The sequence below is a fragment of the Rhodococcoides kyotonense genome (genome assembly GCF_001645385.1).
Lineage (GTDB): Bacteria > Actinomycetota > Actinomycetes > Mycobacteriales > Mycobacteriaceae > Rhodococcoides > Rhodococcoides kyotonensis_B.
In genome coordinates this window covers 57,672-110,033 of the sequence record NZ_LVHI01000010.1, presented here as the reverse complement: position 1 = coordinate 110,033, position 52,362 = coordinate 57,672, and the positions used below count along the sequence as shown (strand labels likewise).

The following is a 52,362-nucleotide window of genomic DNA, read 5'->3' as shown; positions in this document are numbered from 1 at the left end:
TGGACCGTGGCGAACGGTCGACGACGTCGAGTTCGCGACGCTCGAATACGTGTGGTGGTACAACCATCAGCGTCTGCACGAAGCGCTCGGTTACATGCCCCCGGCTGAATACGAGACCACCCTGATCGACATCTCACAACCCAGCGAGTCGGCCACCCCGGCCCTCGTAACCGCATAGGAACAAAACCTGGGGTACTTCAATCACCTCGGCGGCCTCTTTGAATCACCCCAGGTTTGATGCCGCTTCCTTCTGAGTCAGGAAGGATGAGCACATGCCTAAGAAGATCGATCCGGAGGTCCGTGCGCGGGCGTTGCGGTTGTTGGAGACCCACGGCGGGGAGTACCCGTCGATGACTGCTGCGGCCGAGGCCATAGCTAAGCAGGTCGGTGTGGGCCAGGAGACGGTGCGCCGCTGGGCGGTGCAAGCCCAGATCGACGCCGGCGACCGGACCGGAACCACCTCGGCCGAGGCCGCCGAGATCAAACGACTCAAGGCCGAGAACAAGCAGTTACGCGAGGACGTCGCGATCTTGAAAGCGGCGACGACTTTCTTCGCGGGGGAACTCGACCCCCGCAATCGATGATCATAGCGTTCATAGATTCGTTGCGCGCCAATGGTTTTGCGGTCGAGTCGGTCTGCCGGACCCTACGTGGTCAGGGGTGTCAGATCGCCGCGAGAACCTACCGAGCATGGCGGACACGCAAACCCGCTGCGCGCACCGTATCCGACGCCCACGTCGTCGATGCCGTTCGCGATGCCGCCTGGCGCACCGACACCGACGGTCGGCGCCGGATGAACCCGGAGGGCTTGTATGGGCGGGTGAAGATGCGCGCTCATCTGGACCGAACAGTCACCCCAGGTGTCTCGTACGGTTCGGTGGATCGTGCAATGAAGTTGTTGTCGCKSRRTGGTGTTCGGCGAGCGAAGGGCATCAGAACCACCATTCGTTCCGCGGACGGTGTCCGGGCGGGAGATCTRCTGAACCGGCAGTTCCGGGCGGACGAACCCAACCGGGTATGGGTTACYGACTTCACATAATGGGGTGGTCGGCACCGTATGCGACACGAAAAGACGACTGGCAGGTGGTCACTGAGATTTTACCGACCGGGGCGCAGTCTGAGGTGGTGAGCTGCTGGAAGGTGACCACTACCCGAGACAGTACGGACCGCACCCCAAGGTCTGAACGTAGACGGTGGCCCTGCCGGTCGTTCGAGGTACGTGATCGGCTTGTGAGATGCSGCGCCACCGAGCGCTGTCCATTAGGTCGCCGCACCACCTCGAGCTCACGGGATGAAGAAGTAAACCGTCTAGCGGGGAGGGGCAGCACATGGCACTGACCGTCGGGATCGACTGGGCCGAGATCCACCACGACGTCGCCATCATGAACACCGAAGGAACAATGCTCGCGCGCGCCAGGATCGACACCGGTGCAACCGGATTCATTGAACTGCTCGACCTGATCGCATCGCACGGCGGCACCGTGGAGGACACCCCGGTCGCCATCGAAACCGACAAGAACCTGCTCGTCGTCGCACTCGCCGACGCCGGATTCACCGTCTACCCGATCAACCCGAGGGCCGTCGCCCGGTACCGCGAACGGCACGGACAAGCAGGCGGGAAATCCGATCCCGGCGACGCCGCGATCCTGGCGAACATTCTGCGCACCGACCGGGAGGCGCATCGAACGCTTCCGGCAACGACTGAACACGCGCGCGCGGTCAAAGCCCTGGCCCGCCAACACCAAGAAGCTTTGTGGGCACTGCATCAGACACTGAGCCGGCTGCGGTCGGTCTTCCTAGAATTCTATCCCGCAGCGCTGCACGCGTTTCCGAATCAGAAGCACAAAGCAGCGCTGACCGTGTTGGCCGCGGTACCCACACCGTCCGCCGGCCGCGCCCTCACCAAACGAAAGCTCATTGCCTTGCTGCACCGCGCGGGACGTCGCAACGACGAGAAGTTGGTCGAACAGATCTTGACCGACCTGCACGCCCCCGCATTGACCCAGCCACCCGAGGTCGAGGATGCACTCGGGCATGCGGTCACCGGACTCCTCGGCATCGTCGCCGCGATGCACACAGCCGTGGAATCACTGGAAAAGCAACTCGCCGATGTCTTCGACACGCATCCGCTCGCCCCGATCCTCAAATCCGTACCCGGACTCGGGACTGTGCTGAGCGGACGGATCCTCGCCGAAATCGGCGACGACCCAAAACGTTTCGAAAGCGCAGCCGGATTGCGAGCCTTCGCCGGCACCGCACCGATCACCCGTGCGTCCGGTCGATCGCATTACGTCAAAGCCCGCAAAGTCCGCAACAAGAGACTCGGCGACGCCTGCCACTGGTGGGCCTTCTCCATGCTGACCAAATCGACAGGCGCACGCGCGCACTACGACAAACGCCGCACGCTCGGTGAGCATCACAACGCGGCCCTGCGCAATCTCGCGAACAAACTCCTCGGCAGATTGTGGTGGTGCCTCAAACACAACGAACCATGGGACGACGACCGCGCCTGGCCGACCGGTCCGTTGCCGGATGCGGGCGTGAAAATCGCTGCCGCTTGACATCTGACCGGCGTGGGATGTCTACGTCAGAACATGGGCCGGATGGGTGTACGTGGTGTTCATCATCGACGTGTTCTCCCGCAAGATCGTGGCCTGGCATGCATCGATGTCCAAAACCGTGGATCTGGTGACGATCCCGCTGAGGATGGCACTGTGGCAACGCAACCGCGACGGCAATCCGGTGAAAGCTGCTGAGCTGATACATCATTCGGACGCAGGCAGTCAGTACACATCGGTGACGCTGACCGAGAAATTGGCGCTCGAGCAGATCGCTGCATCGATCGGGTCGGTCGGGGACGCGTACGACAACGCCCTCATCGAATCAGCGAACGGGTTGTACAAGACCGAGTGCATCCGCACCACGATCTTCCACTCCGGGCCGTATCGGACGATTTCGGACGTCGAATTCGCGACCGCCGGATGGGTCGATTGGTACAACGCTCGACGTCTCCACTCGAGCATCGGGCATATGCCCCCGATCGAGTACGAAACTCTCTACTACGCTGGCTTCGGAACCGAGGATCAGCCCCAACTGGAGGCGGCACAGAACCTGGGGTGATTCACTTTCACCGTCGAGCCCCAACCCAACAGAACCCAGAACAGCATCCGCACCTCATGGGTGTACACCGGACGTCCATCGCAACCATCCCTCAATGATCAGGCACGTTGCGATGACTGCTTGAGACCGCCGTGTAGCCCGCTATACATTCGCACGCACGACGGGGTCAGTCCTTGTAGTAGACGAGCTGGTGACTGGTGGCGAGCAGCTTTTCGTCGCTGCTCCACAGCTCNCGCCGGATGGGTCGATTGGTACAACGCTCGACGTCTCCACTCGAGCATCGGGCATATGCCCCCGATCGAGTACGAAACTCTCTACTACGCTGGCTTCGGAACCGAGGATCAGCCCCAACTGGAGGCGGCACAGAACCTGGGGTGATTCATGCCAGCCTTTGGCGGACCACCCATCTCGCAGCGCGACCGCGTGGAGTTGATAGTGGATGTTTTCGGCACCATTGTCGCCCCGCAGTTTTCCGCGCCATTGCACGATCGCGTCTTCGACGCCTTCTGGGGTGCGTCGTGGACTCGAGCGTGGCCGGCGGGATTTCGGTTCCCACCGGCCCTCACGCTCGATTCGTTGTTTGTGTCGGTAGAAGGTGGCGGTCGAGATTTCGTTGCGCTCGCACCACCCTTTGACACCTCCGGCACCGAACACCGACGCCGGATCCACTTTCTCCACCACTACCGCGATGAGGACAGCATCGATCAGTTGCATGAGGCGCGCACCCGTTCTGGCCATGGAATCTTCCCTAGCCGATTCAGGTGCCCCACACCTACGACGCCAGCAAGCGTGTCTCACATGTCCGTAGACATACGAGTCTCATATGTCTATGGACTGGACACATAGAGGGCTATGTATTACCGCGCACGTGCGCCGGAGGCGCCTGCCTGGCTTAGGCTTCGACACATGAGTGCACAGGCGGATGCCGTAGTCGGCGTCGCGACCACCCGCAAGCAGGTATTCGCCTGGGGGATATGGGATTGGGGGTCGGCGGCGTTCAACGCGGTGATCCTGACGTTCGTGTTCTCGGTCTACCTGACCGATGCCGTGGGCGACGACCTGCCCGGTTCGATCTCGGCGACGTCGTGGTTCAGCTGGGCCATCGGACTGTCGGGCGTCGTGATCGCCGTTCTCGCACCGATTTCCGGCCAACGTTTCGACGCGCGAGGAAAGCGCAAGCAGTCACTGGCGATCCTGACCGGCCTGACCGTCGCGAGCATGGCAGGCCTGTTCTTCGTTCGCGACGACTACCACTACCTGTGGCTCGGTCTGGTTCTCCTCGCTGCCGGATCGATCCTGTTCGAGCTTGCCAGCATTCCCTACAATTCGATGCTTCGGCAGGTCTCGACGCCCCAGAACATCGGGCGCGTCTCCGGATTCGGTTGGTCGATGGGGTATTTCGGCGGCATCGTGCTGTTGCTCGTCTGTTACTTCGGGTTCATCACCGGTGATGGCGACACCCGAGGTCTGCTCGGGTTGACCACCGACGGTGGCCTCAACATCCGTCTCGTGGCGTTGCTCGCGGCCGTGTGGTTCGCGGTGTCGGCAATTCCGGTGTTCTTCGCCGTACCCGAGATGCCGTCCACGAGTGCCGACCCCGGCGCCGCGAAGGCCGGGTTCGTCGAGTCCTACAAGGTACTGTTCCGCGACTTACGCGAACTGTGGGCCGCCGACCGCCGCAGCGTCTACTTCCTCGTCGCGAGTGCACTGTTCCGCGACGGACTGGCAGGCGTCTTCACCTTCGGAGCCGTACTCGCCGTCAGCGTGTACGGCATCGGAACCGCTGATGTGCTGCTGTTCGGTGTGGCTGCGAACGTCGTCGCCGGTCTGGGTGCGGTGACGGCAGGGCGGTTCGACGACCGAACCGGGCCCAAGGCCGTCATCGCGTTCTCTCTTGCGTCGATGATCGTCGCGGGGACCGTGCTGCTGTTCGTGTCCGGACCCGTTCTGTTCTGGATCTTCGGACTGATTCTGTGTTTGTTCGTCGGCCCGGCGCAGTCGTCGTCGCGTACCTTCCTCGCTCGTCTGGCGCCTCCAGGACGGGAAGGTCAATTCTTCGGGCTCTACGCGACGACGGGCCGCGCGGTGTCGTTCCTCGCGCCGACGATGTTCGGGCTCTTCGTGTGGTTGTTCGACGCCGACCGAGCCGGGATCGGTGGTCTGATCCTCGTACTCGTCGTCGGACTGGCCGCCCTGATGGCGGTCCGGGCGCCCGACAGGGTCTAGACGGCGCGGACGCGGGTGAGGATCTCGTCGGCGAGTCGCGCGGGCGCTTCCTCCGGAACCCAGTGGGACACCCCGTCGAGTTCGACGAACGAGTAGGGCGCGTCGACGAATTCGCCGCACCGCTCGGCTGCCGCGCGTCCGATCGCCGAGTCCTGATTGCTCCAGACGTACGTCGTCGGCACGCGGACCGGTTCGAGTGAGCCGAACGCGTTGGTCATCGCGCGATACCAGTTCAGTGCGGCGGTCAGCGCGCCCGGTTGACTCAGGTGCTCGACGTAACGGTCGTCGAGACTGCGGTCGGAGAACATCGCCCGCAGGCGGGCCCCGTCGTTCTCGAGCAGCACCCTCTCGGCTTTGCCTTCCTGGCGCAGCAAGCCGATGTATTCGGATCGCTTCTGCTGATCTTCGTCGTGACGTAGCGCCCACCCGAACGCAGCCGTGTGCGGAACGGAAACTGCTGTCAGCGAACGCACGCGGTCGGAATGATGCGCTGCCAGTTGCCATGCAACCGCAGCACCCCAGTCGTGTCCGACGATGTGTGCCGAGTCGAGATCCAAGGCGTCGAGCAGACCGAGAACGTCACCGACCAGCTTGTCCGACGCGTACGCGTCGACCCCGGCGGGACGCGCGCCGGGGGAGTAACCCCGTTGGTCGGGTGCGATGGTCCGCAGCCTGCCTGCCGTGAGATGCGGAACGACCGCATCCCAACACGCGGACGTCTGCGGAAAGCCGTGCAGCAGCACGGTCGGAATGCCGTCGGCTGGGCCTGCGACGAGCACGTCGAACTCGAGCTCGCCGAGGGTCACCGTCGTGGCGGTCGACGTCATGAACGATCCTCTCGACTGTGGTCGGGCTTCCAGGCTCCCATGCCGAGCACGACGAGGCGCACCTGTTGTTCCGTTCTGCGCAGGAGATCCTGCTCCTTGCGGCTGCCAGGCCTGTCGATCTCCAGCAGGCCTTCGGCGGCGGTGAGCATCGTCGACACGATCAGGTCGGCGGCCATCTCCAGGTCGTCCACGTTCCACGCTCGAAGGCCGGGCATGCGCGCCAGATCGATGGTCAGTTCGCTGACGAACATGCGCAGCTCGGTGGCGAACGCTCGACGCACCTCGGTGACTCCGCCGTAGCGCTCGCGCGCCAGGAAGCGAAACTGTTCTTCGTGGTTGCGCACCTGTCGGACCAGGATGCGCAGCGATTCCGACGCATTCTTGACGCTGGGATCCTTTCTGGCGTCCCGAAGCATCTGCCGAAGCATGCGCATCGAATCCTCCACCAGTGCGACCCCGAGATCTTCCATGGACGCGAAGTGTCGGTAGAACGCCGTCGGGACGATGCCCGCGGACCTGCTGACTTCTCGGAGGCTGACGCTGGCGAACGACCGGTCACGCAGCAGCTCCAACGTGCCCTCGATGAGCGCTTGGCGCGTGCGTTCCTTCCGTTCGGCTCGCGTTCCCGGTTCCGTCACGACTGTCAGTTTATGGCTGTCCACTGTTCGAGTGCCGCCGGCTCGGCGGAGATGTTCGTCGACGGGGTGACGTGTGTCACGTGCAGGCGGGGGTGTACTTGCCATCACAGCATCGTTGACAGGTGCCCGTGATCGTCTGGCACACTTACTTCCAGTGCACATACGTACACTGAAACTTTCTCGGTTTCGACCCTGATCGGGAGGCGAGATGATGCTCGGACAGAAGTCGCGACGGTCAAGTCTTTTCGGAAGGTTCTCGGCGTTGTCGCTGTTCGAGGCCATGGCGTCGCCACACGAACTCGACCGCTACCTCGAGCTCGTGGACCCGATGACGACGGTGCGTGATCTGCGCGCCGAGGTCGTCGCAGTACATCGATCCACCGAAGACACCGTCACGTTGACTCTGCGTCCGACGTGGCAGTGGAAAGGGTTCGAAGCCGGTCAGTTCGTCCAGGTCGGTGTCGTCATCGACGGAGTCCGCCACACGCGGTGCTATTCGCCTGCCTGCTCGCAATATCGGTCCGACGGCCTCATCGAGATCACCGTCAAGGCGCATCCCGACGGTCTGGTCTCGGGTTACCTTCATCGCGCGGCAGCGCCCGGACTCGTCGTAAGCCTCTCGCAGGCGGACGGCACCTTCCGCGTTCCGACGCCTCGTCCGGCCCGGACTCTGCTGATCAGCGGCGGAAGCGGCATCACGCCCGTGTTGTCGATGCTGAGGTCGCTGCTGGACGAGGGGTGCACCAGCGATCTCACTTTCGTGCACTACGCGTACACCGAACGGGACGTCGCCTATCGACGTGAACTCGACGAGATCGCCGATGCGTTTCCGGATGTGCGGATCGTGTATGCCTACACGGACCAGGATTCCGGTGGCGACCTGCACGGCTATTTCTCACGTGCACATCTCGACGAGGTCGCGCCGTGGTTCGAGGACGCAGAGACCTTCCTGTGCGGGCCGCCGGCCTTGATGAGGTCGGTCGCCGAGACGTACGACGACCTCGGTCTGTCGGATCGGTTGCACACGGAGGAATTCGCGGCGCCTGTCGTGGCCGTCGAAGACGACGTGGACGGTACGCTCACCTTCGCGGAAAGCGGTGTCGTAACCGAGAATTCGGGTCGAACGTTGCTCGAACAGGCAGAAGACGCCGGATTAAGCCCCGAGTACGGCTGCCGCATGGGCATCTGCTTCACGTGCACGTCCGTGAAGAAGTCCGGATGCACGAAGAACGTCAAGACGGGTGAAGTCGACGTCGAGCCGGACAAGGAGATCCAACTCTGCGTGTCGGTACCCGTCGGCGACGTCGCGCTCGACATCTGAACCAGGACAATCCGGAACGGAGAACGATCTTATGTTCGGAATACCTTTTCCCACACTGTCTTTCCCGCTGTTCGGCGGGTCTCGCGCGGACACACCGCAGGATCTCGCGCCGACGGTGCTGTCGTACGAGCAGGTCCAAGAACTCGGGCGCGAACTCGACGAGCTGCGCGCCCGTACCGTTGCCAAGCTCGGCGACGAGGACCGCGAATACATCTACAACATCGTCAAGACACAACGTGGCTTCGAGATCGCCGGCCGCGCCATGATGTACATGCCGTTTCTTCCGCCGGTATGGCTGGCGGGAGTCGGTGCGCTCGGCATCTCGAAGATTCTCGACAACATGGAGATCGGGCACAACGTCATGCACGGTCAATACGACTGGATGCGCGAACCAGGCTTCAATTCCCGTGTGTTCGAATGGGATACGGTGTGCCCGGCCGATCAGTGGAAGCATTCGCACAATTACATGCATCACACCTTCACCAACATCGTCGGCAAGGATCGCGACATCGGGTACGGAATTCTGCGCATGGACGAGGGGCAGAAGTGGAACCCGTACTACCTCGGCAATCCGGTCTATGCCTTCCTGCTCATGGTGTTCTTCGAGTGGGGCGTCATGTTGCACGATCTCGAGGCAGAGAACGTGATTCAGGGCAAGCGCAAGTGGCACGACATCAAGCCGTTGCTGAAAGGCATGTGGCGCAAGGCCGGTCGACAAGTGCTGAAGGACTATGTCGTCTTCCCCGCCCTGTCCGGGCCGTTCTTCGTCACCACGCTCGTCGGCAACGTCGGTGCGAATCTCATTCGCAATCTCTGGACCTACTCGATCATCTTCTGCGGGCACTTCCCGACTGGCGTCCAGACGTTCACCGAGGAAGAAACGGAGAACGAGTCGCGAGGGGAGTGGTACGTCCGTCAGATGTTGGGTTCGGCGAACATCGAGGGAAGTCCGCTGTTCCACATCATGTCGGGAAATCTGTCCCATCAGATCGAGCATCACCTGTTCCCGGATCTTCCTGCTCATCGGTACCCCGAGATCGCTCCCGAAGTGAAAGCTCTGTGCACCAAGTACGGTCTGCCGTACAACACCGGCGGTTTCTTCAAGCAGATCGGAACGGTGTGGGGCAAGATCTTCAAACTCGCTCTTCCCGATTCGCTGACCGGTTCGACACAGCATGTCGGTGTTATCGTCGAGCGCACGAAGGTTGCGGCCTGATCATGGCCGACATCGCCACAGTCGACAGACCTATGCGAGGGGACGAATCGGTGGTTGGCAAGTTCGAACGCAACAAGGACACCGTTCAGGAATTGACGGAATCGGCGGCCGGACACGTCGGCAAGATCGCCGTCATCATTGCTGGAGCCGTGCGTGATGTGACGCGGGAGATCGGGGACTGGATCTCCGACGGGATCGAGATGCGGGAAGCCGCGCGCAAGGCACGGGACGACGCGTCCCTCGGTACCGTCATCGACGGCGAGTTCGAGCACCGCCGAGACATCGAGAATCGCTGAGCGAAACGACCGAGACCACCCGGCATCACGCCGGGTGGTCTTCGGGTGTCCACGGCCTTCCGAAACAAACTTCGAGAATGTTTGAATGCGCAATCGCGTACTTGCGGACCGTAAATTGCGTTACGGTATTCCCGACGCTCAGGCGCACGTCGAGAAAGGGTGATCCGACATGTTGGTGAACGTGGGGCCGCGACACTACGATACGCCCGTCAGGCCCGAGGAGGAATTCAGGTCGAGGTGCCGCGCAGTCGCCTCCTCCGCGCTCTCCGCGCGAAAGTTACCGGACCCCGGGCAGCTCGACGAGTTGTCACGCGCATCACGAGCGCTGGCGCGCAAGGGCGTTCCACTGCGAGCCGTACTGCACACGATGCATGTCGCAGCCGCGCAGGTACTTCGAGAGAAGGCGTCCACCGGCGACGCGTCTGTCGTCGACGGTGCGGTACTCATGGTCAGCGTCCTCGAAGCCGTGGGAACTGCGGTGTCGGGTGTCTACCTCGACAGCTGCGGATCGAGCACGGGGGAGCGTGATCGCACGCGTCGATTGACCGAGTCTCTGCTGGCAGGTGACGGGGAAAGCGTGCGTCTGGCGGCACGGGCGGGCGTTGCGATCGCGGCCGACTACGACGTCGTCTCGCTGTCCTTCGACGACGATCGCACCGGTCCCGGCGGGGAGGTCGTGGTGCAGAACGTTCTCGACCGCATCGAAGACGACGTGGCCCGGTCCGAGCCGGACGGGACGCTGATCTCGTTGGGTGGGCGCGGCGGTGTGGTGCTTCGGCCCGGTGGTGCACAGGGATCGGTGGAGGGCCTGGTCGGTCGCGTGGAGTCGCTGCTCGGACGTCGTGTGCTCGCCGCGACCGCATCCGCCAGAACGAACGACGTTCCGTCCACCGCGACTCACTGCCGTGAGTTGGTTTCGCTCGCACGCGGTTTGAACTATCGGTCGGGCGTATACCGCACTGCCGACATGGCGTTGGAATTTCAGCTGACGCGACCCGGACCCGGACGGGCGCGGATGCGGGCGCTGATCGATCCGCTCAGCGCGTCACCCGAACTCGTGCACACATTGCAGACGTTCATCTCCACCGAGGCCAACCGACGTGCGAGCGCGAAAGCTCTGTTCGTGCACCCCAATACGGTCGACTACCGACTGAAGCGGATCGAGACGCTCACGGGCGTCGACCCGCTCAGCCCTGTCGGCCTGATGGCTCTCCACGCGGCCTTGGTCGTCGACGCCCTGGAACGTGCGGAGAACCTCGACGTCCCGCCGCCGACCGGTGAGGTCGCCGAGGCGTCCTAGGCCCGGGCCGTCGGCAGCGTGGACGCCTGTCAGCCCGCGGAGATCACGCCGCTGACAGGCAGTCTGCCCGCCGTCGCGTTGCGGAAGTTCACCAGCGCACGTTCGACGTGATTCGGACTGGACACGACGACGATTCCCGACGTCCGCCGACCCGCCAGCAGCGTGACGGTGTTCGCGGCATTTTCGATGGTGGAACGTGATCGGTCCTCCTCCGTGATTCGGTGGGGCGCGATACCGTTGTCCACCAACCAGTTACGCATCGCACGCGCCTCGGTCACCCCCGAACGCGGAACGCCGCCACTCGTGACGATGGGTGCCGCCGGATAGCGCCGGGCCAACGTCGACGCGGCGTTCAATCGGTCGACCAGCATCGGACGCATCGAACCATCGTCGTACAGGCCCGCGCCGAGAACCACGATGGTTGTGCCTGCCTCATCGATGTCCAGCATCAACGGTGCCTGCCTGGTGAGGAACTCGAACTGCGTACACCGGATGATCGCCTGCAGGTCGGCGGACTGGCATCCACCGACCGTCGACACGATGCCGTTGACGACCGTGATCGGTGTGATGTCGGCCTGTGCCGTCGCCGGCAACGACGCGAGTGCGAACGCGGCAGCGGCCGCCGCGAACACTCTCGACTTCTTGCCCCCGCGAACAGATTTCGTTGCCTTCGGACACGTTTCCCCCGCCATTGAGCAGCCCCCCGCCGCGTCGATGAATCGATCCCGAACCACTGTGGCAGGAGTGCAGGGTGTGAGACGCCGGAAGTGCGTTGTGACTGCTGACAACATCGTTTCCCGGTGCTATGACGGCGTCCAAGCGCAGTGTCCGCGGGACCTGCGAAACGCTCCGAACCGAGCGGGTACACTCATCAACCGTGCTCGGGCGGTCACGCCCGAGTCAGCCTCCGTAGCTCAGGGGATAGAGCAAGGGCCTTCTAATCCCTTGGTCGCAGGTTCGAATCCTGCCGGGGGCACTTCAACTACACGCATTCTCCGTTTCGACTGCGCTCCGGGTGGGCATCAGTGTCGAGTTCGACAGTGCGACGACGTAGTCCGGAAGGGTGGCCGATGCGGGACGTCCTGGACGACTTGATCGCGATCTGGCGCGGTGGTGGGACCGCGGGGGTCGGCACCGTCGTGCGGACGTTCGAATCCGCTCCGCGTCCGGCGGGCGCCTCGATGGTCGTCGCACCCGACGGTTCCGTTCTGGGATCGGTGTCCGGCGGCTGCGTCGAAGGTGCGGTGTACGAGGTGGCGACGACGGCCACGACCACCGGTTCGCCCTCGTTGGAACGTTACGGGGTCAGCGACGACGATGCTTTCGCCGTCGGTCTCACGTGCGGGGGAGTGCTCGACGTGTTCGTCGAACCGGTCTCGCGCACAACGTTTCCCGAACTCGGTACGGTCGCGAACGCCGTCGCCGCGGATCAGCCGGTCGCTGTCGCCACGATCATCGCGCATCCCGACCCGGACCGAGTAGGCATGCACCTCGTCGTGCGCGAGGCCCACGCGAACGGATCGCTCGGGTCCGAGAGGACGAACAACGCCGTCGTGGACGACGCTCGGGGACTGCTCGCGACGGGTGCCTCGGCCGTGCTGAGTTACGGGCCCGACGGTGAACGCCTCGGCGACGGGATGGACGTCTTCGTGGCGAGTTACGCGCCGCGCCCGCGCATGCTCGTGTTCGGCGCGATCGACTTCGCGGCCGCCGTCGCCGAACAGGGCGCGTTCCTCGGTTACCGCGTCACGGTCTGCGATGCGCGCGCGGTGTTCGCGACGCGCGCACGCTTCCCCTCCGCGGAGGAGGTGGTGGTCGATTGGCCGCATCGCTATCTCGACGCGCAGATCTCGACAGGCGCGGTGGATCGGCGAACCGTCGTGTGCGTGCTGACTCACGACCCGAAGTTCGACATCCCGTTGCTCGCTCGTGCTCTGCGGCACCGAGAGTTCGCCTACGTCGGGGCGATGGGTTCGCGTCGTACCCACGACGACCGCGTGGCGCGACTGAGGGACGAGGGGGTGACGGACGCGCAGCTGGCCGGACTGTCGAGCCCGATCGGACTCGATCTCGGCGCGCGTACCCCGCAGGAAACGGCGGTGTCGATCGCCGCGGAGATCGTCGCACGTCGGTGGGGCGGGTCCGGCGAGCCACTCGCGACGCGGCACGGCCGGATCCACCACGATTCGGCCGTGGCGCACGACACATGAACTACGACAGTGCGTAGCAGATCCGGGCGCTGGCTATCGACGCACTTCAGGGACGTCTTACTCTGGACTGCATGGCAGCACCCGAAGTAGCACCCGCCGAACCGTCGTCGACACCGAAAGCACAGTCGTCGACGTCCGTGTTCGCGACGGCAGGTGCGATCGCTGCCGTGGTGGCCGCGCTCGTCGTCACGTTGTCGGCGTCCGACGCGTTGGTGTTGCTCGGCATCCCGGATCCGGGTCCTGCCACGATCTACGGGCTTCCGGCCGTGCGCGCTGCGGGAGAGATCGCCGCGTCGATCGCGATCGGGTCGTTCCTACTCGCGGCGTTTCTCGTGCCTCCGCAGAAGAACGGTGTGCTCGACGTCGGCGGTTACCGGGCCGTGCGGACGGGATCGATCGCTGCGATCGTGTGGGCGGCGTGCGCACTCGTGCTGGTGCCGCTGACGCTGTCGGATACTTCCGGTCAACCGTTCCTCGTCGCACTGCAACCCGACAATCTGTGGGTTGCGCTCGATCAGGTCGAGATCGCCAGTGCGTGGCGATGGACGGCGATCCTGGCCGTCCTGCTCGCGATCGCGTCGAGGGCGGTACTGCGCTGGTCGTGGACCCCGCTGCTGCTGGTGTTCGCGCTCGGCACGGTGATGCCCATCGCGGTGACGGGTCACTCGTCGTCGGGTGGGTCGCATGACGTCGCCACGAACAGCCTGATTCTGCATCTCGTCGCCGCGACGTTGTGGGCGGGTGGATTGTTCGCGGTACTGGCGCATGCCCGACGCGCGGGTGCGCATACCGACGTCGCTGCCCGCAGGTTCTCCGCTGTCGCCACGGTCTGCTTCGTCGTCATGGGCGTCAGCGGTGTCATCAACGCGCTGGTCCGAGTTTCGGTCTCGGACCTGTTCACCACCACGTACGGGCTGCTCGTGGTCGGCAAGATCGTCGCGCTCATCGTCCTCGGATTCTTCGGGTGGATTCAGCGTCGACGCTCACTGCCCGCCCTCGTCGCGGACCCGCAGTCTCGCGGCGCACTGGTCCGCTTCGCCGGAGGCGAGGTCCTGGTCTTCGCGGCGACGATCGGACTCGCCGTCGGACTGGGTCGGACACCTCCGCCGGCGAACATCGACCCGAATCTGTCGTTGACGGAGGCCGCACTGGGATACGACCTGGACGGGCCCCCGACGTTCGCTCGTCTCGCCCTCGACTGGCGCTTCGATCTGATCTTCGGCACGGCGTCGATCGTGTTGGCCGTCGTCTACCTGCTGGGCGTCCGACGCCTGCGCCGACGCGGCGACACGTGGCCGATGGGCCGCACGGCCGCATTCCTGCTCGGCTGTCTGACGATGCTGATCGGCACGTCGTCGGGCGTCGGTAAGTACTCGCCCGCAGTGTTCAGCGTGCACATGGGTGGACACATGGCGTTGTCGATGTTGGCTCCGGTGTTGCTCGCCCTCGGTGGCGCGTTGACGCTCGCGCTGCGTGCGCTGCCGGCGGCAGGCAAGGACGGTATTCCTGGTCCGCGCGAATGGCTGCTGCAGGCACTGCACAGCCCGGTCTCGCGGTTCCTGACGCATCCCATCGTCGCGGCCGCGCTGTTCGTCGGCGGCTTCTACGCGCTGTACCTCGGCGGAATCTTCGACGCGATCCTGGACAACCACTCGGCGCATCTGCTGATGAACGCCCACTTCATCCTCAGTGGCTATCTCTTCTACTGGGTCGTGATCGGTGTCGATCCGTCGCCGCGCCGCATCGAGCCCATCACCAAGCTGGCCATGGTGTTCGGGTCGCTTCCGTTCCACGCGTTCTTCGGTGTGGCACTCATGAGCATGAACACCGTGCTGGGCGGCTGGTACTACCGAACTCTGGGGCTGGACTGGAACGGCGACCTGATCGGCGACCAGCGACTCGGGGGAGGAATCGCCTGGGCCACCGGCGAGATCCCACTCGTCCTCGTCATGCTGGCGTTGCTCATCCAGTGGTCGCGGAGCGACGATCGCAACGCCAAACGCGTCGACCGCGCCGCCGAGCGGGACCACGACGCGGACCTCGCCGCGCACAACGCCATGTTCGCCGAGTTGGCGCGTCGGGACCGCGAAGCAGGACTCTGAGTCACGCAGACGCGGTGACTTTCGCAAGCAACCGCGCGAGTTCGACGCGTTCGGCGGGTTCGAGCCCGTCGAACACCAGGGCCGCGACGTCCCGACGCGCGGCGTCGATCGCCTGAAGGCGCCTGCGTCCGTCGTCGGTGAGCGCGACCAGCACTGCGCGCCGATCCGCGGGGTCGGGCGCACGGACGACGAGTTCGGCCTGTTCCAGCGAGTCGACGATGTCGGTGGCCGACCGCGCGACGATGCGCAACCGGTCGGCGAGTGCGCGCAGCCGGACCGGCTTCTCTTCGCGGGCGAGAACGTGCAGCGCGCGACTCTGCGACGGATTCAGACCGAACGGCTCCAGCGCGTTCATGTGTGTATGGCGAATGCGCCGGGCAACGGCCATGAACGAGTCCGCGAGATTCGGTGTCTCCTCCGGGTGCATGCCCGACAGCATAGCGAGCGTTGCTTGCAGCCTCTTATTGAGGTAACCTCTGCAATATGTTGCTCGATCCTCATGGAGGTCTACTTGGTAAGCCCACATACACATTCGACGTCCGCCGCCTCTGATCGCGGCTCATCCAACACGGCCCCGGTCGGACGAGTCCTCGGCCTGTTCCGCCCCTATCGGTTCCGCATCGCGTTCGTCTCCGCAATCATCGTTTTCAGCGCAGTCGTCGCCCTGGCCTCGCCGCTGCTGCTCCGTGAACTGCTCGATCACGCCATTCCCGATCGCGACGTCACACTCGTCACGCTGATCGCAGCAGGCATGATCGCGGTCGCGGTCGTTACCAATATTCTCGGCGTCGTACAGACCTGGATGTCCAACGGCGTCGGTCAGAAACTCATGCACGACCTCCGCGTGGCGGTCTACGGCCATCTGCAGAAGCAGTCCCTCGGGTTCTTCGCGAGAACTCGCACCGGGGAGGTGCAGTCGCGTATCGCCAACGACATCGGCGGCATGCAATCGGTCGTCACCAACACCGCGACGTCGATAGCGCAGAACGCGACGACGGTCGTGGCCACGGTCGTCGCCCTGTTCCTGCTGGATTGGCGCCTCGCGCTGTTCTCGCTCATGATCCTGCCCGTCTTCGTGCGCATCGCCCGACGCATCGGCAACGAGCGTCGAAAGATCTCGGGAACACGTCAGAAGTTGTTGAGCGAGTTGACAGTGCAGATCGAGGAATCACTGTCGGTCAGCGGGATTCTGCTCGGCAAGACCACCGGCTCCGGCGCCGTGCTGACCGAGCAGTTCGCAGACCGATCCGGCAAGGTCGCCGACGTCGAACTCTCGGCGATGATGGCAGGCAAATGGCGGATGGCCAGCATGCAGATCAGCTTCGCGGTCATGCCGGCGCTCGTCTACTGGTTCGCCGGACTCACGATCGGGCACGGCAGCACGCTGAGCGTCGGCACGCTCGTCGCATTCACGACGCTGCAGACTCAACTCTTCCGTCCGACCATGCAACTGCTGAGCACCGGCGTCGACGTACAGTCCTCGCTCGCGCTGTTCGGTCGCGTCTTCGAGTACCTCGACCTGCCGATCGACATCGACGAGCCACAGACTCCGAAAGTGCTCGACAAGAACGAGATTCGAGGCGACGTGGCGTTCGACCACGTCCACTTCTCCTACGCCGGTGCGACGCGGCCGACGCTCGTCGACATCGACCTGGACGTCCCGGCCGGCTCCACTCTGGCGCTGGTCGGAGCGACCGGATCCGGGAAGACGACGCTCGGCTATCTGACCGCACGTCTGCACGATCCCGACGCCGGTGCCATCACGATCGACGGCGTCGACCTGCGTGACATGAGCACTGCGACGGTCGCCGAGCTGGTGGGAGTGGTGTCGCAGGAGACGTACCTGTTCCACGCCACGATTCGCGAGAACCTGCGGTTCGCGAAGCCCGATGCGACCGACGACGAGATCGAACAGGCAGCCAGGATCGCGCAGATCCACGAATTCATCGAGGGCCTGGACGACGGGTACGACACGGTCGTCGGCGAACGGGGTTACCGCTTCTCGGGAGGTGAGAAGCAACGACTGTCCATCGCGCGCACGGTTCTTCGCAACCCGCCGATCCTGATTCTCGACGAGGCCACCAGTGCGCTGGACAACTCGACCGAACGTGCGCTGCAAGACGCATTGGAAAGTCTGATGACGGGACGCACCACGATTCTGATCGCCCACCGCCTGTCGACCGTGCGCACGGCCGACCGTATCGCCGTGCTCGATCACGGCCGCGTACTCGAATCCGGAACGCACGCCGAACTTCTCGCCGCGCGCGGGCCCTACTTCGAGCTGGCTCGGACGTCCGATGCCGCGATCGACCGCGAATTCGACGACGAACAGGCCGCGTAGAGTTCTCTGTTCTACAGCGAGAAGGAACGGAGTGGTCGTGGTGCGCACGGTGGCGTCGGCGGTGCGTGCCGAAGTGGAGATCAAGAAGTCGCGGTTCATCGCGATCGTCGCCCGTGCGGCCTCCGAAACGGAAGCGCGCGCGGTGATCGCGTCGAGGCGAAGCGCCGAACCTGCTGCGCGACATCATTGTTCGGCGTTCGTGTACGGAGACGTGCACCGAGTCGAGAGGTCGAGCGACGACGGTGAACCGGGCGGAACCGCGGGCACTCCGATGCTCGACGTTCTGCGCGGACACGACCTGACAAACGTCGTTGCCGTCGTGACGCGGTACTTCGGGGGAACGAAGCTGGGCACCGGTGGCCTGACGCGGGCGTACGGGGGAGCGGTCGCAGAGGCTCTCGGCGGTGCGTCGTTCCTGTACCGACACCGGCGAACGCTGATGCGCATCGAACTGCCGCACACCGATGCCGGGCGCGTCGAATCGGAGCTGAGGCGTCGCGACGTGGAAATCGTGTCCGACGAGTACGGCGCTTCGGCCATGCTGACCGTGGCCGTCGCCGATACCGCGGACTTCGACGCGACCCTGGCGGATCTGACGGCGGGGACCGTGACGTCCGAACGGCTCGGAGAAGCGTACGTCGAAACGTCCGCTCCGTAGCAGCGGGCACCGACACGTTCGGCGCCGGTGAGCCCGAGACGGCCTCGTTCGTCCACAACGCGCGCTTTATCCCCAGGGTTGTTCGTTCGCCCAGCTCGGACCCACGGTTCGACGTCACCCGTGCCGCACAGTGTTCCCATCGGTCCGGCGACGCCGACCGAGACCAGCGAATCCGATTCCAAGGGGGACAGTCGATGTACGAAGCACAGTGCGCGGTGGTGGGAACCGTCATCACACATCCGGTCAAGCGACAGACCGCGAGCGGGGAGCAGGTTCTGAGCTTCCGGATGGCGAGCAATGCCAGGCGGCAGAACCGCACCACAGGGGAGTGGACGGACGGGGGCACGTTGTACTTGACGGTCACATGCTGGCGCAGGCTGGTCACGGGCGTCGGTGCGTCGCTGATGAAAGGTGACCCGGTGGTCGCCTACGGCCAGCTCCGAACCAACGAGTACACGACGAGAGAAGGCGTCGAACGCGCGGATCTCGAGATGACCGCGAGCGCAGTCGGGCCCGATCTCTCGCGCTGCGTCGTCGAGGTCGATCGGAGGCGAGCCGCGGCGAAACTCGTCGAGCAGGATGGTTCCGAGGACGCCGTCGAGCCGGATCGAGGCGACGAGGACGAGTACGACGAGCAGGATCCGACCGATCCGGGAACGGAGTTCTCCGACACGCACGACGCCGTCACCGCGGCAGTCTGACCGATGCGTCCGGGCATGCGCCTCGGGGCCGTCGCGCAGCGCATGTCCGGTGCGTCGCACCGTTCCCGACGACGGAGAACGGTCGATGGTGTTCGACGGCCGTTCCACCGATAAGCTGGCGCACATGGCGGAATTCATCTACACCATGAAGAAGGTGCGCAAGGCGCACGGCGACAAGGTCATCCTCGACGACGTCACGATGAGTTTCTACCCGGGAGCGAAGATCGGCGTCGTCGGCCCCAACGGCGCCGGTAAGTCAAGCATCCTCAAGATCATGGCCGGTATCGATCAGCCCGGCAACGGCGAGGCGTTCCTCGCGCCCGGCGCTTCGGTCGGCATCCTGATGCAGGAACCGGAACTCGACGACGCCAAGACCGTTCGCGAGAACGTCGAAGACGGCCTCGGCGACACGATGGTGCAGCTCAAGCGGTACAACGAGATCGCCGAGCTGATGGCCACCGACTACTCGGACGAGCTCATGGAAGAGATGGGCGAACTGCAGGAGAAGCTCGACCACGCCGACGCGTGGGAAATCGACTCCCAGCTCGAGCAGGCGATGGACGCGCTGCGCTGCCCGCCGCCGGAGTCTCCCGTCACCAACCTCTCCGGTGGTGAGAAGCGACGTGTCGCGCTGTGCAAGCTGCTACTGAGCAAGCCAGACCTGCTCCTTCTCGACGAACCGACCAACCACCTCGACGCGGAATCCGTTCTGTGGCTCGAGCAGCACCTGGCGGCGTACCAGGGTGCCATTCTCGCCGTCACCCACGACCGGTACTTCCTCGATCACGTCGCACAGTGGATCGCCGAGGTCGACCGTGGACACCTGTACCCGTACGAGGGCAACTACTCGACCTACCTCGAGAAGAAAGCCGAACGTCTCGAGGTCGCGGGCAAGAAGGACCAGAAGCTGCAGAAGCGCCTCAAGGACGAACTCGCATGGGTTCGTTCCGGTGCGAAGGCTCGGCAGGCGAAGAACAAGGCTCGTCTCGACCGATACGACGAGATGGTCGCCGAGGCGGAGAAGACCAGGAAGTTGGACTTCGACGAGATCCAGATCCCCGCGCCTCCGCGCCTGGGTGACGTGGTCGTCGAGGTCTCGCACCTCGACAAGGGCTTCGACGGCCGTGTCCTGATCAAGGACCTGTCGTTCACGCTGCCGCGCAACGGCATCGTCGGCGTCATCGGCCCCAACGGTGTCGGTAAGACCACGCTGTTCAAGACCATCGTCGGGCTCGAGGAGCCGGACGGCGGCGAGGTCAAGGTCGGTCAGACGGTCAAGCTCAGCTACGTCGACCAGAACCGTGCGGGTATCGACCCGAAGAAGACGGTATGGGAGACGGTGTCCGACGGCCTCGACTTCATCACCGTCGGAAACCAGGAGTTCCCGTCGCGCGCCTACATCAGTTCGTTCGGTTTCAAGGGGCACGACCAGCAGAAGCCGTCGGGCGTGCTGTCCGGTGGTGAGCGCAACCGCCTGAACCTGGCGATGACGCTGAAGCAGGGCGGAAACCTGATCCTGCTCGACGAGCCGACCAACGACCTCGACGTCGAGACGCTCGGTTCGCTCGAGAACGCGCTGCAGGAGTTCCCGGGTTGTGCCGTGGTCATCTCCCACGACCGCTGGTTCCTGGACCGGACGTGCACGCACATCCTTGCCTGGGAGGGTGGTTTCGGTGACAACGAGGCAGCCTGGTACTGGTACGAAGGCAACTTCGAGGGCTACGAGGCGAACAAGATCGAGCGCCTCGGACCCGACGCGGCCCGTCCGCACCGCGTCACGCACCGCAAGCTGACCAGGGACTGACGCTCTTGTCGAAGACATTCGAGTATTCACTGCAGGTTCGGTGGAGCGACTCGGATCGACTCGGGCACGTCAACAACACGCGGTTCGTCGAATATCTGCAGGAAGCTCGGGCGCACTTCATCACCGAACTCCTGACGGAGACAGTGGGGAGCAGGGGGACGACGGTCGTGCGCAGGCTGGCCGTCGACTTCCTGCGTCCCCTCTTCGACGACTCGGGGCCGCTGTCGATCGAGGTGACGATTTCGAGTATCGGCACGACGTCCTTCGGCGTCCGGCATCTGGTCCGGGACGCCGAGGGCGCGCTGTGCGCCGAGGCGGAAGCACTCATGGTGATGTTCGACCTGTCGTCGCAGTCGTCTCGGCCGATCACCGACTTGGAAAGAGCCGCGTTCACCGAGTACCTGCTCGACGTCCCGGCCACCTCGACGTAGTCCGCGTACCCCGTGAGAGACGTCGATCCCCGATAGGGTCATGTGAGGCGACGACGCGGTCGCCGGAGATTCCTGTTCGAGGGAGTGGTTGAAACAGATGCCGAACTCGGCTGACACGACGGACACGGACCGACCGACCGGACTACCCGAGAAGTTGGTGACCACACTGCCGGAGGTGGAGGCCGCGTATCTCGCGCACGTCGACACCGACGACTCGACTGGGACGGTCGTCCGGTCGAATCGGCAGATGGTGCTGGCCCACCTTCGATCGGCAGCACACCGATCCTCCGGGATCGCGGTCGTGCAGTTGAATCGGCCCGATGCCGGCGCCGAGGACGGCGGTGGCTTCTATCTGCAGATCGTCACCGACGACATGCCCTTGCTCGTCGAATCGGTCGTGTCGCAGCTCGGTCGGCTCGGTGTCGACGTCCTCGAGGTCGTGCATCCTATTCTGTCGGTGACGCGGGACGACGACGGCAACTTGCTGACGGTCGGTCAAGGCAACGGCACCGCGCCCTCCGGAACTATTCGCGAGTCGTGGATGCACCTGCAGCTGGGCCCGTCTGTCGACGACGAGACGCTCGACAGTCTGGAGTCGGCTGTCGCGGAAGTGCTGTCCGATGTGCGTGAGGTCGTCGAGGACACCGACGACATGCGTCTCGCACAGAGCTCGGTCGCGAGCGCACTCGACGAACTCGCGGACCGGGAGAGCCGGCCCGACGGCGGTCAGCTCCGCGACGCGGCGAATCTGCTTCGATGGCTCGCCGACGGCCACTACACGTTGCTCGGATACCGCCGTTACCGCGCGGGCGAAGCGTCGACGAACGAGCTCGGTCTCGGAGTGCTTCGGTCGGACAACGCGCTCGGATCGGATCTGCCTCCCGAGGCGGGTCGAAACGAGTTGCTGACGCTGACACAGGGGTCGAGACCGGCAACGGTGCATCGCGCGGTATACCCGTACTTCGTGACCGTGTTCGACAGGGCCACACCGGAACTCGGCGAACACCGGTTCGTCGGCGTCTTCACGGTGACGGCATTGCACGAGAACGTCCTCGACATCCCGGTGATCGAACGTCGGGTGCGGTCGGTGATCGACCGTGCCGGATACGATCTCGGCTCGTTCTCCGGCCAAGCCATGCTCGAAGTGATGCAGTCCATGCCGCGTTCGGAGCTGTTCGCGACGAGTGAGGACGTGCTCTTCGACACCGCGTCTGCCGTCATGGCGATCGGCAGGCGTCGTCGCGTCAAGGTGTTTCTGCGTGAGGACTCGGACGGTGCATTCGTGTCCGCGCTCGTCTATCTGCCCCGCGACCGGTACACGACGCGTGTGCGTCTGGCGATCCAGGATTGCCTGCTGCGTGAACTCGGCGGCTCCAGCATCGACTACACCGCTCGTGTCACCGAATCCGCCCTTGCTCTGCTGCACGTGACGGTGCGTCGCGCTTCCGGGGAATCGGTCCACGCCGACCTGTCACCGGACAACATCGCCCACATCGAATCGCTCCTCACCCGGACCATCCGGACGTGGGAAGACGGCCTCGCCGAGGCAGTGACGCGGGACGGTGCCGTGGACCCTGTACTCGCAACGCGGTACGCCGACGCGTTGCCGGAGGCGTACAAGCAGGATTTCGGTCCCGAGCGGGCGGTGTCCGATATTGCTCGCCTCGGTGCGCTCGCCGACGGCGGCATCGACATGCAGCTGTATCGGGATGCCGATTCCGACGTGGGATCGTGGCGTTTCAGCCTGTACATCGGTGGGCGTGGAGTCTCGCTGAGTCAGGTCCTGCCGATTCTGCAGAGTCTCGGCGTCGAGGTCGACGACGAGCGGCCGTACCCGGTCGTTCGCCCGGATGGAATCCAGTGCTGGATATACGATTTCGGTGTGTCGGCGTCGCGCGAGATGCTGTCCGGCGCCATCGATGGCGACCTCGACGCCGAACTGCACACCGCGGGTGATCCCCAGACCGAAAGCCGTGTGCAGATTCGTTTCACCGACGCGTTCAGCGCCGTGTGGCACGGACGAGCCGAAGCGGACCGGTTCAACGAGCTCGTCATGCGGGCGGGACTGACGTGGCGTCAAGCGGTCATACTTCGCGCATACGCGAAGTACCTGCGACAGGCCAACTTCCCGTACAGCCAGTACGCCATCGAGGGCGTTCTGCTCGCACACCCGCGGACGGCGGGACTGTTGGTGGCACTGTTCGAATCGCAGTTCGATCCCGATGTCGCACAACGTCGCTCCGACGAGTTGATCACCGAGCTTCGTTCCCTGATCGACCAGGTCATCAGCCTCGACGCGGACCGAGTTCTTCGGTCGATCTTCGAGTTGATACGTGCCACGCTGCGGACGAATTTCTACGTGCTCGACGACGCGGGCGATGCGCGAGAATTCTTGTCGCTCAAGTTCGATCCGCAGGAGATCGCCGAACTGCCGAAGCCCCGGCCGAAGTTCGAGATCTTCGTCTACTCGCCGCGGGTCGAGGGTGTGCACCTGCGATTCGGCGAGGTGGCGCGAGGAGGGCTGCGGTGGTCCGATCGCCGCGAGGATTTCCGTACCGAGATACTCGGGCTGGCCAAGGCGCAGATGGTCAAGAACGCCGTCATTGTCCCGGTGGGCGCGAAAGGCGGGTTCGTCGTGAAGCGGCCGCCCACGCCGTCGGGTGACGCTGCGGCGGATCGCAAGGCGACCGCCGACGAGGGCCAGGCATGCTATCGCGTGTTCGTCGCGGGACTGCTGGACGTGACCGACAATCTCGACCGCGCCAGCGGCGCGGTCGTGCCACCCGACCGGGTCGTGCGTCGCGACGGCGACGACACCTATCTCGTCGTCGCCGCCGACAAGGGAACCGCGACGTTCTCCGATTTCGCCAACGAGGTTGCGGCCGAATACGATTTCTGGCTCGGCGACGCGTTCGCGTCCGGTGGGTCGGCCGGCTACGACCACAAGGCCATGGGTATCACCGCCAAGGGTGCGTGGGAGAGCGTCAAACGTCATTTCCGTGAGCTCGGGATCGACACGCAGACACAGGATTTCACGGTCGTCGGCGTCGGCGACATGAGTGGCGACGTGTTCGGGAACGGCATGTTGCTCAGCCGACACATCGGACTGCTCGCCGCGTTCGACCACCGCCACATCTTCCTCGACCCGAATCCCGACCGTGCGGCGTCGTTCGCCGAGCGCGAGCGGCTGTTCGCGTTGCCCAGGTCGTCGTGGGCGGACTACGACAAATCGCTGATCTCGGAGGGCGGTGGGGTGTACGAGCGGACGGTCAAATCGATCCCGATCAGTGAGCCCGTCCGCGAGGCGCTCGGGCTCGACGACGATACGACGGCCTTGTCGCCGCCCGATCTGATGCGCGCGATCCTCACCGCGCCTGCGGACCTGCTGTGGAACGGCGGAATCGGCACCTACATCAAGGCGTCGAGCGAGTCGAACGCGGACGTGGGGGACAAGTCGAACGACGCGGTGCGCGTCAACGGTCGCGACCTGCGGGCCACGGTCGTCGGCGAGGGAGGAAACCTCGGCGCCACCGCGCTCGGCCGCATCGAATACGACATGGCGGGTGGGCGAATCAACACCGACGCCGTCGACAACTCGGCCGGTGTGGACTGTTCGGACCACGAGGTCAACATCAAGATCCTGCTCGAATCGGCAATCGCCGACGGCAAGCTTGCGCGCGAGGACCGCGATGAGCTGCTCGCGTCGATGACCGACGAAGTCGGCCGACTCGTGTTGTGGGACAACATCATGCAGAACGAGCTACTCGGTACCTCGCGGGCCGATGCGCCCGCGCTGTTGTCCGTGCACCGACGCGTCATCGAAGATCTGGAGGAGCGACGGGGCCTCGACCGCGAGTTGGAGGCGTTGCCGAGCGAAGCAGACTTCCGTCGTCGGAAGCAGGACGGCCGCGGACTGACGTCTCCCGAGCTCGCGACGCTCATGGCTCACGTCAAGCTCACACTCGAAAGCGATCTGCTCGCAAGCGAACTCGTGGACAGCGACGTCTTCGCATCGAAGCTGCCCGCGTACTTCCCGGCACCGCTGCGCGAGCCGTACGCGAGCGAGATCACCTCGCACCCTCTGCGGCGGCAATTGGTGGCGACCATGTTGACGAACGAGACCGTGGACCGAGGCGGTATCACGTTCGTCTACCGCCTCGCCGAGGATGCCGGTGCGTCCGGCACGGATGCCGTGCGCGCCTATGCCGCGGCCACCGAAATCTTCGATCTCGAGACTCTGTGGCAGGACATTCGCAACGCGCCGATTTCCACCGCGACCGCCGACGAGCTGATGCTCGAGTCGCGGCGGGTGCTCGACCGGGTGGCACGCTGGCTGTTGGCGAACCGCCCGCAACCGCTCGCCGTCGGAGCCGAGATCAGCAGGTACGCAGGCACGGTCGCGCGGCTACGCGATTCGATCGGGCGGTGGATCGACGGCCACCGGGCCGGTGAACTCGCCGGTCGGGTCGAGGAATCGGTGAAGAGCGGCGCACCGAGGGAGTTGGCGGTCCCGGTCTACCGACTCCTCGACATCTACTGCCTGCTGGACATCGCCGACGTAGCCGACATCACCGAGAACGAGCCCGAAGAGGTCGCCGAACTGTACTTCGCGCTCGACGCGCACATCGGCATCAACTGGTTGCTGACGTCGGTGTCCGGTCTGGCGCGAGGCGATCGCTGGCATTCGTTGGCGCGCTTGGCCCTTCGCGACGACTTGTACTCGTCGTTGCGCGCGATCACGAAAGAGGTTCTGCTGGGCGGTGAACCGCACGAGAGCCCTGCCGAGAAGATCGCCGAGTGGGAGGCGACCAATTCGTCGCGTCTGACGAGGGCGCGGACCGCGCTCGGTGAGATCGCCGACTCGGGAACACTCGATCTCGCGACGCTGTCGGTGGCGGCACGACAGGTACGCAGTATGGTGCCGTGACCGGATTCGAGCAGAACTACCAGCAAAGGACGGCCCGAGAGTGAGTGTGCCCGACGCCCATCTGTCCGAGGAGTTGCAGCCGAGCGAACGCATCGGTTTCCACACCACCGTCGAGGTGCGGTGGTCGGACATGGATGTCTACCAACACATCAACCACGCACGCATGGTGACGTTGCTCGAAGAGGCGCGCATTCCGTGGCTGCTGGTGGACGGCAGGCCCACCGCGAATCTTCGGCACGGAGCCGTCATCGCGGACCTGCACGTGAAGTATCGCGGGCAGTTGCGGCACGAGGACGGGCCGCTCGACGTGTTCATGTGGGTCGACAAGGTCAGAGCGGTCGATTTCGTCGTCGGCTACGAGGTCCGCGCGAGGGGCAAGTCCCTCGACACTCCCGCGTCGATCGTCGCGTCGACGCAGATCGCCGCGTTCGACATCGACACGCAACGCCTGCGGCGGCTGACCGGACCCGAGCGTGCCTACCTGGAGAGCTGGCGACGTGTTTGAGCGACGGCTCACGGTGCCGGACGTCGTCGAACGCGAGAACTTGACGGCGTTTCTCGGAAAGGCCGTTCGGCTCGACGAGGCTGCGGTGGTTCGGCTACGGATGCGCGCCGACGGTCGACTGTCGGTCTGGGCGACAACAGGTTTCGACGCGCTGGCGGTTCGGGTCGTCGACGGGACCATCGTGCCGGACGACACGTCGGCCGGTGCCGACGGCCTGCTCACCGCGCTGGCGTCCGCGACGTCGGGAGAAATCGACCCGGGGTTCTCGATGGACTCGGCCTGGCGTGGTGCCCTGCCGCCCGACCACGGTTTCGAGCACGTCGACGACGTGCCCGCGCGCGTGTTGATCGATCTCGCACAGCGCGGCGCCGCGTTGGCGAAACAACACGGCAGCAGCCACGGTCCGCCGGTGTCGCTCCTGGACCAGGACGTGCTGCACGTCGAAGGGCCTACAGGAGACGTGTCGATCGCGATGCGCACCGTGTTCGCGCTCACCGCCATGGGCTTCGTGCCTGCCACCGGGCAAGACCCGATGACCGCCGACATCGATCTGTCCCGGATCGCGTCCGACGAACGCGTGCGGGTGCGCGCGACCGCGGTGTGGCTACGCCTCGACGCGCGGTTCGGGTCGGTGTTCAGCCGACGCGGTAATCAGTTGTCGCTCAGCGTCGAACGCTGAGACTGCCGCCGCACGTCGACGGCCAGCAGGATCAGAGCGGACGCGACCACTGCCATGCCGATCCCGGCGAGTACCGTCGGCGATTCTCCGAGGACGACGATGCCGAGCAACGCGGCGACGACGGGTTCCGCCAACGTGAGTGTGGCCACGGTGGCGGGCGGCAGCGCGCTCAATCCGATGCCGAACAGCAGATAAGCCACGACCGTCGGAATCAGCGCCAGGTACAGCACCACCGCGAGCCCAGGCGCCGAATCCAGCCCGCCGGGCCAGCGCAGGACGAGCACGGGCAGCAGTACGACGGCTCCCACGGCGAACATCTGCGCCATGGCCGCGTCGGGTCGCGTCCCCGAGGCGATGATCCTCGACCCGGCGACCGTGTAGATCGCGTAGCCGACACCCGCGGACAGTGCCGCGAGCGCGCCGAACACCATGTGGGATGCGTCGTCGGGGTCGGAACCGGTGACGAGGAGCATCATCCCGGCCACGGCCAGCGTCGTCGACGCGAACCAGACCGGTCCCGGTCGGGTTCGGTCGACGAGGGACTGCAGGACGCCGGTGAATGCCGGACCCGATCCGAGCGCGATCATGGTGCCCGCGGCGACACCCGCCATCTGTACGCCCGAAAAGAATCCGACCTGATAGACGGCGACCCCGACGCCGCCGATCAGGACGCGTCGCACGCCGGCGGACGACGTTGCTCCGAAGCCGCCGCGCAGCCACGCCAACGGCACCAGCACGAGGCCCGCGAGAGCGATGCGCGCGCTTCCGACCGCGAGAGGATCGAGGTCGACGCCGGCCGAGGAGGAGCCGAGCGCCTGGGCGGTCCCGGTGGTCCCGAACAGGGCAGCCGCGGCGAGGACGGCCGACAGGCCTGCAACGCCTGGCGTCAGACGAGCCACGCCGCCGCGTCGGCTGGGAGCTGACCGTCGACGAGGGGTGCGCTCGACATCAGCAGCTCGCCCGGAGGCAGCGGGATGGGTGCGTTCGTGGCGTTCAACGCGCAGATGAGCCCGCCTCGTCGCCGGAACGCGATGCACCCGGACGGGCTCCCGTACCAGTCCACCTCCGAACCGGTGAATTCGGGACGCAGTCCGCGCAGTTCGATCGCCGCGCGGTAGAGGCTGAGCATCGAGTCGACGTCCTCCAGCTGTGCCTCGACGGTCGACGACGCCCACTCCGGTGGCATCGGAAGCCAGGTCTCGGCGGATGTGCTGAAGCCGAACGGCGGTGCGGTTCCTTCCCAGGGGACCGGAACGCGGCACCCGTCGCGTCCGCGCTCGGCGTGGCCGGATCGCTCCCACACGGGGTCCTGCAGAACCTCGTCGGGGAGATCGACGTTCGGCAATCCGAGCTCTGCGCCGTTGTAGACGAACACGGCTCCAGGCAGTGCGAGCTCGAGAAGGATCATCGCCCGTGCGCGTCTCGTGCCGCGCTCGCCACCGCCGTAGCGAGTGACCTCACGCGCGATGTCGTGGTTGGACAACGCCCAGGTGGGGGTACCGTCGACCCGATCGACCGCGTCGATGGAATTCGTGACCGCGTCGCGAATGTCGGCTGCGTCGAAACGCGCCTCGGCCAGACGGAAATTGAAGCCGAGATGCAGTTCGTCGGGCCGAATGTAGTCGCCGAAGCGGACGTTGTCCTGCACCCAGATCTCGCCGATCGTCGTCGTACCCGGATACTCGTCCATCACCTTGCGAATGCCGCGGTGGATCTCGTGGACCGCGTCGTTGTCGAACCGAGGATCGTCGTCGTCGTTCCGCATCAACGCGTTGCCCTCGAGGTTCATGTCGAGGAGCTCGTCCGGCTTGGCCATTCCGTGCGCGACGTCGATGCGGAATCCGTCGATGCCGCGATCGAGCCAGAACCGCAGTGTCGTGGACAGATCTTCGACGACCTCCGGGTTGTTCCAGTTCAGGTCCGGCTGTTCCTTCGCGAAAATGTGCAGGTACCACTGGCCCGGCGAACCGTCGGGATTCTCGACGCGAGTCCACGCGGGCCCGCCGAAGATGGACGGCCAGTTGTTCGGTGGCTGGGAGCCGCCCGGACCCGACCCGTCTCGGAAGATGTACCGCGCCCGCTCGGGACTGCCGGGCGCCGACTCGAGCGCGTTCACGAACCATGGATGCTGCTCACTCGTGTGGTTGGGGACCAGGTCCATCGTGACCTTGATGTCGCGGCTGTGCGCTTCCGCGATCAGCGCATCCATGACGTCCAGGTCGCCGAACAGCGGATCGATCGCGCGAGGGTCGGAGACGTCGTACCCGTGATCTGCCATCGGGGAGCGCATGACCGGGCTGAGCCAGATGGCGTCGACACCCAGCAGCTCGAGGTACCCCAGACGGTCGCGGACGCCGCCGAGATCACCTACACCGTCGCCGTTCGAATCGGAGAACGAACGAGGATAGATCTGATAGAAGATCGCGTTCTTCCACCATGTGGTGTCGGTCGCGTGTTCGTTCGGGTCGGTCACGACTGTCAAGTCTGCCAAATGGGACACGGTCACTCGACTCAGGGACGGCGCGCCGCACGAGTGGTGTCAGATCGGCGAATTCACCATCGAGTTGGCGGCCATGTCCATGTAATCGACGAGCTGAGCGCGGTGTGCGTCGTCCAGCACCGAACGGTCGATGGAGTCGATCGCGACGTACATGCACCGCAGCCACGCGTCGCGCTCCATCGGGCCGATACGGAACGGAGAGTGCCTCATGCGCAGTCGGGGGTGGCCGCGCTCGTCGGAGTACGTGCGCGGCCCGCCCCAATACTGTTCGAGGAACATTCGCATGCGTCGTTCGGCGGGTCCGAGATCTTCTTCCGGGTACAACGGGCGAACGATCTCGTCCTTCGCCACTTCCTCGTAGAACTTGGCGGTCAGCTTGTGAAAGGTGTCCGCACCGCCGACCGCGTCGTAGAACGTCTGCTGCGGTTCGGTCATGTCAGTGCTTCTCTCCGTGTTCGGTGGGACGTGCATTCGGGTCCAGTATCGCTACTTCGACAGGTCGGGGACGAATCCGCCCGCTCGACCTTCCGGATACGGCGCCCGGACGCCCGCGTTCTCGAACGCCTGGAGGATTTCTCGGTGCATTCCGCGCTGCACGGCCCACTGACGTCCCGGACGCGTCTTGACGGTGATGCGAATGGTCACGGTGTCGGCGCTGACGGCGTTGACACCCAGCATCTCGGGTGCGCCGAGCAGGTCTTCTTCGAAGACGTTCGACTCCACGACGTCCAGTGCTGCCTTCTCCGCGACCTCGCACGCCTCGTCGACGTTGGCAGTGTGCGCGACCGGTAGATCGAGAACGGCGACGGCGAAGCCCTGGCTCATGTTGCCGACGCGCAGCACTTCTCCGTTTCGGCAGTACCAGACGGTGCCGTTGACGTCACGAACCGTCGTCACGCGTAGACCGACGCTCTCGACAGTGCCGATCGCTTCGCCGAGGTCGACGACGTCACCCACGCCGTACTGGTCTTCGAGGAGCATGAAGATGCCCGACAGGAAGTCACGAACGAGGTTCTGGGCACCGAAACCGAGGGCGACGCCGACGATGCCCGCGGAGGCGATGAAGGGTGCGACGTTCACTCCGACGACGTCGAGCACCGACAGGACGAACCAGGTGAGGATCACGACGGACACGCCGGACTTCATCACCGACCCGATGGTCGTGGCTCGTTGCCTGCGCCGTTCGGACAGGATGGTTCCCTGCAGCGACGTCGCCGCACGCTCACGCAGCGGGCGAAGCAGCAGTGGCGGCTTGGAGGAGTCGCTCGAGCTCCGACGCGTGAAGCGGTCGATGAGCTTGTGCAATACGAGTCGAAGGACGATCGCGAGAGCTACGTAGCCCGCGATTTGCAAAGGCCTGTCCACCAGCCAGTCCCGACCGGTTTCCGTCAATTCGAATGCTCGCGAGTCCAATGACAAGGCGGTGATGGATGAACGTGGATTCGGATCGATTGGAGACACCTGGAGAGTCTACGGACGGCGCGAGATCTCGCCACCCGCGTCGGCGACGGCTCCTCGTTCGCCCGGAATTCACCGATCCGCAATCGTTCGATCCGCAAAAAGAGGTGTGCGCGCAGGTCGGATTCGTGTTCCACTGTTCCTCGTGTTCCGCGCAAGCCATGCGCGGGCGCCGACTGCTCTGGGAGACCACCCATGAAGAAGAAGCAACACCACCGACAACTTCCGCCCACTGATGCCTACGAGACCGCAGACCAGCGGCTACGGACATCAGGGGCGAATGCTCTACACGTAGTCCCTCCCGACGGTTCCGCCGGGCATTCCCATATGGCGGAGGACGTCGTGCCCGCCTGGGTCAAACGACGGGTTCTGCTTCTCAACGCCACGTTCGAGCCTCTCACCGCGCTTCCGATGCGCCGAGCCGTCGTGCTCCTGGTGTGTGACAAGGCCGACGTCATTCATGACGATCCCGAAGGGCCGTTCATCCGATCCGCGGATTTCTCGGTCCAGGTTCCGTCCGTCATTCGTCTCCGGACGTTCGTCAGGGTTCCGTATCGCGCCCGGGTTCCGATGACCCGAGCCGCGCTCATGCATCGCGATCGCTTCCGGTGTGCGTATTGCGGCGGGAAGGCCGAGACGGTCGATCACGTCGTACCCCGTAGTCGCGGGGGAGGCCATTCGTGGGAGAACTGCGTCGCATGCTGTGCCCCGTGCAATCACCGCAAAGCGGACAAATTGCTCAGTGAGCTGGGATGGACGTTACGCGCACAGCTCGTGCCTCCGAAGGGCCCACACTGGCGGCTGCTCGCCAGCACCAAGGAACTCGATCCCTCGTGGCTTGCTTATCTGGGTGAAGGCGCAGCCTGACGGCCACCCGCCGTCGCTCTGCCGGGAAAAATGGACTAACGTCACACCCCGTGAGCATTCTCGAGACCTTGCTGATATTCGGGGTGATCCCGCTTGCGATCGTCGGGATCATCGGCGCGTTGTCCTACGTTGCAGCCAAGCAGCCGGGCCTGGACATCACGCCCTACCGGTTGACCGACAAGTGGACACGTGGCCCTGTGCTGTGGAGCGCGACCGACGAGGTGACCCCGCACGGCGGTGGCCACGGATCGCACGCGTCCGCAGTCGATTCGATCGGAGGTTCGGCAAGTGGCAAGTGGTGAACTGACACGCACTCATGTCGACGAGAGCGACCTGCCCTACGGCGCAGCGCTGACGTCGAGCGGCCGCATCTCGGCGGTGCACGAATTCGGAAAGCCGAACCCCGAGCACCTGCCGTTCGCGACGCAGGACCTCGTGGCCCTCGACGACGCCCTCACCGAAGCGACGCGTGCAACGCAGATTCGCTTCAACGTCTTCGTCGGAGACCTCGGCGCCAACCCCGCACTCGGAGCGAACGAGGTGTTCCCCGGAACCCCCGACGCCATCCGATCGGTGCTCGTCGCAGTCGACCCCGACAACAAGGCCATCGAGATCCGGACCGGCCGGCGCGTGTCCGACCGCGCGACGGACCGCGTCGCCCAGCTCGGCATCACGGCAGCGATCGGGCCGTTCCGCGACGGCAACCTGATCGACGGGCTCGTCAGCTCGATCCGCGTCATGGCTGCGGCGATCGTCAGCCCGTAACAACCTCTGCTCGCTACGACAGCGCCCCCGGGATATCCCGGGGGCGCTGTCTGCGTCGATGGACCCCGAGGGTCAGCTCGCGTCGAAGCGACGCGCCTTCAGCGACCGCACGATTCCGGCGCGTCCCTCGATGACGAGGCGACGCAACGCAGGCGGCAGATCACCGTCCAGGAATCGGTCCGCGGCCGCCACCGACTCGTCGCTGATCGACCACGACGGGTACAGGCCCACGACGACGGTCTGCGCGACCTCGCTCGACCGACGTGCCCAGACACCCGAGATGGCCTCGAAGTAGCGATCGACGAACGGCTCGAGCAGTGCGGACTGTCCCGGTCCGGCGAACCCGCCGATGATCGAGCGCGCAGTGATGTTCGGAACCGAATCGTCGTCGACGACAGTCGCCCATACCTGGTTCTTGACCTCGGCATCGGGACGAGCCGCGCGAGCGGCCGCAGCCGAACGGGCGCCTGCGGCGGTGTTGTCGCGGGCTGCTTCGGCGTCGATGACGGGTGACGCCGAGCCGCCGGAGTCGATCGCGCCCGCTCCGGCCAGAGCGGTGACGATTCTCCACCGCAGATCGGTGTCGACGTCGAGTCCGGCCAGACCCTGACCGGCGGCGTCGCCGTCGAGCAGGTCCTTCAGCACGTCGACGTGGCGGTCGGCCAGCACCGAACCGGTGAGTGAGTTGACGAACGCCAGCTGATGATCGGATCCGGCGTCTGCCGCGCGAGCCAGTTCGAGCAACGCGTCGGCGAACTCGGGCTGCCCGGTGGTCTCGGCCCAGTGCGGATCGGCGTAGCTGTTGATCGCCGTCTGTGCCTGCAGCAACAGACGCTGCACGACGCCGACCTCGGTCTCCGCGGCGATGCCACGCTGGACGAGCGCGACGAAATCGCGTGCCTTCATCTCGGCCTGACGCGTCATCTCCCAGGCGGCCGACCACGCGAGCGTCCGGGGGAGCGGATCGACGATGTCACCGATGCGCGTGATCAGAGTGTCGAGCGACTCCGAATCGAGACGCACCGAGCAGTACGTCAGGTCGTCGTCGTTGACGAGAACCAGTTTGCCGCGCGAGACGCCGACCAACTCGGCGATCTCGGTGCTCTCGGCCGCGTCGAGATCGAGTTCGACGCGCTTCGTGCGGACGAGCTTTCCGCCCTCGTCGTCGTAGATTCCGACGGCGATACGGTGCACGCGTCGCTCACCGGCGCCCGGTTCCGCACCGCCCTGTACGACGGCGAAGCGCGTGAAGTTGCCGGCGTCGTCGACGTCGAAGTCGGGGCTCAAGGTGTTGAGGCCGGTCGTGCGGAGCCACTGGTTGCCCCAGTCGGACAGATCGCGTCCCGACGACTTCTCCAGCGCCGACAGCAGGTCCGAGAACGTCGCGTTTCCGAAGGCGTGATCGACGAAGTACGCACGGAGGCCGGCCAGGAAATCGTCCTTGCCGACGTACGCGACGAGCTGCTTGAGAACGCTGGCGCCCTTGGCGTACGTGATGCCGTCGAAGTTGACCTCGACTGCGGCGAGGTCGGGGATGTCCGCGGCGATGGGGTGTGTGGACGGCAGCTGATCCTGCCGGTACGCCCATGACTTCTCGACGTTGGCGAACGTCGTCCACGCGTTGGTGTACTCGGTGGCCTCCGCCTGGCACAGCACGGACGCGAACGTCGCGAAGGACTCGTTGAGCCACAGGTCGTCCCACCACCGCATGGTCACGAGGTCGCCGAACCACATGTGGGCCATCTCGTGCAGCACCGTTTCGGCGCGCCGTTCGTACGAGTAGCGCGTCACCTTGGACCTGAAGACGTAGTCCTCGAGGAAGGTCACCGCCCCTGCGTTCTCCATCGCACCGGCATTGAATTCCGGGACGAACAGCTGGTCGTACTTGCCGAAGGCGTACGGGGTGCCGAAGTTGGCGTGGTAGAAGCCGAATCCCTGCTTGGTCTCGGTGAACAGTCGCTCGGCATCCATGTGCTCGGCGAGCGAGGCGCGGCAGTAGATGCCGAGGGGGATGGTGCCGTGGTCGTCGCTGTAGGAGTCGGTCCACTCCGCGTACGGACCTGCGATCAGCGCGACGAGGTAGGTGCTCATGAGCGGCGTCGTGTCGAAGACGTGTTCACCCGCGGCCGGTTCGGCGGCGTGCGCGGAGTTCGAGATGATCTTCCAGCTCTCGGGCGCGGTGACCTTCAGATCGAAGGTGGCCTTCAGGTCCGGCTGATCGAAGCACGCGAACATCCGTTTGGCGTCGGCCGTCTCGAACTGGGTGTACAGGTACACCGAGCAGTCGGAGGGGTCGACGAACCGATGCAGTCCCTCACCGGTGTTCGAATAGACGCACTCGGCATCGACTATCAGCTCGTTCTTCTCGGCGAGGTCGGTCAGCGCGATACCGGTCTCTTCGTCGTAGGACGAGATGTCGAGGTCGACGCCGTTGAGCGTGGCGGAGCGGATGCTGTCGGCGACGATGTCGACGAAGCTCGACGAGCCGGGCGTCGCGGAGAACTGGATCGTCGTCGTCGACAGGAACGTCTTCTCGCTGGGGTTGCCTGCGCCGTCGGTGAGATCGAGAACTATCGAATAGGTGGGGTCGCCGAGGACGGACGCGCGCGTCGCGGCCTGGTCGCGAGTCAGGTTGGGAGCAACCACGTTGTGTAGGCACCTTCTCGAGTAGGGAAACGATGGATGCCACCATCCCATCACGTTCCTGTTGCGGCATGCTGGTCAAGGGAGGGCATGGAATTGTTCGGCGCCGTCCGCAGTTGCGTGTTCTCGTAGTGGCTACGAACCCTTGGACGAAGGAGATGGACGTGACCGACAGTGCACAGAAGGACACCGCCGACTTTTGGTTCGACCCGCTGTGCCCCTGGTGCTGGATCACCTCGCGATGGATTCTCGAGGTCCAGCAGGTTCGCGACATCGACGTGAACTTCCATGTCATGTCGCTCGCAGTGCTGAACGAGGGACGTGACCTACCCGAGCAGTACGCGGACCTGATGAAGAAGGGCTGGGGACCCGTCCGCGTCGCGATCGCAGCCGCGCAGGAGAAGGGCGACGAGATCCTCCCGGCCCTGTACACGGCAATGGGCACTCGGATCCACAACGAAGGCAACAAGGACTTCACCGAGGTCGTCGAACAGTCGCTCGCCGAGGTCGGTTTGCCTGCCGAGCTCGCCGAGGCTGCCGACAGCACCGACTACGACGAGGCCCTCCGCACGAGTCACCATGCCGGCATGGACAAGGTGGGCGACGACGTCGGAACGCCGACGATCCACGTCAACGGAGTCGCGTTCTTCGGGCCGGTTCTGTCGCGTATTCCGCGCGGCGAAGAGGCAGGCAAATTGTGGGACGCGTCGGTGATCTTCGCGTCGTACCCGCACTTCTTCGAGCTCAAGCGCACGCGCCACGAGGATCCCGAGTTCGATTAGGCGGCTTCGCCGCTCGTGCGTGCGAATGTATACCCCGCTATACATTCGCACGCACGAGTTCCATCAGGCGACGATGCGATCCGTCGCAACGACGGTTCCGAACACCCGGTGCTCGCCGCGGCTGAACCGCCACGCCGACCACGCGGCCGCCGCTGCGTCCACGGCGTCGTCGACGACGGGACCGACGGGCAACTGCGCGAGACCGGCGGCCAGTTCTCGGAGATCGAGCCAGGTTCCGAGGGCGGCCAGTCTCTGTCCCGCTCCGCGTGCCGACTTCTTCGACACGAACACCGTGTCCGGCGCCATCATCCGAAACGCGCACTCGGGATGCACCTCGACGACGCGTTCGACGTCGAAAGTCGCTGCATTCCACGCCCGCACCCCGGCCATCAGGTACCACGTCTGCTTGCTGATCGCCTTGCCTGTGAGGGACCGAGAGATTGCGCACGCGTTCTCGTACGAATCGGTGTCGAGGACGGCGCGCACCGGCGTGTGAAAGATCGACGAACGCGCCGGCCCGAGGAATGCTCTTGCCTCGGATTCGCTTACGCGGACGCCCTTCTCGGGCATCGACAACGGCATGTCCACACCCACGGCCGAACAGTCTTCCGTCGCGCGCAGAACCTCGTCCACGTCGGCGGCCACGGACCACTCGACGCGTCGCCCGTCGTACCGGGCGACCACCCACTCACCCTTGGCGCCGTCCACTCCGGCGACCGCGTTCCCCGCGCGCACATCCACCTGTCAGACTCTAGGCATGCGCGTATACCTGGGTGCCGACCATGCCGGACTCGAGTTCAAGAACCAGATCATCGAACACCTGACGAAGACCGGGCACGAGCCCGTCGATTGTGGTGCTTTCGAATACGACCCCGTCGACGACTACCCGGCGTTCTGCATCGACGCAGCCCGCCGCGTGGTGGCCGATCCCGGCAGCCGCGGCTTGGTGCTCGGTGGTTCCGGCAACGGCGAGCAGATCGCCGCGAACAAGGTTCCCGGCGCTCGCTGCGCGCTGGCGTGGAGCGTCGAGACGGCCACACTCGCCCGCGAGCACAACGACGCCCAGCTGATCGGCATCGGCGGACGCATGCACACGTTGCCGGAGGCCCTCGCGATCGTCGACGCGTTCCTCGGTACTCCGTTCTCCGGCGAGGAGCGTCACCAACGACGCATCGACATCCTGTCCGAGTACGAGCGCTCGGGTGACGCTCCCGACGTGCCCGGCGGCCAGAAGTTCGACGGTTCGTCGACGCCTGCGTAACTGTGCCGGAAGGGCATACCCTGCACCGCCTGGCGCGGTTGCACGGGCGACGGTTCGGCGGGGCACCGGTCGCGGTGAGCAGTCCTCAGGGACGGTTCACCTCCGGTGCCGCGCTCGTCGACGGACTCGTGCTCGAGAAGGCCGAGGCCTGGGGCAAGCATCTGCTGCACCACTACGAGTCCGATCTGATCGTGCACATCCACCTCGGCTTGTACGGCAAGTTCACCGAACATGCTGTGCCGCTTGCCGATCCGGTCGGTGCAGTCCGAATGCGGATGGTGGGCGACGAGTACGGAACCGACCTCCGTGGTCCGACGGCCTGCGAGATCTACACCGAGCAGCAGGTCGAGAACCTGAAAGCTCGACTCGGGCCCGACCCGATCAGGAAGGATGCCGATCCCGACAAGGCGTGGGCTCGAATTTCCAAGTCCCGCACCGCCATCGGCGGCTTGTTGATGGATCAGAAGGTCCTCGCAGGCGTCGGAAACGTCTACCGGGCCGAGATCCTGTTCCGTCACGAGATCAACCCGATGCGGCCGGGGAAGGACGTCGACCGGTCCGAATGGGACGCGCTCTGGATCGACCTCGTCGACTTGATGAAAATCGGTGTGCGACGCGGAAAGATCATCACGATCCGTCCCGAGGACGATCACGGGGAAGCGGGCTACGGACCGAAACGGCCCCGCACCTACGTGTATCGCAGGGCGGGGCGTCCGTGTCGAATCTGTGGAACCGAAATTCTGCATTCGGTTATGCAGGGGCGAAACTTGTTCTGGTGTCCGGTCTGTCAAGCCAACTAGCTGTAGTGCCGAGTCGCTGCGCAGACTCCGCTTCGTCAGAAGCCGCCGAAGTCGCCTCCACCGAAGTCGCCTCCACCGAAGTCCCCGCCGCCGAAATCACCACCGCCGTCACCGAAGTCGCCTCCGCCGTCGCCGTAGTCACCGCCGAAGTCTCCGCCGCCTTCGGACCCGTCGCCGGCTCCGCTCGCGAAATCCTGTTCGCCGTATCCGACTCCGGCCATGCCCGAGAACATCGCGGAGAAAAGGAACATCGAACCGACGCCCCAGGCGCCTGCGACGAGCGCGGGCTTCCACCAGGGCTCGGAGTACCAGCCCGCCGGTACCGGGCGACCCGCGACTTTGCCGCCGGGGTAGTAGTTCGGTGTCCGGTCGGACGGGTTCGGTGACGCCTCGACCTGCCTGCCTTCGAAGTCGACCTTGCGATCCTCGGTGACCTGGCCTGCGGAGCGCTGACCGTCGATGCCTTGAATTTCGGGTCCGGGGTCCATGCCCATCGCGAGCCGTGCCGCACGGATGTAGTACAGGCCTTCGAGTGCGGTCTGCTTCGCCAGACGAGCCTGTTCGACGGTCTTCGCCTGATCGATCTGAGATCCTGCGGCGATGTTGCGTTCCGACGCGTCGGCCAGAGCCTGCTTCGACGCGGTGTCGGTGCCGGTGAGGTTGTAGATCTGGCCGCCGAGACGTTCGATCGACTGTCGCGCATCCGCCTTCGCGTCTTCCAGCGTGCTCGCCGTCCGGGCTGCGGAGTTCTTCTGGCTGCGCATGACCAGATAGACGACTGCCGCGACGACGATGACGACGAGTAACAATGCTTCCACTGTGACCCCTTCCGGGGATTCTTCCGGGGGCGGACGATCACCGCGACCCCGTCGGACAAATCGGACACTATCGAGTTTACGCGGCGGATATCCTCGCTCCGGTGACGTGACAGTGCCAGGATCGCCGGTATGACACCTGATCAACAGTTGGATCTACTTGCCGCCGAATGCACCCGCATGGGGTCACTGTCCTTGGACGACGCGAGCGCACCGGTCCCGTCGATGCCGGATTGGACGGTCGAGAAACTGGTCAGGCATGTGACCTTCGTCCACCGGATGGCGCGCGCGGCACTGTCCGCGCCTGCGGCCGACGGCATGGCGAAAGTCGTTGCAGCAGTAGACAAACCAGAACGTGGTCCCGCGGTGCTCGACGACTACGCCGAGGCTGCCGCGGCGATGCTCGACGACTTCCGACGCGTCGACTTGCAGCAGCCGGTGGCGACGTGGGCAGGCGAGGGGACGGCCGATTACTGGATTCGTCGGCAGCTGCACGAGGTGACCGTCCACCGCTTCGACGCGCAGGACGCCGTGCACGCACGCGGGGGAGCGGAGCCCGACGCAGCCGACCCTGCCGGGGCCGCCGACGGCGTTGCGGAATGGGCCGAGGCGTTCCTGACGCGTGTGCCGTTGGAGCGTGTGCCGGACCTGCGCGGGCGCACGATTCATCTGCACACCGACGACGGAACGGACATGGAGCTGTTCGTCGACTTCACCGGGGACGCCGTTGCCGTCACTCGTGAGCATCGCAAAGGGGATGTGGCACTGCGTGGATCGGCGCAGGACCTGTTGCTGACGGTGTGGCGCCGCCGGCCGTTCGAGACTCTGGACGTCGTCGGCGACGAGGCGGTGGGGCGGGCGCTGTACGACGGCGTCCGAATCTAGGCCTGGCCCGGCATCGATGGCACGCCACAGCCGCTGGGCGGCATGGATGGTGCTTCGATGCCGGCAGGAGGGCAACGAAAAAGGCCCGGTCCGCAGGTGCGGACCGGGCCTTTCGATGAGCCGATGACGAGAATCGAACTCGCGTAGCCTGTTTGGAAGACAGGGGCTCTACCATTGAGCTACATCGGCGTGCGAGCAGTCGGTGGATCGGTGATCCCCGTTGCTTGCGATTCGAAACTCTACATAATGCGGCTTCGAGATTACAAACCGCCTGCATGTAGAGTCTGTCGAGACGGAAACGGTGGCCCTGTGTGGGGTACCGCCGACGTCTGCTGTTCAATGGTGCCTGTAGGTTGGACGGTGTTCGCACGAGGTTTCCGTTGTCGTGCGGGAAGCCGCAGCGTGCGGAGCAGTACGACGGGGTGTGGCGCAGCTTGGTAGCGCATCCGCTTTGGGAGCGGAGGGTCGCAGGTTCAATTCCTGTCACCCCGACAGAAGGCCGCGGGGTCCGAACGGATCCAGCGGCGTCCGCGTGAACGGTTCGCCGTCGACGGTGAGCCGGTCCGACAGCAGAGGCAAGACCACCAGAAGGAGCATGTCCCGTGAAGAGCACCGTCGAGCAGCTCAGCCCGACGCGAGTCCGTATCAACGTTGAGGTGCCCTTCGAGGAGCTCAAGCCTGATTTCGACCGCGCATACAAGGCACTCGCGCAGCAGATCCGTCTCCCCGGATTCCGCCCGGGCAAGGCTCCGGCGAAGCTCCTCGAAGCACGCGTCGGCCGTGGCGCCGTGCTCGAGCAGGTCGTCAACGACGCTCTCCCGGCTCGCTACTCGGAGGCCGTGACGGCCGAGGAGATCAAGGTCATCGGCCAGCCCGAGATCGAGATCACCAAGATCGAGGACGGCGAAGAACTCACGTTCACCGCCGAGGTCGACATCCGCCCCGAGATCACGCTTCCGGACTACTCGACCATCAGCGTCACCGTCGACCCGCTGGAGATCACCGACGAGGCCGTCGACGAGCAGCTGCAGTCGCTGCGTCAGCGCTTCGGCACCCTGACGGGCGTCGAGCGTGCGGTCCAGACCGGTGACTTCGTGTCGATCGACCTGTCGGCCACCGTCGACGGTGAGACCGTCGAAGAGGCGTCGGCCGAGGGCCTGTCCCACGAGGTCGGCTCGGGTCAGCTGATCGAGGGCCTCGACGACGCCATCGTCGGTGTCGCAGCCGGCGAGTCCAAGGACTTCACGTCGACCCTCGTCGCAGGCGATTACGCAGGCAAGGAAGCCGTCGTCACCGTCAAGGTCGTGTCGGTCAAGGAGCGCGAGCTCCCCGAGGCCGACGACGAGTTCGCTCAGCTCGCCAGCGAGTTCGACACGCTCGACGAGCTCCTCGCCGACCTGAAGACGCGCGTCGAGCGCGTGAAGAAGGTCGAGCAAGCCGGTCAGATCCGCGACAAGGTGCTCGAGACGCTGCTCGAGACCGTCGAGGTTCCGGTGCCCGAGGCCGTCGTCAAGGCCGAGGTCGACAACCAGGTCCACGAGGCCATCCACGGTCTGGACCACGACGAGGCCAAGCTCGCCGAGCTGCTCGAGTCGCAGGGATCGAGCCGTGAAGAGTTCGACAAGGACGTCAAGGAGACGGCCGAGAAGTCGGTCCGCACCCAGCTGCTGCTCGACGCCATCGCCGAAGCCGAGAAGACCGAGGTCGGCCAGGACGAGCTCACCGAGCGGATCATCTTCCAGGCGCAGCGCTACGGCATGTCGCCCGAGCAGTTCATCCAGCAGGTGCAGCAGGCCAACCAGCTGGGCGCAGTCTTCGCGGACGTGCGTCGCGGCAAGGCCCTCGCGTCGGTCGTCGACCGCGTCAAGGTGACCGACACCGCCGGTGCGGACATCGACACCTCCGAGCTCTTCGGAAGCCCCGCGGAAGCCGAAGAGCCTGCAACAGGCGATTCTTCCGAGGGTGAACAAGAGAAGTAACGCTGACAGCGAACGACGGCGGTTCCGGGACTCCGGGGCCGCCGTCTTTCGTTAGTGTCTGTATCAGGAACCAACGATCGTATGGAAAAGGCAGGTACCGTGACTGTTCAGAATCCGGCGGCTTCGCACCAGCAGAGTCCCGTCATGACTTCGGCCTCTTCCGGCCTGAATCTCAGTGACTCCGTGTACGAGCGTCTGCTTCGCGAGCGCATCATCTTCCTCGGTACTCAGGTCGACGATGACATCGCCAACAAGCTCTGCGCACAGATCCTTCTTCTGTCGGCCGAAGATCCCACCCGCGACATCTCGCTCTACATCAACTCTCCCGGTGGTTCGGTCACCGCGGGTATGGCCATCTTCGACACGATGGAATTCGCCGAATGCGACGTTGCCACCTACGGCATGGGACTCGCGGCCTCGATGGGCCAGTTCCTGTTGTCGGCAGGTACGAAGGGAAAGCGCTACGCCCTTCCGCACGCCCGCATCATGATGCACCAGCCGTCGGCGGGCATCGGTGGTAGCGCCAGTGACATCGCCATCATGGCGGAGCAGTTCGCTCACACGAAGCGGGAAATGGCCGAGCTGATCGCTCAGCACACCGGACAGACCGTCGAGCAGATCACCGCGGACTCCGATCGTGACCGCTGGTTCACCGCAGAAGCGGCCAAGGAGTACGGCTTCGTGGACCACGTCATCTCGCGCGCGCGGCAGGCAGGCGGCACCGGCTCCTGATCAGGAGCCGCTCGTCCCTCACGATCACTCACTTCATGGAGAAACGATGACAAACTTGTTCGACCCGAATCAGATGCCGTCCTCGCGGTACATCCTGCCGTCCTTCGTCGAGCACTCCAGCTACGGCGTCAAGGAGTCCAACCCGTACAACAAGCTGTTCGAGGAGCGCATCATCTTCCTCGGGGTCCAGGTCGACGACGCGTCGGCCAACGACATCATGGCGCAGCTGCTCGTGCTCGAGGGGCTCGACCCCGACCGCGACATCACGATGTACATCAACTCGCCGGGTGGATCGTTCACGTCGCTGATGGCGATCTACGACACCATGCAGTACGTCCGAGCAGACGTCGCGACGGTGTGCCTCGGTCAGGCGGCGTCGGCTGCGGCAGTTCTGCTGGCAGCGGGAACGCCGGGCAAGCGTGCCGCACTGCCCAACGCCCGCGTGCTGATTCACCAGCCCGCCAGTGGTGGAATCCAGGGTCAGGTCTCGGACCTCGAGATCCAGGCCGCCGAGATCGAGCGCATGCGTCGCTTGATGGAGACGACGCTCGGCCGCCACACCGGTAAGGATCCCGACGTCATCCGCAAGGACACCGATCGCGACAAGATCCTCACCGCCGAGCAGGCGAAGGAATACGGAATCATCGACACCGTGTTCGATTACCGCAAGTTGTCGGCACAGAAGTAGTACCGAACAGGTATCTTCGCGAAGACCGTTGCGGGTGCCGAGTGGACCGGAGCTCGTTCCACTCGGCACCGCACCCATCGCAGGCCGGGTCGACGTAACAGTCGGGGGCCTGCGATTCGATGGTCGGTATGGCAGTGAATGAGGTGGGGTCGTTCGAATCGAGTACTTCTCGGATTCGTCGGCGAATCACCGGAAACAACTCGCCCATGTTCGACGAACACGGGTACGGTCGCATCAGGGCTCGAAAGCTATGGCTCATCGTGTCATCGCTCGAACGCTGTGGATCGAGAAGTTGCACACGGCCGGCGCAGTACCCGGTAGGGGTGTTCGCCGGTCGAACGCGGACAAGGAAGTAGGAACCTCCGAATGGCACGCATCGGTGACGGTGGCGATCTGCTGAAATGCTCTTTCTGCGGTAAGAGCCAGAAGCAGGTGAAGAAGCTCATTGCGGGGCCGGGTGTGTACATCTGCGACGAGTGCATCGACCTGTGCAACGAGATCATCGAGGAGGAGCTCGCGGAATCGAGCGAGGTCAAGCTCGACGACCTGCCGAAGCCCTCCGAGATTCGGGATTTTCTCGAGAACTACGTGATCGGCCAGGACACCGCCAAGCGCACGCTGGCCGTGGCCGTCTACAACCACTACAAGCGCATCCAGGCCGGCGACAAGGCTCGTGACACGCGCGGCGAGAGCGTCGAACTGGCCAAGTCCAACATTCTGATGCTCGGCCCGACGGGCTGCGGCAAGACGTATCTGGCGCAGACGCTCGCCAAGATGCTCAACGTGCCGTTCGCGATCGCCGACGCCACCGCGCTCACCGAGGCGGGTTACGTCGGTGAGGACGTCGAGAACATCCTGTTGAAGCTGATCCAGGCTGCCGATTACGACGTCAAGCGCGCCGAGACCGGCATCATCTACATCGACGAGGTCGACAAGATCGCCCGCAAGAGCGAGAACCCGTCGATCACGCGTGATGTCTCCGGCGAGGGCGTGCAGCAGGCGCTGCTGAAGATCCTCGAAGGTACGCAGGCCAGCGTTCCGCCTCAGGGTGGACGCAAGCACCCGCACCAGGAGTTCATCCAGATCGACACGACCAACGTCCTCTTCATCGTGGCCGGAGCGTTCGCCGGCCTCGAGAAGATCGTGTCGGACCGCGTCGGAAAGCGCGGCCTCGGCTTCGGTGCCGAGGTCCGATCCAAGGCCGAGATCGACACGCAGGATCACTTCGCCGAGGTCATGCCCGAGGATCTGATCAAGTTCGGTCTGATTCCGGAGTTCATCGGCCGTCTGCCGGTGGTCGCGTCGGTCACCAATCTCGACAAGAACTCGTTGGTCACGATCCTGTCGGAGCCGAAGAACGCGCTCGTGAAGCAGTACAGCCGGTTGTTCGAGATGGACAACGTCGAGCTGGAGTTCACCAAGGATGCGTTGGAAGCGATCGCCGACCAGGCGATCCTCCGCGGCACCGGCGCTCGTGGCCTGCGGGCGATCCTCGAAGAGGTGCTCAACCCGGTGATGTTCGACATCCCGAGCCGTGACGATGTCGCGAAGGTCGTCGTCACGTCGGAGACCGTCAACGACAACGTCCTCCCGACGATCGTTCCGCGCAAGCCGGAGCGCGAGCGTCGCGACAAGTCGGCGTAGTCACCTACACCCCGAGACCCGGTCGTCCACGGACGGCCGGGTCTCGTCGTATGTTCAGCGTTCGATGCGGTCGGCGCGCGAGTAGATGTTCATGTTCTCGCCGCGGAGGAACCCCACGACGGTGAGTCCGGATTCCTCGGCCAGGTCGACGGCGAGCGACGAGGGCGCCGACACCGCAGCGAGCACGGGTATCCCGGCCATGACGGCCTTCTGTGCGAGTTCGAAGGATGCTCGTCCGCTGACCATCAGAACCGTTCCTCGAAGCGGCACTCGGCCTTCGCCGACCGCCCAGCCGACCACCTTGTCGACGGCGTTGTGCCTGCCGACGTCCTCGCGGACCACCAGCATCCGGCCGTCGCGGTCGAACAGCGCTGCAGCGTGCAATCCGCCCGTCGATTCGAACACCTTCTGGGCGTCACGCAGCGTCGTCGGCATGGTTGTCAGCACCGACGCCTTGACCCGCACGTCGTCGGACGCGGGGGAGTGAACCGATTTCAGCCGAACGGCATCCAGCGATGCCTTGCCACACACGCCGCACGACGACGTCGTGTAGAAGTTGCGTTCGACGCCCGGCTGGGGTGGTGCGACCCCGTCGGCGAGCGTGATGTCGAGAACGTTGTAGGTGTTCTGCCCCTCGTCGTCGACGCCGTCGCAGTACCGGGCTATCGCGATGTCGTCGCGGCTGCCGATGATGCCCTCGGTGAGCAGAAACCCGTGAGCGAGTTCGACATCGTGGCCCGGCGTGCGCATCGTGACGGCCAACGGGTTGCCGTCGACGCGGATCTCGAGGGGTTCTTCGACGACAAGCGTGTCGGGACGGCTGGTCTCGTGTATCCCGCGGATGCGTACTACTGGCCGTCGCGTCGTGATGCGTCCCATCGTTCGAGTATGCCGCTACGCGACCCGTGCGCGGATAGTTGGCCCAGGGTCCGACGATTCACGCACGGGTGCGAAGCGCCTCGACTAGCGACACCAACCTCGGATGATCGACGAGGTCGTCGACCCAGACGGCCTTCTTCTTGTCGTCGGCGAGAGGGACCTTCCAGTTCTCGTACTGGGTTTCGTCCGTTCCCGGTTGATTCTGGATGCGGTTCTCGCCGACGGCGTCCACGAGTGCGACACCGATCAGCACCGACGGACTGAGCCTGACGAGACGGTGCAACGCCTCGATCGTCTCCTGCTCGGACGCGTCGTCGGCGAGCAGTCCTCGATGTCGCGCGAGGTCGAGGACGGCCTCGCGAGCCGCGGTGTCCCGGGCGGTCTCCTCGTCGAGGTCGCGTTCGAGAAGCCCCAGCCGTGATCTGAACGCGATGTGTTCGCCGCGCAGGTATCCGGCCGTCGGCGGCAGGTCGTGGGTGGTGACCGACGTCAAGCACAGGCGTCGGTAATCCTCCGGCGGAATGGGCGTTCCTTCGTCGTTCTCGAACCACAGGATCGACGTGCCGAACAGACCGCGGCCACCGAGGTACTCCTGCACCAGCGGTTCGAAGACCCCGAGATCCTCACCCACCACGACGGCACCGGCACGTTCCGCTTCCAGGATCAGGATCCCGATGAGTGCCTCGTGGTCGTAGGTGACGTACGCGCCGTCGGCAGCCGACGTCGCCCCCTCGGGAATCCACCACAGGCGGAACAGACCGAGAATGTGGTCGACGCGAACGCCTCCTGCATGCCGGAGCACGGTGCGCAGCATGTCTCGATACGGCGTATATCCGAGTTCGCGCAACCGATCCGGGTTCCACGGAGGCTGATTCCAGTTCTGGCCCTGCTGATTGAAGTTGTCCGGCGGCGCTCCCACGGTGACCCCGGACGTCAAGGCGTCACCGAGCGTCCAGGCGTCGGCTCCGTGTCGATGCACGCCGACGGCCAAGTCGTGGACGACGCCGATATCCATGCCCGAGTCGAGCGCGGCGCGCTGTGCGCGGCTCAGCTGTTCGTCGCAGATCCATTGCAGCCACATGTGAAAGTGGATCCGGTCGGCCAGTTTCGTGCGCTGGGCCGTCGCGTGATCGGTCCGCGGGTGGGCTGCACTGTCACGCCAGATCTTGCTGTTCGGACCGTGTTTCTCCGCGAGGGCGCACCAGAGCGCGAAGTCTTCGAGACCGGACCCCTCGCGCTCGCAGAACGACTCGAATGCCGCCTGACGTGACGCCGACCGCTCGACTCGATGAACACGTTCGAGCGCACCGAGTTTCGCTCGGAACGACGGGTCGCGGTCGATGCGTCGAATTCGCTTGTTCGCCTTGGTGAACTCCGACGCCGACCTCCGCACCTTGGCGTACTTCTCGGGCGACAGATACGCGGTCTCCTCGATGTCCTCGACCCTGATGTACATGGGGTCGAAGAACCGTCGCGTGGACGGCAGGTACGGCGACGCCTCGACGGGCGGATTCGGACGCCCCGCATGCAGTGGGTTGACGAGGAGGTAATCGAACCCGTGGAGTCGCCCCGCGATCGATGCGGTGTCGGCCAGGTCGGCATAGTCGCCGACTCCCCACGAGCGGTTCGATCGCAGCGAATACAGTTGCGCGAGAAGGCCGTACCGCTGGCGGTCGGTGATCGCGTCGTTGGCCGTCGAGCGCTCGGGTGTCACGGCGAGCGGGCACTGCGACGTCGTCACCTCGCCGTTTCCCGGGTCGCTCGCAGCCGTGACCGTGTGCCAACCGGCTGGGATTTCTGCGGGGATCTCGAACGTGGCCCGGCCGACGAGTGTGCCGTCGACCTCGCGTGGGTCGACCCATACTCCGAGTTGTTCGAGCTCGACACGGACCCCTGTCTCGGTGACGAGATGCACCGACAGCGGATCCCCGTGCGGCACATGAACTTCGACGCGTGCCGCCGTTCCCGCGATCGTGACGAGAACGGGTGGCAACATGCGACGCCACGGTGCGGTGTCGAGATCGTCCAGCGAGCGCGCGACGTCGTCCTCGTCGGTCGCCGCGATGCCCCTGGCCTCGAGGATCGCGCGGAGTGTCGCGTCGGATACCGAATGTTCGACGTCGTCCCATCCTCGGTAGGACGCTCCGATGCCGCATCGCCCCGCCAGTTCCCGCAATCGCTCCGTGTAGTCCACCTCTCGATCGTGCCAGTACGGGAGCCCGCCGTCACCTCGTACGGCCGCGTGCCGTCCGGTCGACAAGAGTTTCGTTATCGAATCGGGTTCGTCCGCCCCTGGGGGCAGGACTACTCTGGGGCACCAGCGTCCGCGTACCTGCCCCGGGTCACGGTCGCGGATGTCCCCGTCCACGCCTCCCCCCGGTTGGGACGGGGACGTTTTGCGCCTGTTCGCCCGCTTCTGCCGTCGTCGCGCGAGCGGACCGCAGAGCCGCGCGGGATTGAACTGCGAATGCCTGGGTATCCTTGGTCCGGTCGAAATGGAGTTCGACCTCGGTCTGAGTACATGCGAAACAACTGATAGGGAGCGCGGATGACTGGCGTCGGCAAGATCGAAGAGCTGGAACGAGATTCCGGCGCACCGGTCGAATTGCGGGTGATCGCCGACGCCGCGCAGCTTCCCGTCGTTCGTGCCGTTGCCGAAACCCTTGCGGTTCTGTCGGACTTCACGCTCGACGACATCGCCGACATCAAGCTGGTCGTCGACGAGGTCTGCTCGGAACTGATCGCCGGTGCGGTGCCCGGGGCAGAGCTGTCGTGTTCGTTCGTCGTCGGTGACAGCGGCATCCGTATCGCCACGACGTCGACCGTGCAGACCGGCAAGCTACCGAAGCAGGACAGCTTCGGCTGGCACGTCCTGCAGACTCTGACGGATTCCATCGCGCTGACCGTCGACGATGTCGACGGAGGACACGTCGTCGCCGTCGACGTGATCAAGCGGAGGAGCACCATCTAGTGCCTGCGCCGTACGAGAAGTCCGGTCGGCGTCAGTCGGACGACTACAAAGAAGTCGTGCCCCTCATCCAGGAGATGCAGGCGCTCGACAAGGATTCACCGCAGCGACAGGTGCTGCGGGATCGCATCATTACCCGGTGTCTACCTCTGGCCGAACACATCGCCCGTCGATTCGGCGGACGCGGGGAGGCGCACGAGGATCTTCTGCAGGTCGCACGGCTCGGCTTGGTCAACGCCGTCGATCGATTCGACATCGAACGCGGTTCGGACTTCGTGTCGTTCGCCGTCCCGACGATCATGGGCGAGGCTCGTCGCTATTTTCGCGACGCGGGATGGTCGGTGCGTGTTCCGCGCCGCATGAAAGAGCTGAACTCGATGATTTCCGGCGCGGTGGGAACGCTCTCCCAGAAACTGGGACGTGCCCCGACGGCGAGTGAAATCGCGGCCGAGCTGGGCATCGACGTCAAGGAGGCCTCGCAGGCTCTGTTGGCGCGCAGTGCGTACCAGACGGTCTCGGTGGATTCGGTCGTCAGCGACGATCGGCTTCCGCTGATGGACACGCTCGGCGAGGATGATCCCGAGCTGGAGAAGATGGAAAGTTACCTCACCGTCCGACCGGCACTCGAGAAGCTTCCCGAGCGTGAGCGTCAGATCGTGATCCTCCGGTTCTTCGGGTCCATGACGCAGACGCAGATCGCCGAGCGCATGGGTATCTCGCAGATGCACGTGTCCCGCATCCTGGCTCGGACGTTGACTCAGTTGCGTGAGGAGCTCGGTCCCAGCTGAGCGGCGGCTCCTGAAGGCGCCGGCTGTCACAGGCTCGTCGTAGGATCGGTTCGGCCGTAATCCAGTTCGACCCTTCAGGAGCGCGTACCAGTGTCAGACGGCATCTTCGACGATCTCGCCCAGTACGTGGCTGCGCCGCGCGTGACCGACTTGGCGGTGACGGAGGACGGATCGCGCGTCGTCGTCGCAGTGTCCCAACTCGACTCTGCGGCAGCGTGTTACGTCGGTGCGCTGTGGGACGTCGACCCGTCCGGGCAGTCCGAGGCGCGCCGGTTGACGTTCGGCGAGGCAGGCGAGAGCGGCCCGGTATTCGGCGAGTCGGGCGATCTCTTCTTCCTGCGTCACGCGTCCAAGGACGAGAAGTCCTCGGCGATCTGGTCCCTGCCCGCACGCGGTGGTGAGGCACAGGTCGTCGCCGAGCGCGGCGCAGGCTTCTCCGGGTTGCGTCTGGCGGCCGGACGGATCGTGGCGTCGTCGAACGTGCTTCCGTCGGCGACCACCGACGACGAGGACGAGCGTCTACGCACTCTGCGCAAGGACGGCAAAGTCGACGCGATCCTGCATTCGGGCTATCCCGTGCGGTACTGGGACCACGATCTCGGCCCGGCCACCCCGCATCTGTTCGCCGGCCCGGTGGAGGGCGAGATGCGCCGCATCACCGCGAACGCCGGTCACGCTCTGCAGGAGGCGTCGTACGACGTCAGTCCCGACGGCACCTTCGTGGTGACGACGTGGACGGTGCCCGGCGCGCTCGCGGTGGCACGCACCGTCCTCGTCCGGATCGACGTGGCGTCGGGGGAGCGCACCGTCCTCGTCGACGACGCGGACGCCGATGTCGGCTCGCCCGCGATCTCCCCGGACGGGTCGAGTGTCGTGTTCGTGCGCGAGACGGTGACGACTCCCGAGGAAGCACCGCGAACGACGCTGCAGCAGTACGACTTCGACGGCGGAGTGATCTCGGATCTCGCGCCCGGGTGGGATCGGTGGCCGCGAGATCCGGTGTGGCTGCGCGACGGTAGCGGTGTACTCGTCGTCGCCGACGACGACGGCCGAGCCCCGATCTTCGTGGTCCGGGACGGATCGGTGACCAGGCTGACCGACACCGACTCCGCATACACGCACGTGCAGACGACCACCGGCGGGTCGGTGTTCGCGCTCGAGGCGTCGTACACGCAGCCGCCGCATCCCGTCCGGATAACTCTGTCGACCGGGGAGCTACGGCCTTTGCAGGCGGTGTCGCTGCCCGACGTGCCCGGCACGCTGACCGAGATCGAGACGCGTACGGAGGACGGCACACGGGTGCGTGCGTGGCTGGCGCTGCCGCCCGACGCGTCCGACCGTGCGAAGGCGCCGCTGCTGCTCTGGATCCACGGTGGACCGCTCGGATCGTGGAACACCTGGTCGTGGCGCTGGAACCCGTGGCTGCTGGTCGCCAAGGGATACGCCGTGCTGCTACCCGACCCGGCGCTCTCGACGGGCTACGGTCAGGACTTCGTCCAGCGAGGGTGGGGACGCTGGGGCCGCGAACCGTTCACCGACCTGATGGCCGTCACCGACGCCGCTGTCGCGCGCTCGGACATCGACGAGACTCGCACAGCCGCGATGGGCGGCTCGTTCGGCGGTTACATGGCCAACTGGATCGCGGGCCACACCGATCGTTTCGACGGCATCGTCACGCATGCGAGCTTGTGGGCGCTCGATCAGTTCGGACCGACCACCGACGTCGCGTACTACTGGCAGCGCGAGATGTCGCCGGAGATGGCGGTGGAGAACTCGCCGCATCTGTACGTCGCGGACATCTCGACTCCGATGTTGGTCATCCACGGTGACAAGGACTATCGCGTACCGATCGGCGAGGGGTTGCGGCTCTGGTACGAGCTGCTCAGCGAATCGGGACTGCCTGCCGACGACGAGGGCAGGACGGACCACCGGTTGCTGTACTTCCCGTCGGAGAATCACTGGGTGCTCGCACCCCAGCACGCCACGATCTGGTACCAGGTGGTCTTCTCGTTCCTCGCCGAGCATGTGCTGGGAGAGACGGTGGCGTTGCCCGAATCGTTGGGATGAAGGGCGAGCGGGAGGCGCTCGGCGCGACTACTAGAATCGTCGGGTGACCAGTTCAGCATCAGAGCGCCCCGAGTCTCCCGCCGACAACCTGCCCAAGAGCTGGGATCCCAGCGCGGTAGAGGCGGATCTGTACCAGGGCTGGGTGGATGCCGGCTACTTCGCGGCCGACCCGACCAGTGGGAAGCCGCCGTACTCGATCGTGCTGCCGCCGCCCAATGTCACCGGCAGCCTGCACATGGGCCACGCGCTGGACCACACACTGATGGACGCGCTGAGCCGTCGCAAGCGAATGCTGGGCTTCGAGGTGCTGTGGCTGCCGGGCATGGACCACGCGGGCATCGCGACGCAGACCGTCGTCGAGAAGCAACTGGCCGCCGACGGCAAGACCAAGGAAGACTTCGGCCGCGAACTCTTCGTCGACAAGGTGTGGGACTGGAAGCGTGAGTCCGGCGGCACCATCGGCGGGCAGATGCGCCGAATCGGCGACGGCGTCGACTGGAGTCGCGAACGCTTCACGATGGACGACGGGTTGTCGCGCG

At 65.0% G+C, this 52,362-nt stretch carries 45 protein-coding genes, 3 tRNA genes and 2 pseudogenes (1 of these 50 cut by a window edge); 36 read left to right on the top strand and 14 right to left on the bottom strand.

Going from position 1 to position 52,362, the window contains the following annotated elements; translation table 11 throughout:
• The 5 genes and pseudogenes from A3K89_RS25345 to A3K89_RS07585 all read left to right on the top strand — a co-directional run.
• Positions 1-178 (top strand): IS3 family transposase (locus A3K89_RS25345; RefSeq protein WP_157105249.1); only part of this gene is annotated, 178 nt, incomplete at its 5' end.
• A 94-nt stretch (positions 179-272) separates the two neighbouring features.
• A pseudogene (locus tag A3K89_RS26280) lies at positions 273-1,036 on the top strand (IS3-like element ISPfr13 family transposase); the annotation flags it as partial.
• A 292-nt stretch (positions 1,037-1,328) separates the two neighbouring features.
• Complete coding sequence (locus A3K89_RS07600) at positions 1,329-2,561, top strand: IS110 family transposase (protein ID WP_068423830.1); 1,233 nt, start codon at positions 1,329-1,331, stop codon at positions 2,559-2,561.
• A gap of 22 nt (positions 2,562-2,583) precedes the next feature.
• Positions 2,584-3,120: pseudogene (locus A3K89_RS07595) on the top strand (IS3 family transposase); the annotation flags it as partial.
• 906 nt (positions 3,121-4,026) lie between these two features.
• Positions 4,027-5,346: an MFS transporter gene (locus tag A3K89_RS07585; RefSeq protein WP_068423828.1), complete on the top strand. Its 1,320-nt coding sequence runs from the start codon at positions 4,027-4,029 to the stop codon at positions 5,344-5,346.
• Here A3K89_RS07585 and A3K89_RS07580 read toward each other — a convergent pair.
• Both A3K89_RS07580 and A3K89_RS07575 read right to left on the bottom strand, forming a co-directional pair.
• Positions 5,343-6,173, bottom strand: a complete 831-nt coding sequence (locus A3K89_RS07580) for an alpha/beta fold hydrolase (RefSeq protein ID WP_068423826.1) — start codon at positions 6,171-6,173, stop codon at positions 5,343-5,345. The genes A3K89_RS07585 and A3K89_RS07580 overlap by 4 nt on opposite strands.
• Entirely contained in the window at positions 6,170-6,811 is a 642-nt protein-coding gene (locus A3K89_RS07575) for a TetR family transcriptional regulator (protein WP_068423824.1), read from the bottom strand. Before A3K89_RS07575 ends, A3K89_RS07580 begins: the two co-directional genes overlap by 4 nt.
• Positions 6,812-7,022: 211 nt before the next feature.
• On the opposite strand from A3K89_RS07575, the gene A3K89_RS07570 reads away from it, so the two are divergent.
• The 4 genes from A3K89_RS07570 to A3K89_RS07555 all read left to right on the top strand — a co-directional run bounded on the left by A3K89_RS07570 (position 7,023) and on the right by A3K89_RS07555 (position 10,944).
• A complete protein-coding gene (locus A3K89_RS07570) occupies positions 7,023-8,132 on the top strand; it encodes a ferredoxin reductase (protein ID WP_157105268.1) in 1,110 nt (369 codons plus the stop codon).
• 31 nt (positions 8,133-8,163) lie between these two features.
• Positions 8,164-9,348 (top strand): fatty acid desaturase family protein, encoded by a 1,185-nt coding sequence (locus A3K89_RS07565; protein ID WP_068423820.1) that lies wholly within the window; start codon positions 8,164-8,166, stop codon positions 9,346-9,348.
• A 50-nt stretch (positions 9,349-9,398) separates the two neighbouring features.
• On the top strand, positions 9,399-9,644 hold the full coding sequence (locus A3K89_RS07560) for a hypothetical protein (RefSeq protein ID WP_068423860.1): 246 nt from the start codon (positions 9,399-9,401) through the stop codon (positions 9,642-9,644).
• A 367-nt stretch (positions 9,645-10,011) separates the two neighbouring features.
• A complete protein-coding gene (locus tag A3K89_RS07555; RefSeq protein WP_167674249.1) occupies positions 10,012-10,944 on the top strand; it encodes a PucR family transcriptional regulator in 933 nt (310 codons plus the stop codon).
• 29 nt (positions 10,945-10,973) lie between these two features.
• Here the strand turns inward: A3K89_RS07555 and A3K89_RS07550 are convergent, their stop codons facing one another.
• Complete coding sequence (locus A3K89_RS07550; protein WP_254303464.1) at positions 10,974-11,576, bottom strand: YdcF family protein; 603 nt, start codon at positions 11,574-11,576, stop codon at positions 10,974-10,976.
• Positions 11,577-11,847: 271 nt separating this feature from the next.
• On the opposite strand from A3K89_RS07550, the gene A3K89_RS07545 reads away from it, so the two are divergent.
• From A3K89_RS07545 to A3K89_RS07535, 3 genes are all read left to right on the top strand, one after another.
• A tRNA-Arg gene (locus tag A3K89_RS07545) sits at positions 11,848-11,920 on the top strand.
• Between the two features lie 94 nt (positions 11,921-12,014).
• Positions 12,015-13,154, top strand: a complete 1,140-nt coding sequence (locus tag A3K89_RS07540) for an XdhC family protein (RefSeq protein ID WP_068423815.1) — start codon at positions 12,015-12,017, stop codon at positions 13,152-13,154.
• A gap of 71 nt (positions 13,155-13,225) precedes the next feature.
• The gene (locus tag A3K89_RS07535) at positions 13,226-15,256 is read left to right on the top strand and encodes a cytochrome c oxidase assembly protein (protein WP_068423813.1); all 2,031 of its coding nucleotides are present in this window, start codon (positions 13,226-13,228) and stop codon (positions 15,254-15,256) included.
• Position 15,257: 1 nt separating this feature from the next.
• Here the strand turns inward: A3K89_RS07535 and A3K89_RS07530 are convergent, their stop codons facing one another.
• Positions 15,258-15,683, bottom strand: coding sequence for a MarR family winged helix-turn-helix transcriptional regulator (locus A3K89_RS07530; RefSeq protein WP_068423858.1), 426 nt, complete (start codon positions 15,681-15,683; stop codon positions 15,258-15,260).
• A gap of 168 nt (positions 15,684-15,851) precedes the next feature.
• On the opposite strand from A3K89_RS07530, the gene A3K89_RS07525 reads away from it, so the two are divergent.
• From A3K89_RS07525 to A3K89_RS26275, 8 genes are all read left to right on the top strand, one after another.
• Positions 15,852-17,597: an ABC transporter ATP-binding protein gene (locus A3K89_RS07525; RefSeq protein WP_068423857.1), complete on the top strand. Its 1,746-nt coding sequence runs from the start codon at positions 15,852-15,854 to the stop codon at positions 17,595-17,597.
• A gap of 37 nt (positions 17,598-17,634) precedes the next feature.
• Positions 17,635-18,255: an IMPACT family protein gene (locus tag A3K89_RS07520; protein ID WP_068423856.1), complete on the top strand. Its 621-nt coding sequence runs from the start codon at positions 17,635-17,637 to the stop codon at positions 18,253-18,255.
• Positions 18,256-18,449: 194 nt separating this feature from the next.
• A complete protein-coding gene (gene ssb, locus A3K89_RS07515) occupies positions 18,450-18,956 on the top strand; it encodes a single-stranded DNA-binding protein (RefSeq protein WP_068423812.1) in 507 nt (168 codons plus the stop codon).
• Positions 18,957-19,080: 124 nt separating this feature from the next.
• Positions 19,081-20,760, top strand: a complete 1,680-nt coding sequence (gene ettA / locus A3K89_RS07510) for an energy-dependent translational throttle protein EttA (RefSeq protein WP_068423855.1) — start codon at positions 19,081-19,083, stop codon at positions 20,758-20,760.
• A gap of 5 nt (positions 20,761-20,765) precedes the next feature.
• Positions 20,766-21,191 (top strand): acyl-CoA thioesterase, encoded by a 426-nt coding sequence (locus A3K89_RS07505; protein WP_084423646.1) that lies wholly within the window; start codon positions 20,766-20,768, stop codon positions 21,189-21,191.
• A gap of 97 nt (positions 21,192-21,288) precedes the next feature.
• Positions 21,289-26,118: an NAD-glutamate dehydrogenase gene (locus A3K89_RS07500; protein ID WP_068423808.1), complete on the top strand. Its 4,830-nt coding sequence runs from the start codon at positions 21,289-21,291 to the stop codon at positions 26,116-26,118.
• A 40-nt stretch (positions 26,119-26,158) separates the two neighbouring features.
• Entirely contained in the window at positions 26,159-26,623 is a 465-nt protein-coding gene (locus A3K89_RS07495) for an acyl-CoA thioesterase (RefSeq protein WP_068423806.1), read from the top strand.
• The gene (locus tag A3K89_RS26275; protein ID WP_068423801.1) at positions 26,616-27,302 is read left to right on the top strand and encodes a hypothetical protein; all 687 of its coding nucleotides are present in this window, start codon (positions 26,616-26,618) and stop codon (positions 27,300-27,302) included. The genes A3K89_RS07495 and A3K89_RS26275 overlap by 8 nt, the downstream gene beginning before the upstream one ends.
• On the opposite strand, the gene A3K89_RS07485 is transcribed toward A3K89_RS26275, so the two are convergent.
• The 4 genes from A3K89_RS07485 to A3K89_RS07470 form a co-directional block, all read right to left on the bottom strand.
• Positions 27,275-28,201 carry a DMT family transporter gene (locus A3K89_RS07485; protein WP_068423797.1) on the bottom strand — a complete coding sequence of 309 codons (927 nt, stop codon included), beginning with the start codon at positions 28,199-28,201 and terminating at the stop codon, positions 27,275-27,277. The two genes, A3K89_RS26275 and A3K89_RS07485, sit on opposite strands and share 28 nt — an antisense overlap.
• A complete protein-coding gene (locus tag A3K89_RS07480; RefSeq protein WP_068423793.1) occupies positions 28,189-29,775 on the bottom strand; it encodes a glycoside hydrolase family 13 protein in 1,587 nt (528 codons plus the stop codon). Before A3K89_RS07480 ends, A3K89_RS07485 begins: the two co-directional genes overlap by 13 nt.
• 66 nt (positions 29,776-29,841) lie before the next feature.
• On the bottom strand, positions 29,842-30,237 hold the full coding sequence (locus tag A3K89_RS07475; RefSeq protein WP_068423791.1) for a globin: 396 nt from the start codon (positions 30,235-30,237) through the stop codon (positions 29,842-29,844).
• A gap of 51 nt (positions 30,238-30,288) precedes the next feature.
• Positions 30,289-31,263, bottom strand: coding sequence for a mechanosensitive ion channel family protein (locus tag A3K89_RS07470; RefSeq protein ID WP_068423789.1), 975 nt, complete (start codon positions 31,261-31,263; stop codon positions 30,289-30,291).
• 192 nt (positions 31,264-31,455) lie between these two features.
• Here A3K89_RS07470 and A3K89_RS07465 point away from each other — a divergent pair, with 192 nt between their 5' ends.
• From A3K89_RS07465 to A3K89_RS07455, 3 genes are read left to right on the top strand one after another with little or no spacing between them, the layout of a single operon-like run.
• Positions 31,456-32,127, top strand: a complete 672-nt coding sequence (locus A3K89_RS07465) for an HNH endonuclease (protein ID WP_174551382.1) — start codon at positions 31,456-31,458, stop codon at positions 32,125-32,127.
• Between the two features lie 50 nt (positions 32,128-32,177).
• Positions 32,178-32,429: an aa3-type cytochrome oxidase subunit CtaJ gene (ctaJ, locus tag A3K89_RS07460; RefSeq protein ID WP_068423786.1), complete on the top strand. Its 252-nt coding sequence runs from the start codon at positions 32,178-32,180 to the stop codon at positions 32,427-32,429.
• Positions 32,416-32,892: a DUF5130 domain-containing protein gene (locus A3K89_RS07455; protein WP_068423784.1), complete on the top strand. Its 477-nt coding sequence runs from the start codon at positions 32,416-32,418 to the stop codon at positions 32,890-32,892. Before ctaJ ends, A3K89_RS07455 begins: the two co-directional genes overlap by 14 nt.
• A gap of 72 nt (positions 32,893-32,964) precedes the next feature.
• Here A3K89_RS07455 and pepN read toward each other — a convergent pair whose 3' ends face one another.
• Entirely contained in the window at positions 32,965-35,538 is a 2,574-nt protein-coding gene (gene pepN / locus A3K89_RS07450; protein WP_157105260.1) for an aminopeptidase N, read from the bottom strand.
• A 161-nt stretch (positions 35,539-35,699) separates the two neighbouring features.
• Between pepN and A3K89_RS07445 the strand changes: the two genes are divergently transcribed.
• Positions 35,700-36,317: a mycothiol-dependent nitroreductase Rv2466c family protein gene (locus A3K89_RS07445; RefSeq protein ID WP_371828793.1), complete on the top strand. Its 618-nt coding sequence runs from the start codon at positions 35,700-35,702 to the stop codon at positions 36,315-36,317.
• A 63-nt stretch (positions 36,318-36,380) separates the two neighbouring features.
• Here the strand turns inward: A3K89_RS07445 and A3K89_RS07440 are convergent, their stop codons facing one another.
• Positions 36,381-37,058, bottom strand: a complete 678-nt coding sequence (locus A3K89_RS07440) for a DUF429 domain-containing protein (RefSeq protein WP_254303463.1) — start codon at positions 37,056-37,058, stop codon at positions 36,381-36,383.
• A 16-nt stretch (positions 37,059-37,074) separates the two neighbouring features.
• Here A3K89_RS07440 and A3K89_RS07435 point away from each other — a divergent pair, with 16 nt between their 5' ends.
• On the top strand, positions 37,075-37,578 hold the full coding sequence (locus A3K89_RS07435) for a ribose-5-phosphate isomerase (RefSeq protein WP_068423778.1): 504 nt from the start codon (positions 37,075-37,077) through the stop codon (positions 37,576-37,578).
• Positions 37,579-37,580: 2 nt separating this feature from the next.
• Positions 37,581-38,378, top strand: coding sequence for an Fpg/Nei family DNA glycosylase (locus A3K89_RS07430; protein ID WP_068423776.1), 798 nt, complete (start codon positions 37,581-37,583; stop codon positions 38,376-38,378).
• A gap of 35 nt (positions 38,379-38,413) precedes the next feature.
• On the opposite strand, the gene A3K89_RS07425 is transcribed toward A3K89_RS07430, so the two are convergent.
• A complete protein-coding gene (locus A3K89_RS07425) occupies positions 38,414-39,142 on the bottom strand; it encodes a hypothetical protein (protein WP_068423853.1) in 729 nt (242 codons plus the stop codon).
• A 183-nt stretch (positions 39,143-39,325) separates the two neighbouring features.
• Here A3K89_RS07425 and A3K89_RS07420 point away from each other — a divergent pair, with 183 nt between their 5' ends.
• Positions 39,326-40,078, top strand: a complete 753-nt coding sequence (locus tag A3K89_RS07420) for a maleylpyruvate isomerase N-terminal domain-containing protein (protein ID WP_068423774.1) — start codon at positions 39,326-39,328, stop codon at positions 40,076-40,078.
• A 118-nt stretch (positions 40,079-40,196) separates the two neighbouring features.
• Here A3K89_RS07420 and A3K89_RS07415 read toward each other — a convergent pair.
• A tRNA-Gly gene (locus tag A3K89_RS07415) sits at positions 40,197-40,267 on the bottom strand.
• A gap of 229 nt (positions 40,268-40,496) precedes the next feature.
• Between A3K89_RS07415 and A3K89_RS07410 the strand changes: the two genes are divergently transcribed.
• From A3K89_RS07410 to clpX, 5 genes are all read left to right on the top strand, one after another.
• A tRNA-Pro gene (locus A3K89_RS07410) sits at positions 40,497-40,570 on the top strand.
• 110 nt (positions 40,571-40,680) lie between these two features.
• Positions 40,681-42,057 (top strand): trigger factor, encoded by a 1,377-nt coding sequence (gene tig / locus A3K89_RS07405; protein WP_068423772.1) that lies wholly within the window; start codon positions 40,681-40,683, stop codon positions 42,055-42,057.
• Positions 42,058-42,138: 81 nt separating this feature from the next.
• Complete coding sequence (locus A3K89_RS07400) at positions 42,139-42,789, top strand: ATP-dependent Clp protease proteolytic subunit (protein ID WP_084423645.1); 651 nt, start codon at positions 42,139-42,141, stop codon at positions 42,787-42,789.
• 46 nt (positions 42,790-42,835) lie between these two features.
• The gene (locus tag A3K89_RS07395) at positions 42,836-43,477 is read left to right on the top strand and encodes an ATP-dependent Clp protease proteolytic subunit (RefSeq protein WP_068423770.1); all 642 of its coding nucleotides are present in this window, start codon (positions 42,836-42,838) and stop codon (positions 43,475-43,477) included.
• A gap of 366 nt (positions 43,478-43,843) precedes the next feature.
• Positions 43,844-45,121, top strand: coding sequence for an ATP-dependent Clp protease ATP-binding subunit ClpX (gene clpX, locus A3K89_RS07390; protein WP_068423769.1), 1,278 nt, complete (start codon positions 43,844-43,846; stop codon positions 45,119-45,121).
• A 54-nt stretch (positions 45,122-45,175) separates the two neighbouring features.
• On the opposite strand, the gene fdhD is transcribed toward clpX, so the two are convergent.
• Positions 45,176-46,000 carry a formate dehydrogenase accessory sulfurtransferase FdhD gene (gene fdhD / locus A3K89_RS07385; protein WP_068423767.1) on the bottom strand — a complete coding sequence of 275 codons (825 nt, stop codon included), beginning with the start codon at positions 45,998-46,000 and terminating at the stop codon, positions 45,176-45,178.
• 58 nt (positions 46,001-46,058) lie between these two features.
• Positions 46,059-48,194, bottom strand: coding sequence for a 4-alpha-glucanotransferase (gene malQ, locus A3K89_RS07380; RefSeq protein ID WP_068423850.1), 2,136 nt, complete (start codon positions 48,192-48,194; stop codon positions 46,059-46,061).
• Between the two features lie 354 nt (positions 48,195-48,548).
• Between malQ and A3K89_RS07375 the strand changes: the two genes are divergently transcribed.
• The 4 genes from A3K89_RS07375 to A3K89_RS07360 all read left to right on the top strand — a co-directional run.
• Positions 48,549-48,971, top strand: coding sequence for an anti-sigma factor (locus A3K89_RS07375; RefSeq protein WP_068423765.1), 423 nt, complete (start codon positions 48,549-48,551; stop codon positions 48,969-48,971).
• Complete coding sequence (locus tag A3K89_RS07370; protein WP_068423763.1) at positions 48,971-49,756, top strand: SigB/SigF/SigG family RNA polymerase sigma factor; 786 nt, start codon at positions 48,971-48,973, stop codon at positions 49,754-49,756. The genes A3K89_RS07375 and A3K89_RS07370 overlap by 1 nt, the downstream gene beginning before the upstream one ends.
• Positions 49,757-49,846: 90 nt before the next feature.
• The gene (locus A3K89_RS07365; RefSeq protein WP_068423761.1) at positions 49,847-51,823 is read left to right on the top strand and encodes a S9 family peptidase; all 1,977 of its coding nucleotides are present in this window, start codon (positions 49,847-49,849) and stop codon (positions 51,821-51,823) included.
• Between the two features lie 43 nt (positions 51,824-51,866).
• Positions 51,867-52,362: the 5' portion of a valine--tRNA ligase gene (locus A3K89_RS07360; protein WP_068423759.1), read on the top strand. Its footprint extends 2,174 nt past the window's final position; the window shows 496 of its 2,670 coding nt (coding positions 1-496); its start codon is at positions 51,867-51,869; its stop codon lies beyond the right edge, outside the window.

Excerpts from the sequence above, each read along its gene's own strand:
- A3K89_RS07420 (WP_068423774.1), top strand. The coding sequence starts at position 39,326 with ATGACACCTGATCAACAGTTGGATCTACTTGCCGCCGAATGCACCCGC.
- A3K89_RS07500 (WP_068423808.1), top strand. The coding sequence starts at position 21,289 with ATGCCGAACTCGGCTGACACGACGGACACGGACCGACCGACCGGACTA.
- A3K89_RS07600 (WP_068423830.1), top strand. The coding sequence starts at position 1,329 with ATGGCACTGACCGTCGGGATCGACTGGGCCGAGATCCACCACGACGTC.
- A3K89_RS07585 (WP_068423828.1), top strand. The coding sequence starts at position 4,027 with ATGAGTGCACAGGCGGATGCCGTAGTCGGCGTCGCGACCACCCGCAAG.
- A3K89_RS07530 (WP_068423858.1), bottom strand. The coding sequence starts at position 15,683 with ATGCACCCGGAGGAGACACCGAATCTCGCGGACTCGTTCATGGCCGTT.
- A3K89_RS07465 (WP_174551382.1), top strand. The coding sequence starts at position 31,456 with ATGAAGAAGAAGCAACACCACCGACAACTTCCGCCCACTGATGCCTAC.
- A3K89_RS07540 (WP_068423815.1), top strand. The coding sequence starts at position 12,015 with ATGCGGGACGTCCTGGACGACTTGATCGCGATCTGGCGCGGTGGTGGG.
- A3K89_RS07395 (WP_068423770.1), top strand. The coding sequence starts at position 42,836 with ATGACAAACTTGTTCGACCCGAATCAGATGCCGTCCTCGCGGTACATC.
- A3K89_RS07400 (WP_084423645.1), top strand. The coding sequence starts at position 42,139 with ATGGAAAAGGCAGGTACCGTGACTGTTCAGAATCCGGCGGCTTCGCAC.
- ettA (WP_068423855.1), top strand. The coding sequence starts at position 19,081 with ATGGCGGAATTCATCTACACCATGAAGAAGGTGCGCAAGGCGCACGGC.
- A3K89_RS07435 (WP_068423778.1), top strand. The coding sequence starts at position 37,075 with ATGCGCGTATACCTGGGTGCCGACCATGCCGGACTCGAGTTCAAGAAC.
- ssb (WP_068423812.1), top strand. The coding sequence starts at position 18,450 with ATGTACGAAGCACAGTGCGCGGTGGTGGGAACCGTCATCACACATCCG.
- A3K89_RS07570 (WP_157105268.1), top strand. The coding sequence starts at position 7,023 with ATGCTCGGACAGAAGTCGCGACGGTCAAGTCTTTTCGGAAGGTTCTCG.
- A3K89_RS07565 (WP_068423820.1), top strand. The coding sequence starts at position 8,164 with ATGTTCGGAATACCTTTTCCCACACTGTCTTTCCCGCTGTTCGGCGGG.
- A3K89_RS07555 (WP_167674249.1), top strand. The coding sequence starts at position 10,012 with ATGCATGTCGCAGCCGCGCAGGTACTTCGAGAGAAGGCGTCCACCGGC.
- A3K89_RS07580 (WP_068423826.1), bottom strand. The coding sequence starts at position 6,173 with ATGACGTCGACCGCCACGACGGTGACCCTCGGCGAGCTCGAGTTCGAC.
- A3K89_RS07475 (WP_068423791.1), bottom strand. The coding sequence starts at position 30,237 with ATGACCGAACCGCAGCAGACGTTCTACGACGCGGTCGGCGGTGCGGAC.
- fdhD (WP_068423767.1), bottom strand. The coding sequence starts at position 46,000 with ATGGGACGCATCACGACGCGACGGCCAGTAGTACGCATCCGCGGGATA.
- A3K89_RS07375 (WP_068423765.1), top strand. The coding sequence starts at position 48,549 with ATGACTGGCGTCGGCAAGATCGAAGAGCTGGAACGAGATTCCGGCGCA.
- clpX (WP_068423769.1), top strand. The coding sequence starts at position 43,844 with ATGGCACGCATCGGTGACGGTGGCGATCTGCTGAAATGCTCTTTCTGC.
- A3K89_RS07425 (WP_068423853.1), bottom strand. The coding sequence starts at position 39,142 with ATGCGCAGCCAGAAGAACTCCGCAGCCCGGACGGCGAGCACGCTGGAA.
- A3K89_RS07535 (WP_068423813.1), top strand. The coding sequence starts at position 13,226 with ATGGCAGCACCCGAAGTAGCACCCGCCGAACCGTCGTCGACACCGAAA.